The organism is Mycobacterium sp. IEC1808 (assembly GCF_002101935.1).
Taxonomy (GTDB): Bacteria; Actinomycetota; Actinomycetes; order Mycobacteriales; family Mycobacteriaceae; genus Mycobacterium.
On the sequence record NZ_LQPV01000071.1, the window covers coordinates 1 to 55,288 of the forward strand.

The following is a 55,288-nucleotide window of genomic DNA, read 5'->3' on the forward strand; positions in this document are numbered from 1 at the left end:
TCACGACTACTCGCACCCATACCCCAAATCGTAGAAACACCCACCGACAACAAACGCCCATCTGTGACCACAGAAACCAAAGTGACACAAGGGGTTACGAAGTTCCGGCGGCCCATTCCTTCGCGCGGTCGAGCTCGTCGAGCCCGAACACGGCGAGCTCGCCGGGCATCATCCACGCCACCGCGTGCATGACGTGGCCGACCCAGTCCTTATCGGACACCACGGCGATCCGCTTGAAGTCCGAGTAATGCGTGAAGAGCGCGCCGAACCCGAGCTTGAGGTCCTCGGCGAATCCGCCCGGTCCGAAGCCCTCGTAGTCGGGTGCGATGACTTCGACGATCCTGATCTCGCCGCCCTGCAGCATCTTTTCCATCTCGGGCTTGAAGTGGCGCAGCTCGTTGCCACGCAGCCGGCCCGACACCCGGATGCCGGTCACGCCCTGCGGCATGTCCTCCAACACTTCGATCATCGATTCTCCTCACGGACAACAATCACGGGAACTTTCGCCGACTGCGCCACGGCGGAGCTCACCGACCCGAGCAGCATCCCGGGAAATCCGCCGCGCCCGCGGCTACCGACCACGACCAGCTGGGCGTGCTCGGACTCCTTGAGCAACCAGTGGGATGGCTTGTCGCAGAAGAGCAATCGCTCGACGCGCACGTCCGGATACCGTTCCTGCCAGCCGGCCAGGCGTTCGGCGAGGATCTCCTGCCCCTCGCGCTCGCGGTCGCGCCAGTCCATCCCCAGCACCGGAAACACCCCCACGTCGCTCCACGCGTGCAGCGCGCGCAGCCCGACGCCGCGGCGCGCTGCCTCGTCGAAGGCCAGGGCCGTCGCCGCCTCCGACGCGGGCGATCCGTCGATGCCCAGCAGCACCGGCGCGTCGGCGGCGGCGGCCGTCCCATCCGAGTGGATGACCGCGACCGGGCAGTGCGCGTAGTGCACCAATCCCGTGGTGACCGAGCCCAACAGCAGCCGGCCCATCGCGCCCAGGCCCTGGCTGCCGGCGACGACCATCCACGCGTCCTTGGAGGCCTCGACCAGCGCAGGCACCACGCCGGAATACGCGACCTCCGTGCGTGTTTCGGGTGGCGCAGCCCCCGCCAGAGCGGCGGTCAGCGTCTTGTGGGCCTGATCGATGACGTGCCGCGCGTCGTCGTGTTGCCACTCGGGCATCTCGTCGTACAGTTGGCCCACCGGCCAGCCGACGACCACCGGTGCGACGGCGTGCATCAGCGTGAGGGGTAGCTCGCGCATGATGGCCTCGCGCGCACCCCAGGCGACGGCGGCATCGGATGCCGGCGATCCGTCGACGGAGACCAGGATCCCGAATTTATTTGTCATGCGGGGCATTTCGCCGCCTCGTCACCCAGATTGGGCAGTTCGATCTCGAGGTGGCGGACGGATCCGTACTGCGCCGGCTCGCAGCGCCAGCCGAGGTCGAACACGACCATCAGCATGAGATGGTTCTCGCCGAGGACGTCGGCGACGAAGTGCCCGATTCCCTGGGCCTGAGCGACCCGCGCCAGGTGTTTGAGCAAGGCCGTTCCCACGCCGAGCGAATGATCTTCATGCGCAACCACTATCGCGAACTCGGCCGCTTTCGGCTGCTCGCGCACGACGGTGTAGTTCGCCACCCCGATCAGCCGGTCCGCGTCGAATGCCCCGAGGGCGCATCGGCCGTCGGCGGGTTGGGTTAGCTTGTCGACGACTTCGTCGAGCTGGACCGGCTGCAGCGTGAAGAAGCGATAGTAGCGGTCGTGATCGCTCAGGTGTTGATGTAGCGCCATGACGGCCTTCGCGTCCCCGCCGGTGAGGGGGCGTAACGACACGACACGTCCGTCTAGCAGCCGGGCCGTACCCGCGGAGCCCACCGCCTGATCGCTCATGATTCACGACGTTATTCGGATTCGGCACCACCCGGCAGGGCCGTTAGACCCCAGCCCGTTAGTCGTCGGTCAGCGGCGCGATCCAGTGGACGCGCGTGCCACCCTCCGGCGGATTGGTGACCTCGCAGGTGCCGCCGAGTTGTTCGGCGCGGTACTTCATGTTGGCCAGCCCACTGTTGCGCGTGTTGTCGGTGGGGATCCCGCAGCCGTTGTCGATGACGTCGAGGATGAACATGTCGGCGACATCCACCTCGACGGTCAGCCGGGACGCCCCCGAGTGGCGAAGGGCGTTGCTGACCGCTTCCGCGGCGACCGCCTCGGCATGCTCGGCGAGTTCGCCGCTGACCGCGGTCATCGGGCCGTGTAGGCGCATCGTGGTGACGATCTCGCGATTCTCGGTGAGGTCGGCAACCACCTGCTGGATCCTCTGCCGGAACTCGGCGCCCTTTCCCAACGGGGATTTGAGCTGGAAGATCGTCGTCCGGATCTCCTCGATGATGGTCTGCAGATCGTCGAGCGTGCGGTTGAGCCGCTCGGCCACCTCCGGAGAGCGGGCCCGGGCAAGCGTGCCCTGCAGGTCCATGCCGGTGGCGAACAGCCGCTGGATGACGTGGTCGTGCAGGTCGTGGGCGATGCGCTCGCGCTCGGCGACGATGGTCAGCTGGCGCGAGTCGTCCCGGGCGGCGGCCAGGACCAGGGCTATCGCGGCGTGGGTGGCGAAATCGCTGACCAGGTCGAGGTAGCTCTCGTCGAACGGCGGCTGGTCGGCGCCGCGGGCGATCGCGATGACGCCGGCGACCTGGTCGTCGGTGCGTAGCGGCATCAGTATCGCGGGGCGCTGTCCGACATCGGTGAACGCCTGGATCGGGTACTGCAAGGACTCGGTGATGATCGGTTGGCCGGTTCGGAAGACCTCGCCGCTGGTGGAACCGTTGACCGGGACCTGGCGGCCCATCACGTCGTCGGCGTTAACCCCCACCGAAGCTGCCACCACCAGCGTGTCGACCTCGTCGTACGGCAGGTCGGCGTCGGCCGGGACCAGCACGATCGCCTGTTCGGCGCCGGTCAGGGTGCGCGCACTCTCGGCGATCAATTGCAGCGGGCGCCGGTTCGGCTCGGTGCTGGACAGCAGCGCGGTCGTGATCTCGCGGCTCGCCTCCATCCACTTCACCGACAGCCGCTCGCGCTCGAAGAGCTGGGCGTTGTCGATGCTGGCCGCGGCCGCGAACGCGAGCGCGCGGGCGGCGACCTCGTCGGACTCGGAGAACACCCGCGCCGGGTCGACGTGGGTCAGGTAAATGTTGCCGAAGACGATCCCGCGGATCGTGATGGGCACCGCGAGGAAGGCTCGCATGGGCGGGTGGTGCGCGGGGAACCCGGCGGCGGCCGGGTGTGTGCTCATGTCGTCCACCCGCAGGGCCGGGGTGTCGAGGAGCGACAGGCTCAGCAGGCCCTTGCCCACCGGCAGGGGTCCGATGCGTTCGACGGTTTCGGGGTCCATGCCCTCGTGGATGAACCTCAGCAGGGTGCCGTCGGGGTCGCGGATGGCGAGCGCGCCGTAGGGGGCGGAGGTCAGTTCCCTGGCCGCGGCGATGATCCGGTGCAGCGTCGCGTCAAGGTCGTCGACGTTCGCGCCGATCTCGACGAACACGCGCAGCAGGTGCTCCATTTGATCGCGCGCTGCCAGCAACTCGTCCAGTTGCGCGTGCATTCTGCTGACCAGCCCACGTTGGCCCAAGCCAGCAAAGGCAGAACTATCCTGGTCGCCGTCGGTCACCCGAACCGATACCTCCACGACGCGTCAGCTATGTGCAGCTTGCGTTCGCGAAACGTATAACTACGAAAACGGCAACGCGAGATGCTTCGAAAAGCTTAATCCCATCTAGTCCGGCGCCCAACCTCGCCGGGCGGCGCCAACCGCCCGTTTTCCCAAAGGACCGGCTTTCGCTACCCGGACTGCGTCGATTAGTCCGTTATCCGCTGCCGACTAGTCGGGCGATGCGGCTGGAGGCCGACCGGACCGTTGATCCAGTTTGGAGGCGAACACGGCAGCCTGCGTCCGGCGCTCCATGCCCAATTTGGCCAGCAAACGGGAAACGTAGTTCTTCACCGTCTTTTCGGCAAGAAACATCCGGGCGGCAATCTGCCGGTTGGTCAGACCTTCGCTGAGCAGCCCGAGCAGCGTCCGCTCCTGTTCGGTCAGCCCGGAGAGCGGGTCTTCGCGTTCGGTCGTCCCGCGAAGCTTCGCCATCAGCGCGGCGGCGGCGCGGTTGTCCAGGAGGGATTTGCCGGCGCCGACCTCTTTGATCGCGTGGGCGAGCTCCATGCCTTTGATGTCCTTGACGACGTAGCCGCTGGCGCCGGCCAGGATCGCCTCCAGCATCGCCTCGTCAGAAGTGAATGACGTCAACATCAGGCACCGCAGGTCCGGGTGGTCGGAGACCAGGTCGCGGCACAGTTCGATTCCGTTGCCGTCGGGAAGGCGCACGTCAAGGACCGCGACGTCGGGCCGCAAGGCCGGTATGCGCGCCTTTGCCTCCGACACGGAACCGGCTTCGCCGACGATTTCCAGTTCGGGGTCCGACGCGAGCAAATCGGCAAGACCGCGCCGCACGACCTCATGGTCATCGACGAGGAAAACCTTGACCATCAAAAGCCCTTTCTTACGCGACCGACTGTCAATATCGCATGTTTTCATTATCGCCCGCGTCATAAGTGCTGCTGATTGACGACCAACAGCGAACAATCGGCGTCCTGCAGGACCGCGCTGCCGGCCGGTCCGACGAGTTCCCTCAGCTGCCGGCGGTCGCGGGCGCCGGCGATCACAAGGCCTACCGAGCCGCGGTTGTAGGCCAAATACTCGAGCAGGCCGCCGTGCACGGCCACCGACTCCACCCGCAGATCCGGATACTGCCGCGTCCAGCGGGCCAGCCGGCGATCCAGGTCGGCGAGTGCCCGGCGATCGCCGTCTCGGTCGTCCGGCCCCTTGTCGTCCGGCGCGGTCCGGCGGCAGATGATCGCTCGGATGGCGGCATTGCGCAGCCGGGCCTCCGCCGCGGCGGCGCCCAGCAAGACCCCGTTGTCGGGCGACCCGTCCAGTTCGACGACGATCCCGTCGGGGCGGTGCAGGTGGTCGTCTCGGGCGCGGATGATGCCGACCGGGCAGCGCGCCGACATCGCCAAGGCCGCGGCGGTGGAACCCACCCGGCCCGGCCGGAAGTGACGCAATCCGACCGCTCCGACGCACACCATGCCCGCCGCCGCCGACGCGCTGATCAAGCAGCCGATCGCCGGGCCGTGGACCACCTCGGTTTCGATCTTCACCGGCTTGCCCGCGGCCTCAATTGTCTTGACCGCCTGGCGAATAGCCGCCTGGCCGGTAGCCGGCGTGTCATCTCGTTCGGTCGCGCACACGAGCCGCAAGGGGGCGTCACGACTCACCGCCTCGTCGAGTGCCCAGAGCGCCGCCCGGATCGCCGCCTTCGAACCGTCGATGCCGACCACGATCGACTGCGGCGTAGCCAATTCGTTCACTGACTGTCCTCTAATGGCGGACCACGAGGACGGAACAGTCGGGATAGCCCACGATCGGGTGGCAATTCGGCGTGGACAGCCCGGCGATCTCGAGGGCGTCGGCGCTGCCGACGACAGCCAATTGGGGAGCCAATCCGACGGCGCCGCCCTGCCTTTCACCGGTTTTCACGCCGGTGCCCGCGGCGACCGTCTGTACGTGCACGTCCGGGTAGCGCCTGACCCAGCTGTTCAGTCGCCGATCGATCTGTCGGACGGTCGCGTGGCGGCGCCGGCCCTGCTCCATGGCCTGGTGCACGACTTCGTCGTTGTCCGGCTCGTCGTTGAGCACGACGGCGATCACGCCCAGCTCGGTCGGCGAGCCGTCGGGATTGGTGCGGATGATCGCGACCGGGCACTGCGCCTCGGCGACCAACGTGGTGGCCGTCGGCCCCAGCAGGCCGTCGGACGCCCACCCGCGCCTGGACGTGCCGACGCAAACCAAGGCAGCGTCCCGCGATTCGTCGACCAGCACTTTGCCGGGATCGCCTGAGAGGATTGCCGTTTCGACCTCGACCGGCTTTTTCGCCTGTTGTACGGCGCACTCCGCTCGGGACAGCGCCATCTCAGCGCGCTCCAGCTCCCACTCGGAGAGCGGCTCCGACCCTGTGTCCCGGCGAGGGATGACGTAGACGAGGCGCATCGGCAGCTGCCGGCTCAGCGCCTCATCGACCGTCCACTTGGCGGCGTTAACCGCGGCTTGTGAGCCGTTGACGCCCACGACCACCGACTTGGCGTCCAGCTGGTTCATGTCGGCTCCTGACTCTTCAAAATTCAGGCTATTGCCGCGCCGCTCGTTACAGAGGGGTCGTTCGGCCTTATCTGGGTAGCCGTTCGTCATTTGCGATATCGCAGGGTTCCGCCGATTGGGCGAACAGCTTCTCCACGTCCGCGCGAAGGCAGGCGGCGGTGCCGGGCGTCATCAGCATCGCCGCGCCCGCCGCGATGCCCAGCCGAACGGCCTTGACCAGCGGCCAGCCGCGAGAGAGCCCGACCGTGATGGCCGCGACCATTGCATCGCCGGCCCCAACGCCGCTCCCGCCGGGCATCGGAATCGCCGAAAAGCGCTGGCTGGCATGGGCCGTCGCGAGCAGCGCGCCCTTTGACCCCAGGGACACCAGCACCGCTTCGGCGCGACCGCTGTCGACGAGTTCGTGTGCGGCCGCGAGCTGTTCGGCCTCGGTTTCCAGGGGGCGGCCCACGCATTCCCGCAGCTCTCGGACGCTGGCCTTGAGGAGGAACACGCCCGAGGAGACGTGTCGCAGGCCGCCGCCGGAGGTGTCCAGGATCAGACCGGCGCCGACGTGGCCGCACATGTCGGCGACCCGCTGGTAGAAGTCGGTGGTCACGCCCGGCGGCAGGCTGCCGCTCGCCACCACGAATTCGGCCGACTTCGCCGCCATCCGCAGCTGTTCGAGGCAGTGCGCCTGTTCGCGCAGCGTCAGTTGCGGTCCCGGTAGGACGAAGCGGTACTGGCGGCCACTGCTGGTCTCGTTGACGGTGAAGCTCTCGCGCGTGGCGGCGCCGATCGGGACTTGCCAAAACGGCACGCCCTCGTCGGCCAGCAGCCGCGCGATCAGGCCACCGGTCGTCCCGCCGGCGGGAAAGACCGCCAGCACCGACCCGCCGAGCTCGTGGGCGATGTGCGCGACGTTGATGCCGCCACCGCCCGGGTCGTAACGGGTTTCGGCGCAGCGCAATTTGTCCGTCGGGCGCACGACGTCGACGCTCGTCGTGATGTCCAGCGCCGGGTTCATGGTCAGCGTGACGATTTGGGGTCGGCTCGCAGGCGGCCGCGACGGCGTCTGCATGGTCGTTGACTCCGCTCGTTGTGGTCGGAATTACCAGAACTCAACATTTGTGGCAGTTACGAGTCCATCCGACCAATAGGGCGTTGCCCGCGGTAGGGACGGAAGTCCCGGCGTGGCGGGCCGTTCGTCGGCTCCCCCTCGTCAGCTGGAAAGCCGGGCCCGAGCGGCGATGTAGGCCATCACGCGATCGAGGATGAGGTCGTATGTGCCGCCGTCCTCGACGAGACGGTCCAACCCCTCGCGGCGAAGGAAGCCGTCGAGGCGTCGGTCGAGCGGCCAATCGGCATAGGTGTCGTCCGCGTACGGCGACCGCAGGAACTGCCACGCGAGCGTGTCGACGTCACCGTCGGTCAGCAGCGGCGGACCGATTGGCAGAGAGGACATTTCAATTCCTTCTGCCCGCCGTGCGGGCCTGACCCGCGATGGCCGCCTGCATCGCGGCGAACCGCGACCGCGCCCGCTTGTCGGCGGCTCGCTGCTCGGCCGCCGTGACGACGATCGCGTCGGGGCCTGGGAACACCGTGGCCCGTTCGTCGGTGTCGAGCCACCGAACCTGGTATGGCGGCTCGCCTTCCGCCGACCGCACCTCGGTGATCAACCCGCGCACGTCCCGGCGTCCGATGGTGCCGCCCTTGATCACCAGCCAGTCGCCGACCTTGGCCTTCATCGCCGGATCTCCAACACGTCGCCCAAGGGCCGCCGCGGCGTCGGCTCGGGGGTCAACTCCCCCTCCGGTTCGACGCCGACGCGGATCAAAATCTGAGGAACCGCGGCGGGCCCGGTTGCGAGATCGGAAATGACGTCGCGACTGGATTGCAGTTCGGTGAGGTGCGTTACGGGGCAGGTGGCCAGGCCGGCCATCGTGCACTCCAGCAGGATCGCCGAAAGCGCCTCGCCGCAATTGAGGGCATCGACCCGCGCGTCCCCGGGTGTGGACAGCACCAGGATCTTCGCCTCGTCGTAGGTGCCGGCGGAGCCGCGCTCGTCGGACGGGTCGATGGGGAACCGGCGGTTGACGTCGACCCGTCGGGCGTCCGACTCCGAGGCCAGCGCGCCCTCGGGGATCCCTTCCGCCTCGCGCAACGGCGATGTCCACCAACGCAATTCGTGCTGGTAAGAATCGTCGTAGCGGCGCAGCTCATCGGTAAGCCGGGACGCCTCGGCCAACCGCGGTCGCGCATCGTCGTTCAGCACATCGAGCGTCACCAGCTCGTCGTCGAACGAGCTGCGCAATACGGCTTCCAGCGACGGCCAGTGCCTCGGCGCGCGAAACGGCAGCCGGTTGGTCCGGCGACGCGCTATCGCGTCGGCGCGATCCCGCCTGGCCTGTGTCACATAGTCGAGGGAGGCGAAGTCGGCCGAGGCGAGGTGGTCGAGATTGTTCGGGTTGGGGAACTGATCGACGTTGATCTCCCAGCCTGCCGCGGCCATCGCGACCCGAAAATGATCGAGCGCGGCGCCGCAGCTGATGATCGCCTCGCGCCCCGACCTGTCGGTCGCCGTGACCGTCCGGTGCGGGTCGACGAACAGGTCAACGCTCGCCTTTTGCATCACCCAGCGCCAAGGCTGAATGTTGTGCAGCGACGGTGCGCGGCACGCCAACGCCACCGCGCTGGTGATCACGCCGGTATCCACCATCGTCTGGGTCATTGCGCACGCTCACTCCCTGTCCCACGTCGACCCTCGGGCATGCGCGCGTTCCGCCGCCAGGGTCCTTGGTCCCCGGGTGGGCGACGCCGGTCCATTGATGACTTTCGTCTCTATTGCGGCATTGCGGGCCGGGCAAACGATGAACATGCCCAGGCGACAGAGCCGGCCACACCGCTAGGACCCCTCATGGACGTCATCCATAAGACCCCCGACGACTGCGTCGTCCGCCCCAACCTCACCGATTACCAACAAGCGCGCGCGCAGTTTCACTGGTCCGACGTGCCGGCGTTGTGCGAAGGCATGGGACCCGGCGGCTGCAACATCGCCTACGCCGCGGTGGCCCGGCACGCGGAGGGCCCGACCGCGACCCGCACCGCGTTGCGATTCATCCTCGACGGGGGCTGGGACGGCGCGATCACCACGCGCGATCTCAGCTACGCGGACCTCGGCCGGTTCACCAGACGATTCTCCAGCGCCCTGCGTTCGCTCGGCATCAGCAAGGGCGACCGCGTGTTCACGATGATGAATCGCTCGCCTGAGCTCTACATCGCGATGTTGGGCGCGCTTCGCAACGGCAGCGTCGTCTCGCCGCTGTTCTCTGCTTTCGGGCCCGAGCCGATCGCGACCCGGGTGAACATCGGGCAGGCCGACGTCCTGGTCACCACCGCGGCGCTCTACCGGCGCAAGATCGCCAAGATCCGCGATCGGCTGCCGTCGGTGCGGTACGTCTTCGTCGTCGACGGGGACGGCACCGCCGATCCCCTACCCGGAACGCTCAACTTCTGGCAGTGGGTGGACGCGGCCGACGAGAATGCGCCGATCGAGCCGACTACGGCCGACGACCCCGCACTGCTGCACTTCACCAGCGGCACCACCGGCACCCCGAAGGGCGCCATCCACGTGCACGGCGCGGTGGCGATGCACTATCTCACCGGCCTGTACGCGCTGGACCTGCACCCCGACGACACCTATTGGTGCACAGCGGATCCCGGCTGGGTGACGGGAACCTCGTACGGCATCATCAGCCCGCTGCTGCATGGGGTCACCTCGATCGTCGACGAGGCCGAGTTCGACGCCCAGCGGTGGTATCAAATCCTGCAGGACCAGGGTGTGTCGGTGTGGTACACGGCACCGACCGCGATAAGGATGCTGATCAAGGCGGGCCCGGAATTGCCCGCGCAATACCGCTTTCCGCGGCTGCGGTTCATCGCCAGCGTGGGCGAACCGCTCAACCCCGAGGCCGTCTGGTGGGGAAAGCGGGTGCTGGGCTTGCCGATTCACGACAACTGGTGGCAGACCGAGACGGGCGGCATCATGATCGCCAACACGCCGGCGTTCGACATCAAACCCGGGTCCATGGGCCGGCCGCTGCCCGGCGTGGACGCATTCATCGTGCGCCACAACGACGATGGCACGACGAGCGGCTCCGTCGAAGTCGTCGACGAACCCGATGTCGAGGGTGAGCTCGCGCTCAAGCCGGGCTGGCCCTCGATGTTCCGCGGCTACCTGGGTGCCGAGGAGCGCTACCGCAATGCCTTCGCCGACGGGCTCTACCTGAGTGGGGACCTTGCGAAGAAGGACGCCGACGGCTACTTCTGGTTCGTCGGGCGCAAGGACGACGTGATCAAGTCCGCGGGGCATCTGATCGGCCCGTTCGAGGTCGAAAGCGCGCTCACCGATCACCCGGCGGTTGCCGAGGCGGCCGTCATCGGCATACCCGACCCGACCGTCGGCGAAATGGTGAAAGCCTTTGTCACGCTTAAGAACGGCGTGGTCGCCGACGAAGACCTGCGCCTGCAACTGATCGGCCACGCGCGCAAGCGGCTGGGCGCCACCGTGGCGCCCAAGGAGCTCGAGTTCGTCGACACGTTGCCGCACACCAGCAGCGGCAAGATCATGCGCCGGCTGCTCAAGGCCCGCGAACTCGGGCTGCCCGAGGGCGACACCTCCACCATCGAGAGACAACCCGACCACCACGCCGAGGGGGTGCCGTCATGACAGACACAAAGCTGGCCCACGAACTGTTGTCGGACATGGTCCGCGTGCGCCGCATGGAGGAGAAATGCGCGGAACTGTACAGCGCGGCCAAGATTCGCGGGTTCCTGCACCTCTACGTCGGCGAGGAGGCCGTCGCCGCCGGGTCCCTGCGCGCGCTGGCCGACGACGACGCGGTGGTCGCGACGTACCGCGAGCACGCGCACGCGCTGCTGCGCGGCATCCCGATGACCTCGATCATGGCCGAGATGTTCGGCAAGCAGGAGGGCTGCTCCCGCGGGCGCGGCGGGTCGATGCACCTGTTCGACGCGTCCAAGCGGTTCTACGGCGGCAACGCGATCGTCGCCGGCGGCCTGCCGCTCGCGGTGGGCATCGCGCTGGCCGACTCCATGCTGCAGCAGAAGCGGGTGACGGCCTGCTACTTCGGCGACGGCGCGGTGGCCGAGGGCGCGTTTCACGAGTCGCTGAACATGGCCGCGCTGTGGCACCTGCCGGTCCTGTTCTGTTGCGAGAACAACCTTTACGCGATGGGCACCGCGCTGGAGCGGGCACAGTCGCAGACCGACCTCACGGTCAAGGCCGCGTCGTACCGTGTGCCGACCATGGCCGTCGACGGGATGGACGTCGAGGCCTGCCACGTCGCCGCGCAGCAGGGCGTCGACCACGTCCGCGACACCGGCGGCCCGTTCTTCATCGAGTTCCGCACCTACCGGTTCCGGGCGCACTCGATGTTCGACCCGGAGCTGTACCGCGACAAGGGAGAGGTCGAACGCTGGCGCCAGCGCGACCCGATCCGGTCGTTCACCGACCGATGCCTGGACGACGGCACGCTGTCCGCCGACGACGTTCGGGAGATCGAGGATTCGGCCGTCGCCGAGATCGAGGCCGCGGTGGCCTTCGCCGAGGCGGGAACCTGGGAGGACGTGGCGGATCTCGAACGCGACGTCCTCACACCCAGTGCGGAGGAGGCACGATGAACACGACCAAGACGACCTACCGGGCCGCCGTTCACGACGCGATCCGCGACGCCCTGCACGACGACCCGCGGGTGGTGCTGATGGGCGAGGACGTCGGCCGCTACGGCGGAACCTACGCGGCGTCCAAGGGCCTGCTGGACGAATTCGGACCCGAGCGGGTGCGCGACACACCGCTGTCGGAACTGGGCTTCGTCGGCATCGGAATCGGGGCCGCCCTCAACGGATTACGCCCCATCGTCGAAGTCATGACCGTGAACTTCAGCCTGCTGGCGCTCGATCAGATCGTCAACACCGCTGCGGCCCTTCGCCACATGTCGGGCGGGCAGTTCTCGGTCCCAATCGTCGTGCGCATGGCCACGGGCGCCGGACGCCAGCTCGCCGCCCAGCACTCGCACAGCCTGGAGCCCTGGTATGCGCACATCCCCGGCATCAAGGTGCTGGCGCCGGCCACCGTCGAGGATGTCTACGGCATGCTGGGCCCGGCGCTCGCCGACCCGGACCCCGTGGTGATTTTCGAACACGTCCAGCTCTACAACACCTCGTCGGATGTCGAGACCCTCGGCCCCACCGACATCTGTCGGGCGGCCATTCGGCGCGGCGGCACCGACGTCACCGTGGTGGCCTACGGCGGCTCGCTGTGGAAAGCGCTCGACGCCGCAAACGAGCTGTCGCTGGCCGGAATCGATTGCGAGGTAATCGATCTGCGGGTCCTGCGCCCGCTCGACGAGGACACCATCCTGGAATCGGTGCGCAAGACGCATCGGCTGGTCGTCATCGACGAGGCCTGGCGCAGCGGCAGCCTGGCCGCCGAGATCACCGCGCGGGTGGTGGAGGGCGCGTTCTACGACCTCGACGCCCCCATCGCGCGGGTGTGCAGCGCCGAGGTCCCGATGCCGTACGCCAAGCACCTTGAGCAGGCGGCGCTGCCCCAAACCACCCAGATCGTGGCCGCCGTCCAGAGTTTGTTCGGTGAGCCACAGCAATGATCGAGTTCAAGATGCCCGCCCTGGGCGCCGACATGGACGAGGGCACGCTCAACGAGTGGCTGGTCAAGCCCGGGGACAAGGTGACGCGCGGCCAGATCGTGGCCGTCGTCGAAACCACCAAGGCCGCCGTGGAAATCGAATGCTGGCACGAGGGCACGGTCGGCGAACTGCTCGTCCCCGTCGGTGAAACGGTCCAAGTGGGAACCACTTTGGCGACGCTGCTCGCCCCGGGCGAACGGGCGGAAAAGCGGGCCCGGCCCGCCGCCAAACAGCGCCCCGCGGCCAACGGTGACAAACCGGCGGCGGAACGCGCCAAACCGCCCGTCGGGGTCGCCTCCGCCGGCGCCCCGCAGCACCGCCGATGGGTGTCGCCGGCGGCCCGCCGCCTCGCGATGAGCCTGCACGTCGACATCGACGCGCTGAGCGGCACCGGCCCGCAGGGCGCCGTCATCATCAGCGACGTCGAGCACGCCGCCGCCCACATCCGGCACGCCGCCGCCCAGCAGCCGCAGAAGCCGAAAGAGGCGAAAGCGACCAAGGCCACACCGGCCGACCGCGCGGCCGCGATGCGCACGTCGATCGCCGCCGCGATGAGCCGGTCGAAGCACGAGATCCCGCACTATTACCTTGCCGACGAGATCGTGCTGGAGAAGTCGCTGACCTGGCTGACCACCCGCAACGCGCAACGGTCCATCGACGAGCGGGTGCTGCCGGCCGTACTGCTGCTCAAGGCGGTCGGCCTCGCCGCGCAGCGCTTCAGCGAGTTCAACGGATTTTGGCGCGACGACGGGTTCGAGCCCGCGAACGGGGTGCACGTCGGCGTCGGGATCTCGCTGCGCGGCGGCGGTCTCGTCGCGCCGGCCATCCACGACGTCCCGGAGAAAAAACTCGACGAATTGATGGACGACCTCACCGATCTCGTCGCGCGGGCGCGCTCCTTCTCCCTGCGAAGCTCGGAAATGTCCGACCCGACGATCACCGTCACCAACCTCGGCGACAAGGGCGTCGACACGGTCTTCGGCGTCATCTACCCACCGCAGGTGGCGATCGTCGGCTTCGGCCAGCCGGCCCAGCGGGTCTGCGTCATCGACGGCGGAATCCGGGTGATGAGCACCGTGCAAGCGACGCTCGCCGCCGACCATCGCGCGAGTGACGGTCATCGCGGTGCGTTGTTCCTCAGCGCGATCAACGAGCTGCTCCAGCAGCCCGACCTCCTCGAAAAGTGAGGGAAGTGAGTGCCATGACGACAACGAACGAGGACACCCGGGCGGCGGTCCTTTCCGTGCTGACAAACATCGCCCCCGAAGTCGAGCCGGACGACATCAGCGACGACGTGCTGCTGCGCGACCAGGTCGACCTCGATTCGATGGACTGGCTCAGCTTCCTTCGCGGCATTCACCGGCGGCTGCACGTCGACATCCCCGAATCGGACTACGGGTCGCTTCGGACGCTGGCCGACGTGGTGGGCTACGTCGAAAAGAACTCTTCTGCGTAGGCCTTTCGGCACCTGATCGGCCCCGCCGAGCGGGTACAACGACCCTGGCCGCCGGCCGGGTTCCGGCCTACCTTCGATGGTGAAGCCAAACCTCGGCAAGGAATTGACGGCCATGAAAACGACGCTGGACACGCAGACCCTCAGACAAGCGGTGCAGCTCGCGTGCCGGGCTCCGTCGGTGCACAACAGCCAGCCGTGGCGCTGGGTCGCCGAGGACGGGACGTTGCGGTTGTTCGTCGACCGGGACCGAACGGTGCCGGGCACGGACCCTTCCGGCCGGGAGGCGATCCTCAGCTGTGGCGCCGCGCTCGATCACCTTCGGGTCGCCATGCTCGCCTCCGGATGGGGCTCGGAGGTCGAACGGTTTCCCAATCCGAACGACCCGGACCATTTGGCGACTGTGGGATTTCATCCCGTCGAGTACGTCACGCGCGCGCAGCGCGACCGCGCCAACGCGATCCTGCACCGCCGAACCGACCGGCTCCCGATGGGACAGCCCACCTACTGGGACCTCTTCGAGCCCGTGCTGCGCAGCACGTTCGACGAGAGCCTGGTGACACTCGACGTGCTCCGCGACGACCAGCGCCCCGAGCTGGTCAAGGCCTCACAGCTCACCGAGGCGCTGCGCCGAGACGACACGTCGTATCACGCCGAACTCGAATGGTGGACTTCGCCTTTCGCGATGAACGAGGGTGTGCCGCCGGAGGCGCTGTTGTCCGGCAAGGAAATTGGCCGCGTGGACGTGGCGCGGGAATTTCCGGCCAGGACGGAACAGGATCGCCGCCCCGAGGTTGCGGTCGACTGGTCGAAGATTTTGGTGTTGTCCACCCCCGAAGACACCCGGGCGGACGTGCTGCGGTGCGGCGAAGTGTTGTCGAACGTGCTGCTGGAATGCACGATGGCGTTTCTGGCGACCTGCACGCTGACCCATCTGATCGAGCTGGACGAAAGCCGCGACGTCGTGCGCGGCCTGCTGGAACACGACGGCCAGCCGCAGGTGCTGATCCGCGCCGGCATCGCGCCGCCGATGGAAGCCGCGCCCGCCCCGACCCCCAGGCGTGCATCGGAGGACGTGCTGAGGATTAGCTAGCTACGCTTGCCCGAACGGCCAAGCGGTTGAATGACTTTGACCTATCGAAGAAGGGTGGCTATGTCCATAACCGATGACGGCGTGACGATCCTGCCGGAGCACGAATGCTGGGGGCTGATGGCCGGCGTGGCCCTGGGACGACTGGTCACCAGCGTCGACGGCGTGCCCGAGATCTTTCCGGTCAACTTCGTGGTCCAGCACAAGTCGATCCTGTTTCGCACGGCGGAGGGCACCAAGCTGGTCAGCACCGCGATCAACAACCGCGTGCTGTTCGAGGTCGACGAGCACAACGTCGCGGAGGGCTGGAGCGTGATCGTCAAGGGCCGGGCCCGCTCGCTGCGCACCGACGAGCAGATCCAAGAAGCCGAACGCGCACAGCTGTTGCCGTGGCTGACCTCCGAGAAGACGCACTACGTGCGCGTGCTTCCCGACATGGTCACCGGCCGCCGGTTCCGGTTCGGGCCGCCGCTGCTGGGCAGCCGCGACCGCGCCTGAGTCATCGCACCAGTCGCTTGCGGCGCGGGCGCGGCAGGAACTCGAGCGACAGCAACACCAGCAGCGCGGCCGGGATGTGGTGGGCGCATAGGACCACGTACCGTCGCTCGGCCACGCAATGAAACTTATTGAGGTAGCGGTACAGGGACTCCAGCCGGATCAACGGGTCGAGCAGGTGGATCAACCGATACGCGGCCCGTTGCAGCGGCGTCGGGTTCACAGCGTCGAAGATCTCCGGGAAAGCGGCGAACGCCAGCGAAAGCCGGAGCGCTCCATTGAGTTTCGCTTCGTCGATCATATCCACGCTGAGGCGCTCGTCGACCCCGTTCGGGGCGTCGGGGCGGCGGAACGGTGCGTCGAGGCTGACTTCGAGTCCCGCGTCCGCCGTGGTGTAGCGGTGAAACGCCACCACCCGGCCCGACCGATCGCGCGCGATGGCCAGCTTGATGCCGGGATAGCGGCCCTGCAGGGCCCCGTCCAGGTTCATGCAGAAGCCGCGTTCGGTCCGCGCTGCACGGTGCGCGGCATACAGCACCTCGGTCAGCTCCGCGGAGAGGGCTTGGCCGAGCCCTTGCTCGTCGACGATCTGCGTGGTGACCCCGCTGTTTCGGGTCCGCTGCACCGCCTGGCGCACGTTGCGAAAACGCCGCCCCGCCAACGTGAAGCGCGGGACGTCGACGACGACGTCGCGGCCGATCGGCACCGTGATCATCTGCTGGCCGACGACCTCGTTGCGCCACAGGCTGACGTGCCGCTCCCCGGCGGCCAGCACGATGATCTGCCAACCGCGGCTTCGGCACATGCGGACGAAATCGTCCACCAGCCCGTCGAATTGGGTGGCGTCGCCGATCGGGTCCCCACTGACGACGGCGAACCCGAGCCGGGTGCGGTAAGCGATCGCCGCGGACCGGTCCGCGTTGAAGTGGTAGCTCTTGGACGAGTGCATGGCGAAGGGCGACAACGGATCCTCGCGGGTGGCGTCCACGAGCGGCCATACCTGATCCAGCAGCTCAGGTTGCGGTTTGGCCGTCGTCGGCAGGACGAGCGCGAGCCCACTGCCGGCGATGAGAAAGTTCCCGAGCACGCCGTACGAGAGGAAGTGAGCAAACACTCCGGCGCCCAGCGCGGCACCGGCGATCAGCGCGTGCCGGGCGGTGACCGGCCGGCCAAGGAAGATGCCGCGTGCAATAAAGGCCGCGGCGGCGAGCAGAGCCACCGACCACCCGAACCGCCCGGGGGCGACGCGCTCGAAACCGAGGTGTTCGCGCACGGCCAGCAGCAAGAACCAGCCTAAGGCAAAGGCCAGGATGATCACGCTGCCGGGGCGGGCCGCCGCGACGTCGGCTCGGAGCAGCACCCGTTCGCGGCCCCGCGGCTCGACGGCGCCGGCGATCATCGGCTGCTCGGACACAAGTCAATCTCGCTCTCGACCATTTCGACGCTAACCAGCGCGCCCGCACACCCGCGAGAGCCGTTCGTCCCGGGGCTGTGGCCCTAAGTCCCTTGAGCGATTTCCATTTGCGATAGCACCGGCGCTATCACAAATGAAACCCACCTATTGGTTGGCCGCGCGACAGGTGAGCTCGGCCACCGCCATGCCGACGACTTCCGGCACCGCGCGCGCAACCCGGGGGCTCAAACCGGTCCGGTGACCGGTGTCGGCGACTTCCACCGTCAGCAGCACCAGTTCGTCGGGCACTCGCCCGAGCGCCTCGCCCAGCGCGTGCGTGCGAACGATATCGATGCTGTGCGAACTCAATCCGCCACTAGCCGCCACGTCGCTCAGGCCGCATCGCCGCACGCGGCCCGGCGCCGGCGGCGTCCCAACCGCGGCGTCGATCACCACCGCGAGCGTGGCGCCCGACCACGCCTCGAGCAGGCTCGTCGGTTCGGCGATGTCGGTCACCACGCGAACCGCGGGCAGCGCCAACCGGTCCAGCTCGGCGGCCGCGGCGACGCCGACGCCGTCGTCGCCGCGGTAGCGGTTGCCCAGGCCGATCACGACGGTCCCGCCCGACGCGGCCGTCATCCCCGTTGCACCGTCAGAGTCAGGAAGTGCGCGGAACACGAGATGCACGGGTCGTAGCTGCGAATCAGCTGCTCGCACAGCGCGGTCAGCGTGGCGTCGTCGAGGGCGAGGTTCCCGGAGACCAGGTTGGCCAGGTCGGCTTCGATGGCCGCCTGGTTCTGGGAGGTGGGCGGGACGATGGTCGCCGCCGAAACCAGCCCGTCCTCGCCGATGCGGTAGCCGTGGTACAGCAGGCCCCGGGGCGCCTCGCTGACGCCGTGGCCGACGCCGGCGCGCGCCGGGACGTCGACGAACGGGCGCGCCGGGCGCTGGTATTCGTCGATGATCCGCAAGGCCTCCTCGATCGCGTAGACCACCTCGACGGCGCGGACGATGATGCTGCGGAACGGGTTTCGGCATTCGGTCGCCAGGCCGGCTTGCGCGGCGGCCTGCGCCGCGACGGGTGAGAGCGCCGAGGCGTTCAGCGAGAACCGCGCCAGCGGTCCGGTCAGGTGGCGGCCGCCGTCGAGCGTGGCGTGCAGGGCGGTGGAGTGGGGCACCTGGGATTCGACGACGTGCGCGGTGAACTCGGCGACGGGAAACGGCGGGCCGGTGCTGCGCGCGATGGCGCCGTTCTCGATCGGGTATCGGCCGGGCGCCGTGAGCGCCAGAAACTCGTGGTCCAGTTCGAGGTCGGGGAACTCGAAGCGCGACACCCATTCGACGGTCGCGAGCGCGTCCTCCAGGGCCCGGCGCAACTGCTCTTCGAGCGGCGCGAAGTCCGATCGCGTTGGCACCGAATAGAATCCCCCCAGCCGCACGTTGACCGGGTGGATCGCACGACCCCCGATGAACTCCATCAGCTGGTTGCCCGCCTTCTTCAGCGACAGCCCGCGCTCGACGTCGCGCGGGTGGTCGCGCGCCATCCCGATGATGTCGGGGTAGCCGAGGAAATCCGGCGCGTGCAGCAGGTAGATGTGCAGGATGTGGCTGTGGATCCATTCGCCGCAGTAGAGCAAGCGGCGCAGCTCGACGAGCTCCTGGTCCACGTCGACGCCGCAGGCGTCTTCGATCGCGTTGCACGCGCTGACCTGATAGGCGACCGGGCAGATGCCGCACACCCGCGCCGTCAGGTCGGGCGGCTCGGTGTGGGCGCGTCCGCGCAGGAACGCCTCGAAAAACCGGGGCGGCTCATAGATGTTCAGCTCGACGCTGTCGAGTTGTCCGTCCTTCAACGCGACACGCAGCGCGCCTTCGCCCTCGACGCGCGTCAGCGTGCCCACGCTCAGCGTGCGGGTGGACGGGTTCACTGGTTGCTCCGTTCGGCGGAGAAGGTGGTCACGTTGAACGTCGAGAACACCCGGTCGACGGCGCCGTCGGACATGGCATCACGGCGCAGCAGCGGGATCAGCGTCGCGGTTCGCGGCGCCGCGGACGGCCCGAAACAGCCGAAGCAGCCGCGATGGTGCCGGGGACACAGCGCCCCACAGCCGGCGTGGGTGACCGGGCCGAGGCACGGAATCCCCTCCGAGACAACGACGCACGTGACGCCGCGGAGCTTGCACTCGGTGCACACCGTCTTGGCCGGGATCTGGGGTTTGCGCCCGATCAGCAGGGCCGCGAGGGTGTCGAGCAGCTGGCCGCGGTCGATCGGGCAGCCGGGCAGCTGGTAGTCGACCTTGACGTGCGCCGACACCGGCGTGGAGGTCGCCAGCGTGTCGACGTATTCCGGTTTGGCGTAGACGACGGAGGCGAACTCGGCGACGTCGGCGAAATTGCGCAGCGCCTGCACTCCCCCGGCCGTCGCGCACGCACCGATGGTGACGAGAACCTTTGACTGCTCGCGGATCTCGCGGATGCGCTGTTCGTCGTGGTGGGTGGTGATCGAGCCTTCGACCAGCGACACGTCGTACGGTCCGCCGACCATCGCGCTGGACGCCTCGGCGAACGTGGCGATCTGCACCTGGTCGGCCAGGGTGAGCAGCTCGTCCTCGCAGTCCAGCAGGGTGAGCTGGCAACCGTCGCAGGACGCGAACTTCCACACGGCCAGTGTGGTCGGGCTCATCTAAAGCTCCTTCACGGAAAGCAGCGGGCCGGCGACGTCGTAGCCGACGACCGGGCCGTCGCGGCACAACAGCAGCGGACCCAGCTGGCAGTGACCGCACCACCCGATTCCGCATTGCATGTTGCGTTCCAGCGACACCCGAATGTCCTGGGCGGCAACGCCTTTGGCCAGCAGCGCCTCGGCGCCGAACCGCAGCATGGGCTCCGGCCCGCACAGGAAGGCGGTGGTGTTATCGGGGTCGAGCGTGAGCCGGTGCAGCGGCTCGGTGACCAGGCCGACCTCGCCCCGCCAGCCCTGGACCGGGACGTCGACCGTGACGTGCAGTTCGATCTGCGGGTCGTCGGCCCACTTTTCGAGTTGTTCGGCGAACACAAAGTCCGCCCGCGAGCGCGCACCGACGATCAGCGTCACCTTGCCGTAGCTCGATCGTCCGGCCAGCGCGCCCAGCACCGCCGGACGCAGCGGGCACAGGCCCACGCCGCCGGCGACCAGGACCAGGTCGCGCCCGACGGCTTCCTGTAGCCCCCAGGTGGTGCCGAAGGGACCGCGGACGCCGATGACGCTGCCGGGTTCGGCGTTGTGCAGGGCCCGGCTCACCGCACCCACCGCGCGGATGGTGTGGGTGATCGAGCCGTCGGTCACGGTGGGGTCGCCGCTGATCGAGATCGCGGCCTCGCCCACGCCGAACGCGTAGAGCATCATGAACTCTCCCGGCAGCGGGGTCCGCAGCGACTCGCAGACGGGCTCGAGGCACAGCGTCGCCGAATCGGGGCTCTCCACGATGCGGCTGCGCACCCGGTACGGCACCGGCGCCATCGCCGATGCGGGCTCACTCATTGCCCGCCATGTTGTTCATCTCCGCGGTGATGTCGATGCCGGTGGGGCACCAGGCGATGCACCGACCGCAGCCAACGCAGCCCGACGTGCCGAACTGGTCGTGCCAGGTGCTCAGCTTGTGGGTCAGCCAATGCCGGTAGCGCGACGCCCCGGACTGGCGCACGCTGCCGCCGCCGTGCACGTAGGTGAAGTCGAACTCGAAGCACGACGCCCAGTGCCGCCAACGCTCGGCGTGCTCGCCGGTGAGGTCGCTGACGTCCTCGGTGGTGGTGCAAAAGCAGGTCGGGCACACCATCGTGCAGTTGCCACACGTCAGGCAGCGGCTGGCGACCTCGTCCCACTGCGGTGATTCGCGCGAGGCGATCAGCAGCTCCCGCAGGTCCATGTCCGGCATCCGGCGGCCCATGTGATGGGCCGCTTCCTCGACATCGGCACGCGCGGAAGCGATTTCGTCATCGCTCGCCGCCCGGTGCGCCACCGCCGCGAGGACGTCGGCGCCTTCGTCGCTGCCGACGTCGACGAGGTACGACGGCGCGTCTGGATCGAGGCGCTCCGTCAGGGCCAAGTCGTAGCCCGGCCCGGCCGCAGGGCCGGTGCCCATCGATGCGCAGAAGCACAGCCCGCCCGGCTCCGTGCAGTTCACCGCGACGATGAAGGCCCGTCGCCGCCGGCCGACGAAAGAGGTGTCCGGATACTCGGAGCGGCCAAGCACCCCGTCGAGGGTCGAGATCGCCGCCAGGTCGCACCCGCGCACGCCGAGGAACGCGTAGCGCGGCGCTGGCCCGTCAGGGCCCAAGGGTTCCGGGTCGCTTGTCCCGTCCCGGGTGCCGGCCCACAATCGCTGCCGCGGCGGATGCAGGAATTGTTTGAACGACTGTGGCCCGGCCGAGTGCCCGAAGGCGGCGTCGTCGTCGCGGCGGCGCACCCGATAATGCCCGGGAGAAACATCAACACCCCAGCCGCGCGGCAGTTCGTCCGCGGACTGCAGCTCCGCCAGCACGATCGCGTTGTCCCGCAACGTCGGACCGACCACGCGGTAGCCCCGCTCGATCAGCACCTCAACCAGTCGGTGCAGCCCGGCCGCATCGAACGACGCGACCCGATGGTGTTCGCCCGCTCCGTTCACCGGCATAATTACGGGTTCACCCACTCGACGAAATCGGTCAACTCGCGCCGCGGCGTCGCGGGCAGCGGGTCGGCGTTGATGGGCGCCCAGCCCACCCGGAGCAGCATCTGCGGGTAGTTGCCGCCGCCGAAGATGTCGGAGCGAACCAGCTCGCGGGTGTCGGCGATCTCCAGTGGTTCGGTGACCGGGCAACTGGCCAATCCCATCGACGTCGCGGTCAGGAGCACGACGCTGGTGGCCTCGCCGGCCCGCAGCCGCGCCAGCCGGTCGTCGGCCCGCGTGCCCAGCGCAAGCACGACGGCATTGTCCTGGGCGGAGGACGATTCGGGCGCCTGCGGCAGGGTGGGGCCGGCGAAAAACCGCCCAGGTATTTTCGCCGCCGGGTCCGAGGCCGGCGTGCTGTGCGCGGGAACGCCCGCCACCGACGCGTAGCGCCCGCTCCACGCCGTCAGCTCGGCGAGGTAGTCGCGATTGAAGTGCTCCGCAACGGATTCCGCGACGATCTTGTTCAGCTTGTCGAGGTCTTCGACCTGGCAAAGCGTCACGCCGTTTCGGGCGGCCCGGGCGGCCATCAGCGCGATGTCGCCGATGGGCACCGGCCAGGAGCTGTAGTGGCGGCGGTCGGTGCGGCGCCGCGGTATCGCCGCGGCGAGCGCGATGTCGACGGTGTCGGCCGGGTAGGGCGACAATTCGATCGCGGCAAGGTGATTGGGGTCGTCCGGATTCGGCAGCCGCGTCACCTTGGACAGCCAACCGACGGCGGCGAAGGCGACGACGCAGTGATGCAGCGCGGTGCCGCAGCTCAAGATCAGGTCCCTGCCGTCCGGGTCGGTGTTGGGCAGCTGGCGTTCGGCGTCCGCGTACAGGTGCACGCTGGTGTCGTCGACCCGCCACCGCCACGGTTGCGTGTTGTGCACCGAGGGGGCGCGGCCCGCCAGGGTCAGGACAGTCCGGACTGTGCCGGCATCCGGAAAGCGCGCGTTCATCGCTCCAGTTCCCTTCGGTAAAGCTTCGTCACGTCCACGATCGCGTAATCACGTGGGGCGATGCGAGAGCAGGACGGCACTTGGCAAAAGGACTTTGGGCCAATTGCGGAGCTCGACATGACATGTCCTAGGCCGCGATGACGGCGACGTAGACGGACAGCTGGTCGCCGACCGTGCGAGCGGCCGCCCAATCGCCGACGCGGACCGCCTGTTCGAGATCGTCCGGCAGGGGGCTGTTTGCGCCCAGCTCGGCGAGCCAGGCCGACACGACGTGTGCGATCTCATTACCGGGCACCGCGACGGTGCGACCCTCGTGCAGACGATCGGAGACCCGATACAAACGATCCCTCATGGCAGCCCCCTAGATCGGCCTAGGTTTCATCCGACCACTGCGCTGCGTGGGCCCGTAGGGCCGAATGGACCCGGCTGGGAGTGCTTCGGTCCCTTCATCAGCCGGGGCGTTGTGCGGCCGGCCGGCCGCGCGCCGCCAGCGCGCCGGCGAGCGATGTGCCGGCGACCGTCAGCAAGGCGCCGAACATCAGCGCCGAGGCTTCGCCCGGGACGAGAAGGTGTTCCTCGGTGCCGATGGTGGCGGCGGCAACCGGCACGCCGAGCTGCGCGGCGGACAGCACCGCCAACGTCAGCGGCTGGCCGAGCAGTCGTCCCACGCAATGCGCCAGCACGGCACCGAGACCGAGGCCGAGCCCCAGCAGGATGAGCTTCGGGTGCGCGCCCAACTCGCGCACCTGGAGCGAGGCGCCCAGCCAGACGAAGAACAGGGGGCTGAAAAACCCCTCGGTGATACCGAACAGCTGGCGCGCCAGCCGCCGCGGTTCGCCGACCATCGCGATTACCAGACCCAACGCGAAGCCCGCCAGCATGATCGACACGTGGGTGCTGGTTGCCAGCGCCGCCAGAGCGAACAGCACGACCAGGTTGGTGCGCAATTCCAGTGCGAAGCGCCGCTTTTCGGAGTACTTGTGCAGGCGCTGCCGCCAGCCCTTGCGGTCGGCCGCGCGCAGGACGATGAACACCACCACCGCGCAGGCCGCGATGGCAAGCGCGCCGAGCGCCGCGACCGGCGCCCGGCGCAGGTCAATTACCAAGGGCAGCAACACAATACCGGCGGCGTCGGCGATGGCGATCTGCACCGTCACCGACAGCACATCGGGCCCCTGCAGCCCTAGCGAATCGATCACGGGCAGCGCCAGTGCCGCCGACGAGGACGCCATCAGCACCGCGTAGAGCGCGGCGTGCCCGGTGCCGAACGCCTCCCCCAGCGCGACACCGAGGACCGCCGCGGCGGCGCCGACCGCGACCGCGCGCAGCAGCGCCCGCGGCGCCGCCGAGCGCAGCTGGGGGTCGCGGATCGGGACGTGGGTGCCCACCACGAACATCACCAGCGCAAAGCCGATGTTGGCGAGCAATTGCAGGGTCGGGTTGGTGTCATCGATGATGCCGAAGCCGGTTTTGCCGACGACGAGCCCGGCGGCGAGCTCGCCGATGATCACCGGCATCCGCAGGCGCGGCACCGACGCCAACAGCGGACCGGCGAAACCGATCGCGGTCAGCAGTGCCAGGGTGTGGAAGCCGAACCCGTGCACGTCAGCGGCCCTTCCGCGCGGTCAGCACCAAGTCATTCTGCATCCCGATCCGCCGCCGGCATGCGATGGCGCCCGGAGAGTCCCGCGACGGCCATTTTCCCGCCCTAGGCCGGAAACTCGTCGCTGACCGGCCATCCACACCTCTCGAGATGTCGCTTGACGCGTTCGACCTCCTCGGGTGCGGGCATCTGGTCCGTAATTTTGCTGATCATGACCCGGATAGTCGTAGCGTCCACGGGCAGGTCGCCGTGCGCGACGAGCTCAGCCGCGATCTGCATGACCTCCCGATCGGACAACCGCCGACGCAGGACCGCCAGCAACGGGAAGGTGTCAGTGGCCGGAATCCCCGCGGGGTAGCCGGCGCGCAGGAACCCCACAATCCGTGCGATGGCACCGGAAACAGACATCGGCTCTCCTCGGGCCTGGAATATGACTCGGCGCCCGATCTCGACGGCGTGATCGGCGAAGCGTTCGTAGTATCGGCCGAGCAGGGTGACGTCGACGGTGGCGGCCACGCCATGGTTCCACGGCCTGTCAATCATCAGGGTGAACAGCTGGCTGTGCAGCTCGTCCATCATGTCGTCGTCGTGCCGCATTCGCGCAGCGGCGACCGGGTCTCGGGATCGCACGACGTGTCCGGCGACGTTGCTGAGATGGGTGGCGATGCGACCCATTTCGGCGAAGTGACCAATCATCTCTTCAGGCAATGCGCACGCGGGGTAACGACGGCGTGCGATTTCGGCCACGTGCGACGCCAAAGCACCCATGCGCTCGGCATCAGCGATGTTCTTGAGGTCGCCGATCACGACTCGAAGGTCGCCTGCCACCGGGGCTTGAAGCGCCAACAGCGCCAAAGCCTTCCGTTGGGCGGAGCTGCCGTGGTGTGTGATCTTGTCGTGGTCGTTATGGACACATCCGGCGAGCGACACATCGGCTTGCAGCACCGCGTGCGTGGCGCGCTGCATCGCATCAGCGGCCCGCGCGCACATGTCGGCGACGGAGGCTGTCAGAGCCTCCAACTGCCGATGGAATGCGGTGCGCATGTGCGCTCACACTAAGGCGGCTGCTGCTGCGCGACAACGACTTTGGCTCCTGACAGCACTCGTTGCCAAATCTCGGCCGCAGTCAGGACGCGCCGAACGTGCTCATTCGAAGTCGCAGCCGGGGTTGGGTGCGCTGTCGGAGGTGGGTGCGCCGGCCGGATCGATGTAGGTCACGTCGAGCACCAGTGGCGTCGTCCCCAGATTGCGGGCGAGGTGAACATGCTGTGGCCCCGTCGGATCGGTGATGGCGGCCCCGGGGCCGTAGACGCCGTCTTGCTGACAGTCCGACCCGTAGTGGGTCAACACGCCGGACTTGATGACGCCGTAAATCTCGCCCTGGTGCGTGTGCCAGCCGGTGCTTCCGTTTGGTGCGACCGTGATCTCGCTGACGATGTAATCCTTGCCGTCGACGGTTTGCTTCGACAGGGTCGCCGCGCTGACCCCGATGGGCGGCGTCGCGTGTGCCGTCGCGGGCATCACGATGGCCCCGCACATCCCGAAGGCGGCTGCCAACGTCGCTGACACGAATCCGGCGGTCCGCGCGCGCAAATGGTTCACTGCATCCCTTCCTATCGGCGCCTTAGGACATTAACGGAATCTGGTCCCACGAGGCCGGTCTTGCCAGCTCGCGCCCCTTCCGGAACCGACGAGGTTGGCAGAAGATGATTTATGCGCAGGAAGGAGCCCGCTATGTTTCTCCCGATCTCCATTCGGCGCCGGCTAATCGTCGGTGCGATCGGCGCCGGCGCGGTCGCCGGCACGCTATTGGCCACAGCAGGGACCGCCGCGGCCGATCCGCCACCCCGGCCGGCCAACTGCACGGCCGCCGACATCGCCGGTGTCGCAGCGGGTGTCGCCGCGTCGCTGTCGACCTACCTGTACACGCACCCGGACGTGAACGGGTTCTACACCGGCCTTCAGGACCAGCCCAAGGACCAGATCCGCGACAACGTGCAGAACTACTTCAACGCCAACCCGCAAGAGCAGGCAGACCTGGAGAACATCCGTCAGCCCCTGGCCGACGCCCGGCAGCGTTGCCAATGGACTCCGCTGCTGGGCGACAGCAGCGCCACACCCTAGCGAAGGAGATCGCGATGAAACTGTGGGCGCGGTCGTGGACGGCGGCGGGGGTCACGGTGTTGGCCCTCACGGCGATCCCGGAAATCTATGCCGTCGTGCAGCCCTCCGGCGTGGCCAACGCCGACGTCTGCGCGAGCGTCGGTCGGCGCGTTTCGGTGAGCGGGTGCACCAACGTCGCCGACACGGTCAACACCTACGCCCCGCCGCCGGGCGACTATGCGCCTCTGCCGCAAGACTTTCCGCCACCGAACGTGAGCGTGTGCGCCGGGGTGGGCCGACGAATCCACGTGAGCGGCTGCACCTAGAAGCGGGGCGGCGTCAGCCCCCGGCGAGCGCGCGGTCGGCGAGCGCCGCGATCGCCGGTGCCAACAGCCGGGAGTATTCGAGGGTCAGGTGACCGGCGTCGACGTAGACCAGGGTGTTGCCGACGACGACCGGGCAGCGCTTCGCGGTGCAGAACAGTTCGGAGAGGTCCGCGTACTGCCCGCCGCCGGCTTTGACGGCGGCGGCCTCGGCGGCCATGCCGGGTCGGTCGAACGCGTATGACATGGGCGGCGAGCATGCCGTCGCGTCCTCGAGGTGCTCGGACAGGCAGCCCGGCACCGAGGTGGTCAGGTGCGGAAGCGGGCCGAGCACAAGCACCTTGGCGCCGGTCTCGCGCAGTTGACGCACCAGGCGGGTGAGGCCGTCGTTCCAGGCCGGGTCGTACGAGGTGAATCCCGAGCGGAATCCGTTGCTGTGGGTGGCGGTGTACCCGCGGAACACGCTCACCATGACGAGCGCGGGGTGCTCGGCGCGCAGCCGGTCCATGATCTGACCGCGCCACTGCCCGCAGCGCTGGATGTACTCAACAATCGGACTGACAAGTGGGTTGGCGATGGGCAGGTCCATCATCGGGCACGCCGCCTTGGCCATGGCTTCGAGTCGCCAGGGCCGCTGCGTGCCGATCTGCTGGAACGCCGGAATCCACATCGACGAATGCGAATCGCCGACCATGGCCACCGTCGTCTTGGAGTTGGTGTCGCCCATCGCGCACTCGGGCTGCCCGGCTTGCAGGGGCGCGCGCAGGCAGCCGTTGAACAACATTGCCCCGATTTCGCCCGCCGCATCGCCGATCGACGGCTTCAGGTTCGACGGCACGGCCTTCACATCGGCCGATGCCGCGACCGCGGCCTGTACCTGCGAGAACACGTTCTGCACCGCCGCGTCGTAGGCGTCGAGGTTGGTCCCCGTCGGGACGGGCCCGGCAGTGATGGTCAGCGGCGTGGCCTGCGCGCCGCGCGCGACCGCGACCGGCATCGGCAGCGAAGACACCCACATCAGCAACGCCACGCCCACACACGCCGCCGCCGACGTGGCGAACCCGCCGACCGCCAGGCTTTTCGCCGGCGACTTGCGCAGCACAGCGGCGTATCGCAACGGGTTCTCGATGAAACGTAGGGTGAGCCAGCCCAGCCCGCCGGAAACGACGACCGCCGCCACGAACCTGCCGATCAGGCCCAGCGGATGGCCCACGATGATCGGCGCGAACACCAGCACCGGCCAGTGCCACAGGTACCACGAGTAGGACAGTCGCCCGATCGCCCGCATCGGTGACCAGGCCAGGACCCGCCCCGCGCCCCGGTTCGGTGTCGAACAGCCCGCGCCGAGCACCAGCGCGGTGCCCAGGACGGGCACCAGCGCGGCGCTGCCCGGATAGGGAATGTCCGGGGTGAAAACGACGCAGGCCCACAGGACCATGGCCGTCCCGACCCATCCCGTGATCACTGCCGCTCGCGCCGGGAGCCGGCTCCAGTACTCGGCCGTCAGGGCCACCAAAGCGCCGACGGCCAACTGCCAGGCCCTGGTGAAGAGCGAGAAGTACGCCGCGAGCGGCATCACGTAGGTGATCAGCAGCGACAGCGCGAAAGACACGGTCGCGATCACCGTCACGAGCGCCAGGTACGGCCTCTTCGACACGGGCGCGTCGGTCTTCTCGCGCCGGCGCAGGAGCCGGATCAGCCACGCCGTGCCGACGATCAAAGGCGGCCACAACAGGTAGAACTGTTCCTCCACGCCCAACGTCCAGTAGTGCTGGAACGGCGAGGGCGTGCCGCCGGCGAAATAGTCGACCTGTTGGACGATGAACCAGAAGTTCGGAACATACAGCGCGCATGCGATGGCGTCCTTCAGGGCGCCTTGGGCCTGCACGACGGGCAGCAAGACGGCCGCGGCGATCGCGGTGATGACGCCCACCGTGGCCGACACGGGCAGCAGCCGGCGGGCCCGGGCCCCATAGAACTTCCGCAGTCCGATGGTGCCGGTGGTGCTCACCTGGCGCCAGAGCTGCCCGGTGATGACGAAGCCCGAGATTTCAAAGAAGATGTCGGGGCCGACGAAGCCGCCGCTGACACCGGGCATGGAGATGTGAAACCCGAGGATGGCCAACAGCGTGAAGCCGCGCAAGCCCTCGATATCGTCGCGGAACCCGGTCTCTGCCGGCCGCGCAGCCTGCACCCGTTCGGCGGGGCGAACGGTGTCGGCCTGGCGCGTGGTCACCGGCCTATGGTCCCAGAGGCGCTCCGGCTTGGGACGGAAATGGCCGCCGAGAAACCTGTGAGACCGTTTCCCCTGCTAGAGGTCCTGACCTTCCCTCACATCATCGGGGGGAACGGCAGTAGCCAGATCACCGAAGGATCGACGGAGCCCCGGTATTGCGGGCAGTAGGCCGCCACGGAGGCGCCCACGAAGAAGCCGGCATCCCGTCTTGACGAGATGGTCAGCTGCGGGTCGTTCATCACCTTGAGCGCCAGGACGCTCGAGTCTTGGCCTTTGTCGAGTGCGGCGCACACCGCATGCCCATGCGCGATTACGGTGTCGCGGCCGCCAGTGTCGATCCCGTAGTTGTCCAGCGCCGCGATGAACGCGTCATCGTTTGGGTCCGCTGACGCTGGTGCTGGGGGAATCAGCGCGGTGGCGCACAGCAACATCACGCAGACTTTCCACCACTTCACCGAACCGACGTTCATACCGGTCGCGGCCTCCTGTCCGTACGGGCGAGGAAAAAGCTTATGAGTCCGGAATCAGCGGACCCAGTGGGATAGAGGGGGCGTCAACAATCCCCGGCGGGAGGTCAGGCCCGGGCGGCTTCGAGGGTTGTGTCGGGCGCGTCGGCGCCGGGGACGGAGACGTCGGCTCTGAAAGTGCCACGCCTGCAGCCAGTTCCACGGCGCTCCAACTTAGCCCGCCGGATGCGACCGCCACAGCGATGAGTTGTTTGACCTTCAGCGCACCTCTCCCAGTCTCGATACCCCACCCCTAGCTCAGCCCCTGCGCACCTCGAGCGCCTAGGGCCAAACGGCTCAACCTCGGACGGGCCGCCCACCACTCGCGCGGCCGGGGCGACGGCGGGGCGCGGCGGAGCGGGGTGGCCGAGCACGCATGTGGTCGCGGGCGCGGCTCATCACGTCCCCCAGGGTGCGCACGTCGCGGTCGGACAGCGAGTCGAACAGCAGCTCGCGCACCACCTCGATGTGGCCGGGCAAGACGGTGGCGACCCGGGCACGGCCCGTTGCGGTGATGGTGACGACGGTCGCGCGCTGGTCGTCGGGCGAACTGGCGCGGGTGATCAGGCCCTCCTTTTCCAGCAGTCCGGCCTGATGAGTCAGGCCGGAGCGGCTGTACACCACCCCGTCGGCCAGGTCGGTCATGGTAAGGGGGCCTTCGGCGTCGGCAAGTTTGGCCAGGATCTCGAATTGCACGTAACTGAGGCCCCCGTCGGCCTGTAACTGCTCCCGCACCGCGTACTGCAGCAGGCTGACCGCCTCCATCAGCGCGAAGTAAGTCTGCAGCTGGACCGGGTTGAGGGCCTTGACCACGCCTGGAGCGTAATGCTTCGACGTCGAAGTGCCGCGAGTCCTGTTCGTGGGGCTCAGCCTCGGTAGCGCGTGGCGAGTTCGGGGCTTTGCCCGGCGAAGGCGGCCAGGTCCGCCCGGAAGACGGCGTCGAGCAGGCCGGTGTCCTCGACGCCCGGTGCGCAGACCGTCTCGCCCGACTGCAGGCCGTGCAGGCTCGCGGTGACGACGTCGTCGGCGCTCATCCGGGGCACCGCGCTGAGGTCGATGTTCTGGCGCTCGTGGAACTCGGTCGCCACCACGCCGGGGCACACCACCTGCACGGCGACACCGGTCCCCTCCAGCTCCGCGGCGAGGGTCTGCGACATCGTGACGAGGTAGGCCAGGGTTCCCGCGTAGACGGCGCGGCGGGGCATCTGCGAATGCGGGGCGGGACCGCTGAAGGCGATCATGCCCGCCATGTTGACGATCGCCCCGGCGCCGCGCTGCAGCATCCCGCTGAGCGCGGCGCGGGTGAGCATCGTCGGAGCGAGAACCTTCACGTTCACCAGTTCCGCGGCCTTGCCCGTGGGCAGCTCGGCCAACGGCATGTAGTGGGCGACCCCGGCGTTGTTCACCAGCATCGTCAGCGGTTCCGTGGCGCAGATCTCGGCGAGCCGCCCGACGTCGTCGCCGGCGGAGAGGTCGGCGACTACGGTTCGGACGCTCACCTCGGGGTGGGCATCGGCGAACTGCGCCAACCGATCCGCGCGCCTGCCGACGATCACCAGGTCGTAGCCGTCGGCGGCGAGGCGTTCGGCGTATGCGCGCCCGATGCCCGAGCTGGCCCCGGTGACGAGTGCGAGCTTGCCCATGATGTGTTCTCCTATCTCGCGCTGGATCGCCCTGTCCCAGGGCGCATTTGCGCGGCCTGGGCAGCCTGGGGCGCGGTTTACTGGTCGGTGGGGATGAGGATGATCTTGCCGTGCAGGCGGCCCGAGTCGGAATCCTCGTGCACCGCCGCGGCCTGCTCGAGCGGGCGGCGGTCGGCGACCTCGATGCGCAGCTGCCCGTCGTCGACGCGACGGACCAGCCCGGCGAGCTGGGCGGCGTCACTGCGGACGAAGACCCGCTGGGTGCGCACCCCGCGGGCCGGGTTCTGCGGCCCGAAAACCATTGTGCCGACGTGGAATCCGCCGTCGGCGACCACGCCGATCAGGGCTTCGGTCTGCTCGTCGGTGGTGCTGACCAGGTTGAGCACCACGTCGAACGGTGCGCCCTCGACGTCGATCGGCGAGCGGGTGTAGTCGATGTAGTCGATGATGCGGTCCGCGCCCAGGCCACGCAGCCGCTCGGCGTCGCGGGCCTTGGCGGTCGCGGTGACGACGGCTCCGGCCTGCTTGGCCAACTGAACGGCGTAGCCGCCGACCGCACCGGAGGCGCCGTTGATCAGAACCGACTGACCTTCGGCCAGCCCGGCGATCTCGAACAGGGCCTGCCACGCGGTCAGCGCGGGTTCCGGCAGCGCCGCCGCATCGGCCAACGGCACCGACGTTGGGGCGGCGGCCAGCGATTCGGCCGGCACTAGGGCGTACTCGGCGGCGGCGCCGTCGGCGTCCAGCGGCAGGAACGCCACCACGGCGTCACCGATGTTCCAGCCCGTCACGCCGTCGCCGAGTTCGGCGATGGTCCCCGACACGTCGACGCCGGGAATGTGCGGGAAGTCGATCTTGTACACCTCGGCCAGGTAGCCGCCGCGGATACCGGCGTCCACCGGGTTGAACGAGGTGGCGGCAACCTTGACCAGCACCTGCCGCGGGCCCGGCACCGGGCGCGGGGCCTCCTCGACCCGCAGAACGTCGCTACCGCCGTATTCGTGGTACCGCACAGCCTTCATGGTGTCCCTCCTCCAATTGTTTGCTTCGAGTTCGAAGCAGTTACGCCGCCTACAACTCGCTTCGATGTCGAAGCAATTCCCGGGTCGTTATGTGATCGTGGACATAGTCAGGCGATGACCAGCAGCGCGGTCGTGACAAGCATGACGGCGGCGGTGACGCCGTGGACTCCCCACGCGATCGACTTGGAGCCGCCGTTGCGCAGCACGATCGCCGCGTCGGCGAGCGGAATGATGGAGGCGGCCAAGATCGTCCAACCGACCAGGTGGGTCGCGCCGGCGATCATCAGGACGATGACCACCAGGCCCGAGGCGATGTCGCGCACGCCCTTGACGCTCAGGTAGGCGCCGACGCCCGGTTGGTCCAGGTCGGGCAGCACGCCGTAGCCCGCGGCGGCGGCGCGCGGCGCGACGAGGAAGCGCGCGCCGATGAAGATGATGCCGGCGGCGAGGAGCCCGGCGAGGACGTAGCCGATGGTCGTGATGATGGTCATGTCGAGTACTCCTGTTTCGTCAGTGGATTGGTGAAAACGATGTCGGGTCAAGCAATGTCGTCTGAACGTCGACGATGTTCTCGACGTCGAAGCCGGCCATGTCGGCGGCGAATTCCGGGCTGGCCATGATGCGCCGCGTGAGCTGGTCCGGGTCGGCGTCCGGTGGGTAGCCGATCAGCGCGACGAGTCGATTGGCACCTCGCTCCGTCCAGACCCCGTGGGTGGTGACCCCGAACGCCTCGAAGGTGGGCAGATGCCGCGCCCAGTGCACCGCCGCGTACTGCCGCAGGGCTTCGGGCGATCGCAGGGTGTAGATCCTGAGCTGAAGCATCGAAATCTTGCTCCTCGCAGTGTGATTCGGCTACTAGATCATCATCACCGCGCACAGGGCCGCCACGGCCAGACCCTGCAGCGACGCGCGAACGTTGATGATCGAATCCCATTTCTCTTGCAGCGCACGCCCGTTCGGCAGCGCCCGGTCCGCGTCAGCAGCCGCTGTCATTTGCCTGTTGATGGGTGCGCTTACCCGGGTGTAGAGCGCGAGCCAGATCATCAGCAGGATCAGCGCGGCGCCCGCCGCGATCGCCTGCGGCCACTGCGCGCCGATCGCGGCCAGGACCGCGCTCGCCGCGGCGGCCACGATCCCCAGCACTCCGGGCAGCGGCATGCGCCCGTCTCCGTATCGGTGCACGCGGCCCATGACGGCGACCAGGGCCGCGTCGTCGACCGACGCCAGGGCCGGTCGCATCACCATCGCGCAGAACACGTCGGTGCCGTAGACCACCGCGGTGCCTAGCACCGCGATCAGCGCCGCGGCCCGCGTGATGTCGTGCAGAACCATGTCGTAACTCCCCTCATCCGTAGGTGTTAGCAACGCTAACCCATCGTCGGTAGCGCGTCAATAGCATTGCTAGTTTTTCTAGCTGTGATATCTTGGAGCGCATGCCCATCGAGGAGCGTCGTGAGCGCGACCGGGCCGCCCGCCGCCGGCTGATCGTCGGAACCGCGCGCAGGCTGGCCGAGGCCGAGGGCTGGGATGCGGTCACCACGCGGCGGCTGTCCACCGAGATCGAGTACAGCCAGCCGGTGTTGTACAAGCACTTCGCCGGCATGGAACAGATCGCCGACGCGGTCGCCCTCGACGGGTTCGCCGAGCTCGCCGAGGCGGTCCGGGCCGCGCACTCCGACACCGACGCGCCCGGCGACACCCTGACCCGGATGGCCCGCGCCTACCTGGACTTCGCGCGCGACAACCCTGCGGTCTACGACGCGATGTTCACCCGCGCGACCACCATGCGCTTCGCCGCCCAGGACACGCCGCCGCAGCTGATCGCGGCCTTCGAAGCGTTGCGCCAGGCGGTCGGTAGGGTCGCCGGCGACCAGGACGCCGACACGCTCACCGAGGTGTTCTGGGCCGCTCTGCACGGGCTGGTAACCCTCGCCCGGACCGGACGACTGCGCCCCGAGTACGAGGCGGAGCGTCTGCAGCTGCTCGTCGATGAGTTCACCGGCACACGAGAAACGACGGCATGAAAAGTGGCTCCCGGCAAGCCATCCGGGAGAAGGCTGCCGGCGTGACAGTCAGCCACGCTGCCTGAGTACGCGAGCCCCTCAGCGCCACTATGGCGAGGCCAAGGAATCCGTTTATTGTGGAACGATCGATTTCGCGCTCGAAGGAGCCACCGACGGTCAACAGAGGTAAGACGCCGCCGACCGACCCGCTCACACCTGGCGAACGCCGTGCGATGCGGATAGCGGTCGTCGTTTTCGTCGGGGCTATTGCCGCCGGCTCGACAGCATGGGTTTTGACCGACCACTCGTCGGACCCCTACGACCGATCGGGCGATGGCTGCGTGAATGTCACGTTCGCGAGTTCGATGGGCGGCGCACTCCAGCACGCATGTGGTACCGCCGCGCGTGACTGGTGTCGCGCCGTCTACGCCCAACATGACGCCCACGCGGAAGCGGTTCAGGCTCAATGTCGTGTCGCGGGGATTCTGCCGTAGGGCATGGTCATGGGTGGTGGCTCAACGCGCACGAATGTCGTTCTGGTGCACGGCGCTTTTGTAGACGGATCCAGCTGGCGGGCAGTTCATGATCTACTCACACAGGACGGTTACGACGTTGCCGTGGTGCAGAATCCGACCCTGTCACTGCGGGGCGACGCTGCCGCAACGCGGCTGATCGTGGACGAACAAAACGGGCCGGTCGTGCTCGTGGGACACTCCTACGGCGGCGCGGTCATCACCCAGGCGGGCACCCACGACAAGGTCATAGCCCTCGTCTACATCGCGGCTTTCGTGCCGGATAAGGGCGAGTCGGTGAGAACGTTCTACGGCGACCCGAACGCGGCGGGGTCACCACTTGTATCGGCGCCCGGCGGGTTCCTGTTCCAGGACCGGCAGGGGTTCCATGAGTCATTCGGCGCCGACCTGTCGGCCGAAGATGCCGCGTTCATGGCCAGCGCGCAGGTCCCGTTTGCCTTGGAAGCCATGGACGAGCCGGTCACCGAAACCGCCTGGCGCACCAGGCCCAGCTGGTATCTGGTCGCAACCGAAGACCGCATGATCCCAGCGTCAGCCCAGCGCGCCATGGCGCAACGGGCCGGTGCCACGACGCTCGAGGTGCCCGCCAGCCACGCTGTATACATGTCGCAGCCGGCCCAAACGGCAGCCCTCATTCGGCAGGCCTGCCCCTAGGCGAATCGCGCCACACGCCTCGCATCGCCAAGCCGTTGGCCGTGAACGCGAAGGACTTTCATAACCCGGGCTTGAACCTGTAGGTCTCGCCATGAGCGAGGTAGACGAACTCCGTCTTCGCGGTCGAAGTCTGGGCGGCCTTCTTGAAGTCATCAAGTCCGGACAGGAATACCGAGAAGTCGTTGTAGTGGATGGGAATGGCTGTGCGAGGTTTGGTGATCTCGACAGCCTTCACTCCTTGCTCGCCGGTCATCGTGACAACCGTGACGAGGAAGGTGGTGCCACCCGTGTGAATGAGACCGAGGTCTATGCCGGGGTAACGACGCGGAATCTCCTCGAGGCTGTCGAATAGCATTGTGTCCCCGGTTATGTAGAGCCGGTACAAGTGATCGGACTTGCGGCCGAAGTCGAGCAAGTGCCCGTTAACCGGCATCAACAGTGCGTTCACTGCTTCGTCGGTGGCATGCTTGCCCGGCATGGCGGTGATATTCAGTGTCGCGTCCCCTTTCTTTACCAAGAGGGACTCCCAGGTGTCGAGCGGATAGCCCTGCTCGAAACCGAGGGCGCTGAGCTTGTCCACCGCGTCAGCCGTCGAGACAATGGGCAGTTTCTTGTCGAGCTCTTGGGCGGCGACGTCATCGAAATGATCGCCGTGATAGTGCGACAAGATGACCAGATCGATCGGTGGCAGGTCAGCGACCTGGCAAGCAGGCTCGACCTCGCGCCGAGTCCAGATGCCATGTCCGAGGTTCACGTGCTCGCCTTTGTGAAGGAAGGCGGGATCCGTCAGAATCGTCAGTCCGCCGAAACGGATCAGTGTGGTGGCGTTACCGATGAAATAGACGTCCCCCTCGTCGAAATGTGCTGCTCCACCACCTGTTAGCTCAAAGGCATTCGTCATCGGCTCTCCTTCGGGTGAAGCCGGACCCCGCCCCCAAACCGGCCAGGGGTAAACCATGTATCGGGACTCCTGTCAACGATGTCCCGAGACATCACATGGTAGCCCTGGAACGGTTCTAGTCGAACGAGATCAGGCCACGTCTACATATAGGTCCGTCGGAGGATTCGATCCGCAGCGGAGCCACCGAGATCGGTGTCTCACTCAAACCGACAAATCAAAGCCGGTACGGGACGAGTAGGAAGCATTCGTACTTTTGTCCCTGCGGCCGCGCCGCTACGCCGGCGTCCTTCAGGATCTTGACGACGGGTCGTCCACTATTCCGATGCGTTGAGACATCACACGCGGTCGCGCTGATAGGACTGAACTGCGACCGCTCGACCCCAGTCGGACGTGGGCTGAATTCCGTTGTAGTGCAATGGTCTCGAAGCCATCTGACCAGGCTTACCGTCTCGCGGCGTCTCTGTTCGACTCCCTCAATCCGCACCTAGTTGATGCTCCTATTCGTGTTGAGCCGTCAAGCGGCGGTGAGCCACCGGCGGTAGTTGTTGGCGAGGATATCGTTGCCTCGCTGTCCTCGGTCGAGCAGTCAGATGGTGATTATTGGGACGGCGAAATGCGTGGCGACGGTGGCCAAAGTGAGGTTGGCTTGCCGGGCGGCCGCGGGTCGTTGTGGTCATTAGTCGGGCCGGGTCGCGCCAGAAGCCGCGGATCTGTTTCTTGGTGTGAGCGGCCATAGCGTCCAATGCTTCTCGTCACCGCCAAACGCCTGCCGCAGCGCATCGCGCTGTGCCGAGCCGAGCGGTCTTGAGGCAGGCGGCGTCGTGGTTACGCCGCCACGCCTAGGCTCGTGAGCCCGCGCAGTACCGGATTCGCCCGGTACACGGGCAGGTCCTCCACGAGCGAGAGCCTCGGGAACCGCTTTGTCAGCATGTCAAACGCGAGCTGCGCCTCGAGCCGCGCAAGCGGCGCACCGAGGCAGAAGTGCGTGCCGAACCCGAACGCGAGGTGCGGGTTCGGGTTGCGCGTGAGGTGAAGCTGGTCGGGGTCGTCGAACACGTCGGGGTCGTGGTTCGCCGAGCCAATGCTCACCAGCACGAGCGCTCCCTCCGGGATCACCTGGTCGTCGATCGCGACGTCTTCGAGCGCGACGCGCACCGTCGCCTGCACGGGCCCGTCGTAGCGGAGCAGCTCTTCGATCGCAGTCGGGAGCAGCGCGCGTTCGTTGCAGAGCCGGTTCCACTGATCGGGCTCGCGCAATAAGGCGAGCGTGCCGTTGCCGATCAGGTTCGTCGTCGTCTCGTGGCCGGCAAGCAGCAGCAGGTTACTGGTCGCGAGCAGCTCGGCGTCGGTGAGCGCGTCGCGCTCCTCCTGGGCCGCGATCATCGCGCTGATCAGGTCCTCGCGCGGGGCGCGGCGGCGGGCGGCGATGATGTCGGCGAGGTAGTCGAAGATCTGGCGCGCCGCCTCGGCGCCGGTTGCGCGCGCCTCCGCGCTTGGCGACCCGAAGCCGTTGATCATCGCGCTGGACCACTGGCGGAACTGGCGGTGGTCCTCGACCGGGACGCCGAGCAGCTCGGCGATGACGATCGCCGGGAGCGGCTCGGCGAGGTCGTGGATCAGGTCGAAGGTGCCCTTGTCGTGCGCTTCGTCGACGAGCTTTCCGACGATCGCCTCGATGTGATCGCGCAGCGCGGCGATGTGCTTGGGTGTGAAGGCCTTGTTGACGAGCGTGCGGACGCGTGTGTGGTCGGGCGCGTCCATGGTCAGCATCGAGCGCATGCCGGTCGCGTTCTGGCGCAGGAACTCCGGCATGCGGTCGAGGTTGTCGCGCATGAGCGGCGCGCGCATGCGCTCGACCGAGAAGCGCGGGTCGCGCAACGCCGAGTGGACGTCGCGGTAGCGCGTGAGCATCCACGCGCCGGGTCCGGCGTAGTTCGGGACCGGCACCTCGAGCACGGGCCGCACGGTGCGGATCACGGAGTAGATCGGGTAGGGGTTCTCGAGCGAGCCGGCGCTGCGCAGCGGCAGGAACAGGTCGAAGTCGCCGGAGCCGTCAGAAGAAGGATGCGGTGACGACCGATCGGGAGAGGGCGCGGAGCGCTGCCGGGCACGAGACCTCATGGCGGGATCCTCTGGGCGAGCGCAACGTTGAGAATGACCGACTGACCGGCAACAATAACACCGTGCCCACGATCGCCTCAAGCGAAGCGCACCCTGCATCTTTACCTCGATAGCAAAGGCGCGCTGCTGCTTCGTGATCCGACACTTGCGCTTCGTCCGAGTCCTGCGCGTGGTGCTCGCGGTCGTGCGCGTCCTACCCCGGTACCTGCTGCTCCTGGCGCGCGATCGCACCGCCCTGTGGCCTACGAACGACGCCGACTGGCAGCGCGCGCACCGCGCGGCGGCCCGCGAGATCAAGCGCGTCGCGCTCTCGCTCGCCGGCGCCTTCACGAAGGCCGCCCAGATCCAGGGCGCGCGGGCCGACTTCTTGCCAGCGCCCTTCATCGAGGAACTGAGCCAGTTCCACGACGCAGTGCCACCGCGCCCCTTCGAGACGCTGCGGCCGCTCGTCGAGCGCGACCTCGGCCGCCCGCTCGACGAGGTCTTCGCGACGATCGACCGCCGGGCCCTCGCCGCCGCTTCGTTGGCGCAGGTGCACCGCGCGACGCTGCGCGACGGCAGCCAGGTCGTCCTGAAGATCCGTTATCCCGAGATCCCGAGGATCATCCCGCTCGACCTAGGCATGCTGCGCCGCGTCGTCGGAATCGTCATGCTCCTGCAGCGGCGCATCGACCTGCGAGCGCTCGTCACCGAGACGACGCGTTTCATCGAGTTCGAGCTCGACTTCCGGCGCGAGGCACGCTCGACCGAGCGGCTCGCGAAGAACCTCGCTGACGTCCCCTTCGTGGTCGTCCCGCGCGTGCATCCGGAGCTGTGCGGCGACAACGTGATCGTGCTCGAGTACCTGGAGGGCATTCAGGTCGCGCGCACGAAAGAGCTGGTCGCGGCGGGCCACAAGCTGGCGGAGATCGCGCGCAAGATCGGCGCGCTCTACGGCACGATGATCTTTGAGCAGGGCTTCTTCCACGGCGATCCGCACCCCGGGAACCTGCTGGTCCTGCCCGACGGCCGGATCGGCCTCCTCGACTTCGGCTTGGCCAAGGAACTGCCACCCGGATTCGCGCGGCTCATCGCGACGATGATGGTCTGTTCCATGATCGGCGACTCGCGTTCCGCGCTCGCCGCGGCCGAGCAGCTCGGCTTCGACGTCGCCTCGATGAAACCCGACAACCTGCGCACGCTGATGCTGATGACGATCGGCGACAGCGACACCGAGGCCGGCTTCTTCGAGATCCTGGGCGAGACGAGCCTGCGCAAGATCCCGGAGGACTTCGCGCTCGTCGGGCGCACGCTGATCCTGCTGAACGGGCTCTCGTATCGACTCGCGCCCGGGCGCCGGCTCATCCAGGCCGAGCTACTCAAGCACCTCGCCGCAGGCGCGGCCCGCGCAGACGGCGACGAGCGCGTCTCATCGGCGCGCAGGTCGATGTAGCAAGCTCGGAGGACGAGCCGCAAGACCGGTCCGAAGTAGTCCCGCCGCGCAGCTCGGCTCCTCACCAGCGCACACGGAAAAAGGCCCGAACCAAAAGCAGGTTCAGGCCTATTCCGATGTCCTGAGACATGAAAAATGGCTCCCGGAAAGCCTTCCGGGAGCCATTTCACCTGGTAGCGGGGACAGGATTCGAACCTGCGACCTCTGGGTTATGAGCTAGGCGGCTGGCGTTCTTCAGTGTTCGAACCATCCCATAACTGCAGGTCAATACCAATTGTCCGTTCACGTTGTTGCGCGGAGTCGCACCGGTTTTGGGTGGTTTCGCAGAGTTTTGTTCCCAAATCTGTTCCCAAATCTCGCTGCGGCCACAGCCGATAAGCGGATCGGCTAAGCCAGTTAAGGAGAACAGTTCTGGGTGTTCGGCGGGTGCGCGGTTGGGCCCGTGAGTCTGGATATGGCCCCCACGCGAGTAGCACTACTGCATATCGAGTACGACGCGGAACCTCGCCTGTCCCGACATCATTCGATCGTAGGCCGCAGGGGCGTCTTCGAATGAGAACACCTCATTCATCGGTGTGATTCCGTGATTGGCGCTGAACTGCAGGCTGGCCTCGTTATCGATCGCCGAACCTGTAAGGCTACCGATGATCGAGCGGCCGCCGAAGATGAGGTCAGTGGTACTGACCTCGATCGGGTCATCGGCTCCACCCACCACAATCAGCTGCCCTCGCGGAGCCAAGCCCGCCACCAAAGGTGACATGGATGCTCCGCTGGCGGCGGTAGCCACGATCGCCACGGCTCCGCCAAGTTGTTGGAGCATCTCGGCGGGATCGCTTGCCGCGCTGTCGATGTAATGGTGTGCGCCAAGCTTTTTGGCCAACTCCGCTTTATCAGTGCCGCGCGCGATGGCCGCGACGCGGTAGCCCAGTTTGTTGGCGTACTGCAGCCCGAGATGCCCCAGGCCGCCGATGCCCTGGATCGCCACCAAAGCATCGGGCTCGGCACTGAGGTTGCGAAGAGCGTTGTAGGTGGTCAGGCCGGCACACAGCAGCGGCGATGCATCAATTGACCGCAGAGTGTCGGGCACCCGAGCCAGCCCGGTGGCACGCGCGTAGGCCACCTCGGCGTAACCGCCGTCCACGCCGGTCCCAAACAGCGGCTGGTTTTCGCAATTAACGAAGTCTCCGCGGCGACACCACGTGCATACGCCGCAATGCCCACCCAGAAATCCCACGCCGACGCGGTCGCCGACCGACCACCTGGTGACACCCTCTCCGATCGCATCGATGACGCCGACCACTTCATGTCCGGGTACCACGGGTTGGCTGGGATCGGGTCGTCGACCCTCGACAGCGAGGATGTCGCTGTGGCACACGCCGCAGCTCTGTGTGCGAAACCGAACGTGACCCGGTTCCGGCTGACGAAGTTCACGCTCTACGAGCTCGAACTGCCGCTGCCCGGTTACTTGGAACGCGCGATAGGTCGACATTCTCAAACCCTCTCGACAAGCTCGGAGGCTGTGCTGGCCCACCAGTCGGTAACCAACGCAGCGTAATCGCCGGGGCGTTCTTCCCAGCAGAAATGGCCAGCACCGGGAATGAAATCGACGCTGCTGTTCGGCAACCGCTCGCCGAGGTATGTGGCGTTCACTGCTGGCACCACCTCGTCCTCGCTGCCCTGAACAATGCGAACCGGGGTCTTCACGCCGGTCAGCAGCTCACCGAGCACCGGGAGCTGTTGCGGGTAGGACTGGACGTAGACGATGGATTCGGCGAACTTGCTCCCTGCATAAGAGGCGACGTAGTCATCGTGGGCCTCAGCCGACGGCGTGAAGCCGGTGATGGTGCTCAACGCGATCTCGACGATCTTCTCGCCGCCGATCTGACGGTACGGTTCCAGGTGCGTGGCCTCGACCCATTCCTTGAGTGGGTTGCCCACCGTGATTGGCACTGCCGCGCCACCGGTCCCGACTACCAGGCTCGTAAACCGGTCCGGATGTGCGGATGCCGCGAACAATGTTGCTGCTGTGCCGACGTCGGGTGCCACCACGTGCGGCTTCGCCAGACCAAGGGCATCGGCGATGCGAACGATGAACTCGCCCATGGCTTTCGGATTCATCAGCTCTTCACGTCGCTCCGAACGGCCGAATCCGGGCAAGTCGACAGCGATCACATGTGCGACCTGGGTCAGCTGCGGCCATGCCGATTCGAACGCATAGAGGCTTTCCGGCCACGGGCTGAGCAGCATTGCTTCAAGCGCGCCACTTCCACCCTCGGCATAGCGAATTTCAAGTCCGTCGACGCTGAGTGTTCTGGTTTGGATCAGGGAGGTCATTGCAACTCCTTCGAAATCAAAGTGCCTTTGGTTAGTTTTGACAGCCGCTACCGCTGAACTTCGGCGTCGGCGCGCGCCTCGATCGCGTTGACGCTGTGGACGAACGCCTTCCTCAACACGCCCTTACCGATCGTTCCGAGCACAACGGCCAGGAGGCGGCCCTTAAGGTTGATGCCCTCGCGGACAATGACAACGTCCACATCCGTGGTGCCGTCGAGCTTTGGCGTCAGCGTGTAGACGTAACCCGATGCGCCGCCCCAGGTGTTCGAGTCGGTGGTCGTCAGCGTGACGCGGTTGGGATCGGACCAGTCATAGTGCAGGCGTTCCCAGACGCCACCCGAGCCTTCGGTGACATCGGCTGCGCCTGCGCTCTTGTGGTGCACGACGAGGTCGCTATCAGCGCTGTTCGGAAAGAGTTCGGAACGACCTGGTCCGAAGTCGGTGAGCCCGGCAATGAACTGCTCAGGAGTGGCGGTTGTCGACCGGTGGAAGTGAAGCGTGGACATGGTGTCCTCCTTGCTTGAACGGTTGCCTTTCGTTCACGGGAAGCGCATTGCCGACGACGCGAATTCCTTCGTGAACCGCGGCGGGCACGCCCTATCGATCCTGGTACCGCGAGGGACAGGCTTAAGATCGGGCAATGTCGGCGACGGCCAGCGCGCTGGGTGACTTTCTGCGTGCGCGCCGCGAACAACTCCGGCCCGAAGACGTCGGGTTGAATTCCGGACCTCGCAGGCGCGTCCCTGGACTGCGTCGCGAGGAGTTGGCGATGCTCGCCGGGATCAGCGTCGACTACTACCTACGGCTCGAACAAGGCCGTGACGAGCATCCGTCGTCGCAAGTGCTCGAAGCGCTCGCCCGGGCTCTGCGACTCGATGTCAAGGCAACAGAGCATCTTCATGGGCTGGCCGGCTTGCGGGCCACACATCGCCCTCGGACTGTTGCTGACGTGGAGGCCGAGGGTCTGGATCAGCTGATCGACCAGATCTCACTTCCGGCGATCGTTGCGAATCGATATCAGGATGTGTTGGCCGCCAACGCAATTGCCCGCGCTCTGTCGCCTGGCTTCGTCCCCGGCGAGAACTTCCTGAGGTGGCGACTGTTGGCGCCGGCTGCGCGCGACTTCTTCGTCGACTGGGACGAGGCAACTGAAGTCGCGGTCAGTGGGCTACGCGAATCAGCGGCGGGTGATCTGAATGATCCTCGCTTACATGCCTTGATCGACGAGCTCTTGACGACCAGCGACCGATTCCGCGAACTGTGGGCGCGCGCAGATGTGGGATATCGCACCGGCATCCTCCACCTGCGGCATCCGGTCGTGGGCGATCTCTACCTTCGCCGCACCAGGCTGAGCCTCCCGGACTCCGACACGCAGGTGTTCTTTTACCATCCCGAGCCGGGCAGCGATTCGGCGAAAGCGCTCAAGGCGCTCGCGGTGTCATAACCGGCCAGAGATTGGGCTACGGGTCGAACGTCAGCAGCGGCTTGCCTCCGTGTTCGGGTGCTTCCGCCAAAGAGACGGCTTCGCTGAACTTTTCGATGGGAATCGGCTGGCCCTGTGGCACGCGCAGGGCGCCGCTCTCGGCGAGCTGAAGTGTGCGGTTGATCGTCGCGACGATCTGATCCTTGGGGGTCTCGGTGAGCCAGCGGAAGAGCCAGAACCCCCGAACCGTCTTGGTTTCGTAGATCAGTGAGCGCGCAAAGATCGGGATGGTGAGTTTGTTGGGATCGGTTTGGCGGTGTGTGGACAGCGCACCGTAGACGATCAGTTCGCCGTGGGGTGCCAGCGCCCGTGACACGTCTGCACCGACCTGACCGCTGACGCAGTCGATCGCCTTGGACACGCCGTCGGGGCCGACTATGTCGGCGACCCGCTCACGTAGGTCTTCATCCTCGGTGCAGATCACCGCGGTACCTCCCAGCGCGAGGATGTCCTCGACCGCGGATCGACGGCGCACCACATTGAGGGTCTTGAAGCCGATGTGGGCTCCCAGTTGGATGACCAATTGGCCCACTGTCGAACCGGCCGCTGTCTGCAGCAGCCATTCGCCTGGCCGAACGTCGAGCAGCTGACCGGTCAAGATCACGGCGGTGAGCGGATTGCTGAGAAGTTGGGCAGCCGTCGAATCGGTCATCCCGGCAGGGACCGGCAATACCCGCTCGGCGTCGGCGAGGATGTACTCCTGCCATGTGCCCGTGATCCCAATCGTCGCGACTCGTTGTCCAACGGCCAGACCGTCTGTGCCGCTACCGATTTCGTCGATCACGCCAACGGATTCGATCCCGGGCACGGCGGGGAACTCCGGGGTGAAGCCGTAACGGCCGCGAATGGTATGCAAATCGCTGGCTTCGACAGGCGCCGCGGCGACCCGGATCCGGACCTGGCCAGGGCCCGGCTGCGGGATCGGGCGGGTCTTCAGCTGCAGAACCTCGGACGGCTCGCCCACCCTGTTCGCGACTAGCGACCGCATGGTTTGCACCTTCGTGACGCTCCTTCGGTCGAACCCACGTTCCACACCGGTCCGCTATCTGCCGTACCCGCGGCAATGCTGCCACCACGGCGGTCCTTTGGGGTCGAGTCGCCGGGGGCAGACTCGGAGGATGCAAGCCGACTACACGCTTTCCCAGAGGCCGTATGTTATTGGGCCGAAGTGCTTAACCACCACGATCCCAGGCTCTTCGATGAGATTGACGGAGACGTGATGGTGCTTATCACTTACGTCGGAGATGTCGAGGAAGGCAATGTCGACTGGTTCCGTCGCACAGAGCCGATCGATCAAATAGATCTTGCGTTTGAGCTTCGCGCTCCTCACAAACCCCAAGCTGACGCCCCGAATAACCAACTCGATCGCGAACTGGTGGCGGAGTTCGCGCGGTCACTCCTCTCCAGCCGGTTCAACGGCGATTCACTCGAGCACGCAATCGACGAGATTGTCGATGCGGTAGCTCCCCCCGGAGACAGGCGGATGGTCCATATCGTGGACGCGAACGTCGACTTGATTGCTTGGCCCGGCAAGCTGCCCCAGGCGCGCAAAGTGCAGTCTGCCGTCATCGCTGAATTGCTGGATTATCTAGGGCTGAGCTTGCGACAAGATCATGGCCGGCAGGTGGGCGATATTTCCGACTCCGATCGGAACTCCGTGCTCAACAAGGAAGTTGTCCCGTTCTTCGGAGATGCGCTACAGACGCATCTAGCTCAATACGAGAAACTGAATCTTCTCAGAAAGCTGATCATCCAGAACGAAGCACTCATACACGAGGAGTACGTCGAGCGAACGCGCTACTCGTCGAGGCTAGCCTGCTTTGGACACGGGCCTGATGAGGTACAACGGCTTGGCCAGCATCTCATCGAGACGAACACAGCATCGGTGTGTTCCCGATTTCTGATCGAGCTGGCTTCCGCGATCCAGCCCAGCGACACCGAGAACATCACTGATGAGGGTTACGACCTTCTGATGGCATTGGCGTCGGAAGTGGTTAATAAGGGCTTTCTCTCAGACGCAATCCACGTTGGGCTTTCGCACGCATCGTTGTCGATCCTGCCTTCTGGCCGTCTAGGAATCGTTCGCGAATCTGATCGATACACTCAAGCACTTCAGGGCCTAATGAGTACAACGGCAGACGCAACGATCGACGAGGCACTGCAATCAACGCAAGCTACCTCTGAAGATGACAACGACAAGGAGGATTTCGAGCTTGCAGAACGATTGGCGATCGAGGAATTTGGCTTTAGCTTCACACAGATTGCGCTTTTTACGAGTGAACTCGTGAACTTGTCCCATGAGCTTGACCAAGACGATGTAGGCATCCTTGATGTTGCGAAGATCCGCGAGGGCATGGTTGAAAAATTTCAATGGCCACTAGAACTAATTGACGCCTTGATTGAGGAGCTTTCGCTACGCCGAGTGGATGACTTTTGGAGCCTCGGTGCCGACGTTAGGCCTTGGCGCTTCAATCGAGCTCGTTCGTATTTGAGAAGACCGCTGATTCTCTGGAACATGGACGGCGCCGACATTGCAATGTTCGGACACCGCAACGTGATTCGAACTTCATACGAGATGCATGGCCAGTATCTATCTGGCCGGCTGAAAGCAAAGACAACCGCCATGAGGGAAGCGCTTGGTCGCGCACGAGTAAAGAAGGGCGAGGACTTCGAGCGTAAGGTCGCGGCTGACCTCAAGCACTATTGCGAACCAGTCGAGCGTCGTGTCCAGAGAATCGGCGAGCACGATCTCCGCAATATTCGGGGTGCTGATATCGGTGATATTGACGTCGTCGCGTTCCATGAACCCTCACAGACGTTGTACATCATAGAGGCCAAATCGTTCATCACCGCTCGCACGCCAAGCGAACTTCAAAACGAGTTGTCAGATCTACTTGAGGGGCCGCATAGTGCGGTCGAGAGATTACGTGGCAGATACGAATGGGTTGTCGACAATAGGGACGCAGTCTTCACTGCCTTTGGAATCAACTCGACGAACACCTCGATAAAACCGCTCATCGTCATCGACGCCGATCTGCTGACGGCCCAGTTCGCGACGAAGTACGACGTCGTTACCCTCCGCGAACTAAGGGATTATGTAGAGCAAACGTCCCAAATAAGTTCAGGCAGCTAGAACCGGCCCACCTCAGTCACCGCCGACCACCAGCGCACGCGGATAGCGCTCGCCGTCTGGACTCTGACGGTGTTGGGGTTACGTTCCCAACCAAATCGTTAGCTTTGCGAATGTTCCCAAACGTGTTCCCAAAGGGTATGAAAACGGCCCCCGGAGAGATCTCCGAGGGCCGTTTTACCTGGTAGCGGGGACAGGATTCGAACCTGCGACCTCTGGGTTATGAGCCCAGCGAGCTACCGAGCTGCTCCACCCCGCGTCGGTAAATGACAGGTTACCGAACGTGCGTCGCGGCGGCCAAATCGCGGGCTGACCAGGCCATTCTCAGCGATGCACGCGGACGGGCAGGTTGCCGCAATGCACGAAGTCGCGCACCGGCTGCAGGCCGATCATCAAACGCCCGCCCACCAGCCAGGCCGGTGTGCCGTCGACGCCGCGGTGCCGCGCGACCCACTCGGCCTGCCCGACGGCGGCCACCGCGCTGCCGTCGGCCAGGGCGGCGCGCAGGCGGCCGACATCGACTCCCGCCGCCGAGGCGTGCCGGTCGATGACGGCCTGGTCGTCGATGTCCTCCCCGAAAACGAACTGCGCGTCGAATAGCAGGCGGTGCAGTTCGGCAAAAGCCTCGGGCTGGTTGAGCCGCGCCCACTCGGCAGCCGCCAAAGCCCGGCGACTGTGGGGTATCCGCGAGGGCCAGCGCAATGGCATCCGTACCGCCCGGGCCTGCCGCTCGATGGTCGCGTACCTCGGGCCGTGGCCGTGCCGCATCGGCAGCCCGCCGGGCGGCATGCCGGGGTGCGCCTGGAATGGCAGCAGGACGACGTCGAATCCGGCCTCGGCGAGGATGGCGGTCCGGTGCTGCCCGACATAGGAGAACGGGCACGCGAAGTCGTACCAGTGCAGCACCGTGCGTTCGTCGTAGTAGGACTCAGTCATGGTTTCCTCCCCGGCGCGGCGTGCATTCCCGGATAAGCGCTTCGGTGGCCTGGCTGAGCAAGCTTGCGGCGTGCGTGGCGCAGCGCCGCAGATCCGGCTCGAACTCGTTGAGGGTGCGGACGGCGGCGAAGCCCGCCGCGCGGGCCTGGGCACTGGTCAGGGTCGAAACCCCCGCGATGGCGAACGTCGGCACGCCGCGCCGGTGGGCGCATCGAGATACCCCGACGGGCGCCTTGCCACGCAGCGACTGGACGTCCAGGGACCCCTCCCCCGTCACTACCACTCTGGCGCCCACCAGGTTTCGGTCCAGCCCGATAAGTTCAAGGATCATGTCGATGCCGGGCCGCATGCGCGCGCCCAGCACCGACAGCGCCGCAAAACCGACGCCGCCCGCGGCGCCGGCCCCGGGCCGATTGCGGCAGTCGGTGCCGGTCGCGCGGTCGACGAGGTCGGCCCAGCGGGAAAGACCGCGCTCGAGCGCTGCAATCTGGTCGCCGTGGGCGCCCTTCTGGGGTCCGTAGACGATCGCCGCGCCGTGCGGTCCGCACAGCGGGCTGTCCACATCGGCGGCCAGCGTGAAGGCGCTCTCGCCGATGGCCGGATGCAACCCGCTCAGGTCGAGCCGATCGGCCTGCGCCAGGCCGCGGCCGCCGGGCGGGATCGGATTGCCATGGTGGTCAAAGATTTTCGCGCCCAACCCGACCAGCATGCCGGCGCCGCCGTCGGTGCTGGCGCTGCCCCCGACGGTGATGACGATGTCGCGGCAGCCTTCGTCCAGCGCGAGGGCGATCACGCTGCCCAACCCGTAGGTGGTGGCCGTCATCGGCGCGGGCGTCCCGGACGGGAGTCGCTGCAGGCCGCAGACGTCGGCCATCTCGATGACCGCCCGCGTGCCGGTCCGGGCGTAGGCGGTGTGCACCCCGGCGCCGGTTGGTCCCGTGACGTATGCGTGCATGCGCTGGAATCCGGCGGCCAGCACGGCGTCGAGGGTGCCCTCGCCGCCGTCGGCGACGGGGCAGGTGATGGTGGTCGCATGCGGATCGGCTCGCCACACGCCCTGCGCCATCGCCCGCGCGGCTTCCTCCGCGCGCAACGATCCCTTGAATTTGTCGGGCGCCAGGACGATGTGGCCGCCCATCAAACGACCATCCAGCCGAGCCACGGGGTGCTTTGCAGGTACACCAGCACACACATCAGCGCCAGCAACAAGAGGCTCCACTTGAACACCGTGCGGAACAGGTCCCCCTCTTTGCCCTTCATCTGCACCGCGGCGGTCGCGATGACCAGGCTCTGCGGCGAAAGCATCTTCCCGATCACGCCGCCCGATGAGTTGGCCGCCGCCAGCAGCGTCGGGCTCAGTCCGGCCGCATGCGCGGCGCTGACCTGCAGAACCCCGAAGAGCGAGTTGGAGGAGGTGTCCGATCCGGTGACGGTGACCCCAAGCCAGCCGATGATCGGGGCGACGATCCCGAGCAGGCCGCCGGCGCCGGCGATCCACAGGCCCAGCGTGGTGGTCTCGCCGGACAGGTTCAACAGGTATGCGAGCGCCAGCACCAGCCCGACGGTGAGTGCGGCGCTGCGCAATTGGATTGCGGCCTGCGCGTACGCTCGCACCGCCTGGCCCACCGAAGTCCGTAGCACGAGCATGGTGAGCAGTCCGCTGACGAAAAGCAATGTGCCGGCGGCGGAAAGGAAGTCGAGCTTGTAGGTGGTCAGCGGGGAGGCCTTGTGCGCGGCGTTGGCGACGTGCAGGCCGGGCCAGGCGATGCTGGTGCCGCCTTGCTTGAGCAGGGCGGTGAACGGCTTCCACATCGACAGCGAGAAGATCGCGGTAACCATCACGTACGGCGCGTAGGCCAGCAGGACGTCCTTGCGGGAGTCGACCACCTCGTCGCGCACCCCGCTCGCGGCGGGAGCGGTCAGCACGGCGCCATCCAAGCGGCCCAATGCCGCTGTTGCGCTTTCCGTGTCGTGTGTTACCGCCGCCTCTTCCGGCGCGCCGGTCAGTGCAGCCTTCGGACGCCACACCCGCAGCAACAACACGATGGAGCCGGCGCTGATGATCGATCCGGCGATGTCGGTGAGCTCCACGGAAAAGAAGTTGGAGCAAAGGAATTGGACGATCGCGTAGACGCCGCCGCCCATCGCGGCCGCCGGCCAAGCATGTTTGAGGCCGTTGCGACCGTCGACCATGAATATCAGGATGAACGGCACGATGCAGGCCAGGATCGGCGTTTGCCGACCGACCATGGCGCCGAGCGTGTCCAGCGGCAGACCGGTGACCCCCGACAGCGCGACAATCGGGATTCCCAACGAGGCGAACGCCACCGGCGCGGTGTTGGCCACCAGCGCCACCGAGGCGGCCTTCAACGGCGAGAAGCGCAGGGCGACCAGCATCAGCGACGTGATAGCCACCGGGGTGCCGAAGCCGGCCAGGCCCTCGATCAGCGCGCCGAAGCAGAACGCGACGATGACGGCCTGGATCCGGTGGTCCGGGGAGATCGACGCCATGGACCTGCACAGCACGTCGCGATGGCCGGTCTGGACGGTCAGGTTGTAGATCCAGATCGCGTTGAGCACCAACCACATAATGGGAAACATGCCGTAGGCGAACCCGAGCACGGCCGAGTCGGCGACCTGCGCGACGGGCATGTGATAGACGCCCCACGCGATCAGGGCCGCGGTTCCGACGCCGACGGCCGCGGCGATGGGCGCACGCACCCGAAGGCCGCCGAGCAGGACGAACATGATGACCAACGGCAGCGCGGCGACGGCGGCGCTCCAGCCGAGGGAATGCGCGACGGGGGTGAAGTCGGGTTGAAACATCTAGAGCACCGCCCCGGGGTTGAGGATGTTCTGCGGGTCGAGGGCCCGCTTGATGCGGCGGGTCAGTTCCATCACGTCGGGGCCCACCTGATCCGGCAGCCAGGCCTTTTTGAGCCGCCCCACCCCGTGCTCGCCGGTGATGGTGCCGCCGAGTTCGAGTGCGAGGTGCATGATTTCGCCGAACGCGAGGTGCGCGCGGCGCGACTGGTCGGGATCGCTCGCGTCGTGCACGATCAGCGGGTGGGTGTTGCCGTCGCCGGCGTGCGCGATCACCGCGCAGACGATGTCGCGCTCCTTGGCGATGGCCTCGATGCCTTCGACCAGCGCGGGTAGCGCCGGCAGTGGCACGCCGACGTCCTCGAGCAGCAGGTCGCCGAGGCGCTCGACGGCCGGGATGGCGAACCGCCGCGCGGCGGTGAATGCCTCGCCCTCGTCCGGGTTGTCGGTGGCGAAGACGTCCGTCGCATTGGCGTGCGTGAATACCTGTGCGATGAAGGCCATTTCGCTCTCGCGGTCGCCGGGTGAATCGGACTGGGCGATGAGCATCGCGCGGGCGCCGAGATCCAGGCCCATCCTGAAATGGCTTTCGACCGCGGCGATCGTGGTGTGGTCCATGAACTCGAGCATCGCGGGCCGCATGACGCGGGTGATGTTGCAGACCGCCTCCGTGGCGTCGCGTACCGACGAGAACGAGGCCACCACGGTGCTGGCCGGCGGCTGCGGGGGCAGCAGCCGCAGCGTCAGCTCGGTGATGACGCCGAGCGTGCCCTCGCTTCCCACGAACAGCTTGGTCAACGACAGGCCGGCCGAGTCCTTGAGGCGCGGCCCGCCGAGGCGCACGACGGTTCCGTCGGCGAGGACCACTTCGAGCCCGAGAATGTAATCGGTTGTGACGCCGTACTTCACGCAGCACAGGCCGCCCGCGTTGGTCGCGGCGTTACCGCCGATGGAACAGAATTCGAAGGACGACGGGTCCGGGGGATACCACAACCCGTGCTCAGCCACCGCCCGCTTGACCTCGGCGTTGGTGAGCCCCGGCTGCACCACCGCGGTGCGCGTCACCGGGTCGACGTCGATGGAGCGCATCAGCTCGGTGGTCAGCACGATGCCGCCGTCGAGCGCCGTGGCGCCGCCCGACAAACCGGAACCCGCACCGCGCGGCACCACCGGAACGCCGGCCGCGGTGGCCCAGCGCATCACCGCCACAACGTCCTCGGTGCTCTTGGCGCGCACCACGGCCAACGGGTGCCCGGCGTCGGGATCTTTGGCCCGGTCCTGTCGATAGCTCTCGATCACGTCCGGGTCGGTGAGCACAGCCACGTTCGGGATGCTGGTGAGCAGGCCCCCGCCGCGTTCGTCCAGTGCCGTCATTAACGCGTTCCATTTCGTATGTCGGAATTGTTATTTCGTGAATGCCACCGTGGCATGGCTCACGTTTGACTGTCAAAGGAAACGCGGGTTGTCAGTAAGTCCTGTCACCAACTGCACCGCGGCTGACCGGCCGTCGCGCAGAAAACGGCTCCCCAGCGGTTGACAACCCACCCGCGGAAGGCCTTCACTGATTCCGTAGTTCGATTTATCTATTTCGTACTGCGGAACCACTATCGGAGGGAATTGTCGTGTCGCCAGCGACCTACACGGTGAACTGTTCGATCCTGTTCACCGATGTGCCCCTGCTCAAGCGGCCGGAGGCCGCCCGGCGGGCGGGCTTCGATGCGGTGGAATTCTGGTGGCCGTTCGCCGAGGCGGCACCGCCGGACGGGGACGTCGAACCGTTCGTCCGCGCCATCCGCGAGGCCGGGGTTCAGCTGAGCGGGCTGAACTTCGCCGCCGGTGACATGCCCGCCGGCGACCGGGGCATCCTGTCCGACCCCGCGTCGGTGACCGCGTTCCGGGACAGCGTGGACGTCGCCGTCGACATCGCCAAGACGCTGGGCACGCGAGCCTTCAACGCGCTGTACGGAAACCGCGTCGAGGGCTTTTCGGCGGCGGTCCAAGACGACATCGCGGCCGAGAATCTCGCGTACGCGGCTCAGGCCGCCCAACGCATCGGCGCGACGGTGCTGATCGAGCCGGTCAGCGGCGCGCCCCGCTACCCCCTCAGGACCCTGGCGGACGCGGTCCGGGTCGTTGAGCGCGTGCGGAGCCGGTCGGGGTACGAAAACCTGCGCGTGCTCGCGGATCTCTACCACCTCTACGTCAACGGCGACGATCTGGCCGCCGCACTGCATGCGCATGCCGACCGGGTCGGCCACATCCAGATCGCGGACGCGCCCGGCCGCGGCGAACCGGGGACCGGCGAGATCGCGCTCGACAAATACGTCGGAATACTGCTCGATCGCGGGTATGACGGGTATATCGGCCTGGAATACAAGCCCAGTCGGCCCGACACCTTCGACTGGCTGCCGACGGCCGAGCGGGGCCGCGGCGGCCTCAACATCGAATCCCTTGCGGCACATGCGGGAACGAGGAACCAATGAGCACCATCGCTTTCATCGGGTTGGGCATCATGGGCAGCCCCATGGCATGCCACCTGGCCCGGGCCGGCCACACGGTCATCGGCTATAACCGTTCGCCGGGGCGCACCGGCGCGCTGGTCGAAGCCGGCGGGGCCGCGGCGGAGTCGATCGGAGAGGCGGTCAAAGACGCCGACGTAGTGGCCGTGATGGTCCCCGACTCCCCCGACGTGCACGACGTGTTGTCCTCGGAGGGCGGCGTTTTCGCGCACGCCCAGCCCGAAACCCTGGTCATCGACTTCTCCTCGATCCGCCCAGACGTCAGCAAGGAGCTGGCCGAGGAGGCGAGGCGGCGGGGCCTGCGCATGATCGACGCGCCGGTCTCCGGCGGGGAGGCCGGCGCCAGGAACGCGTCGCTGTCGATCATGGTCGGGGCCATCGACCGTGACTTCGACTCCGCCAAACCGATCCTGGAAGTCGTCGGCAAGACGATCGTGCACGTCGGCCCCAACGGGGCGGGCCAGACCGTCAAGGCCGCCAACCAACTGATCGTCGCGGGCAACATCGAACTCCTCGCCGAGGCGATCACGTTTCTGCGGGCCTACGGCGTCGACCTGGAAGCGGCGGTCAAGGTGCTGGGCGGCGGGCTGGCCGGCTCGGCGGTGCTGGACCAGAAGGCCGCGAAGATGTTGGCCCGCAACTTCGAGCCGGGCTTCCGGATCGAACTGCACCACAAGGACATGGGCATCGTGACCAGCGCGGCCCGCGAGGCCGACGTCGTCATCCCGCTCGGCGCGGTGGTCGCGCAGCTGATGGCGTCCGCGCTCGCCAACGGCGACGGCGGCCTCGATCACTCGGGCCTGCTGCTGGGCGTCGAGCGGTTGTCGGGACGCGGGGAAAGCTAGCCCGATGACGCGGATGCGCACGGTCGACGCGGCCGTCAGGATTCTCGAGATCGAGGGCGCCACACAGGCTTTCGGCCTGCCCGGCGCGGCGATAAACCCGTTCTATTCCGCGATGCGCGCCCACGGCGGGATCAGGCACGTGCTGGCCCGGCACGTCGAGGCCGCCAGCCACATGGCCGAGGGGTACACCCGCGCCGCGCCCGGCAACATCGGCGTCTGCGTCGGCACCTCCGGCCCGGCGGGAACCGACATGATCACCGGGTTGTATTCGGCCAGCGCGGATTCGATCCCGATCCTGGCGATCACCGGGCAGGCGCCGGTGAACAAGCTGCACAAGGAGGACTTCCAAGCCGTCGACATCGCGGCGATCGCGGCACCGGTGACCAAGATGGCCATGACGGTGCTGGAGCCCGGGCAGGTGCCCGGCGCGTTCGCCCAGGCGTTTCACCTGATGCGATCGGGCCGGCCCGGGCCGGTGCTGATCGACTTGCCCATCGATGTGCAGCTCGCCGAGATCGACTTCGACCCAACGACTTACGCCCCGCTGCCCGTCTACAAACCCTGCGCCGGCGCCGCGCAGATCAACAAGGCGCTCGACATGTTGCAGACGGCGCGACGCCCGCTCATCGTCGCGGGCGGGGGCATCATCAACGCCGACGCGTGCGACCTGCTGGTCGAGCTGGCCGAGCTGCTCAACGTCCCCGTGGTGCCCACGCTGATGGGCTGGGGCGCGATCCCCGACGACCATCCGCTGGCGGCCGGCATGGTCGGGCTGCAGACCGCGCATCGCTACGGCAACGCGAGCATGCTCGAGTCCGATTTCGTGCTCGGCATCGGAAACCGCTGGGCCAACCGCCACACCGGCGGGCTGGACACCTACCGGCGTGGCCGTCGATTCGTGCACATCGACATCGAGCCCACCCAGATCGGCCGCGTGTTTCCGCCCGACCTCGGCATCGTCTCCGACGCCAGGGCGGCACTCGAACTGCTGGTTGCTCTCGCGACGGCGCGGGCCGCCGCCGGCACGCTGCCGGACTGGAGCGACTGGGTCGGCGCCTGCCGGCACCGTAAGGAAACCCTGCACCGCAAGACCCACTTCGACGACGTGCCGATCAAGCCGCAGCGCGTCTACGAGGAGATGAACCGCGCCTTCGGCCG

General features: G+C 67.1%; 57 protein-coding genes, 1 tRNA gene and 1 pseudogene (1 of these 59 cut by a window edge). 17 read left to right on the forward strand and 42 right to left on the reverse strand.

Annotation, left to right across the window (positions count from 1 at the left end):
* Window positions 1–94: 94 nt before the first annotated feature.
* From AWB92_RS28555 to AWB92_RS28605, 11 genes are all read right to left on the reverse strand, one after another.
* Complete coding sequence (locus AWB92_RS28555) at window positions 95–469, reverse strand: STAS/SEC14 domain-containing protein (RefSeq protein WP_085191692.1); 375 nt, start codon at window positions 467–469, stop codon at window positions 95–97.
* Window positions 466–1,344, reverse strand: coding sequence for a universal stress protein (locus AWB92_RS28560; protein WP_085191813.1), 879 nt, complete (start codon window positions 1,342–1,344; stop codon window positions 466–468). The genes AWB92_RS28555 and AWB92_RS28560 overlap by 4 nt, the downstream gene beginning before the upstream one ends.
* Complete coding sequence (locus tag AWB92_RS28565) at window positions 1,341–1,889, reverse strand: GNAT family N-acetyltransferase (RefSeq protein ID WP_085191694.1); 549 nt, start codon at window positions 1,887–1,889, stop codon at window positions 1,341–1,343. The genes AWB92_RS28560 and AWB92_RS28565 overlap by 4 nt, the downstream gene beginning before the upstream one ends.
* Window positions 1,890–1,947: 58 nt before the next feature.
* Window positions 1,948–3,600 carry a GAF domain-containing protein gene (locus tag AWB92_RS28570; protein ID WP_085191697.1) on the reverse strand — a complete coding sequence of 551 codons (1,653 nt, stop codon included), beginning with the start codon at window positions 3,598–3,600 and terminating at the stop codon, window positions 1,948–1,950.
* Window positions 3,601–3,876: 276 nt separating this feature from the next.
* Complete coding sequence (locus AWB92_RS28575) at window positions 3,877–4,539, reverse strand: response regulator transcription factor (RefSeq protein ID WP_068100009.1); 663 nt, start codon at window positions 4,537–4,539, stop codon at window positions 3,877–3,879.
* A 59-nt stretch (window positions 4,540–4,598) separates the two neighbouring features.
* Window positions 4,599–5,423, reverse strand: a complete 825-nt coding sequence (locus AWB92_RS28580) for a universal stress protein (RefSeq protein ID WP_085191699.1) — start codon at window positions 5,421–5,423, stop codon at window positions 4,599–4,601.
* A gap of 10 nt (window positions 5,424–5,433) precedes the next feature.
* Window positions 5,434–6,210, reverse strand: coding sequence for a universal stress protein (locus AWB92_RS28585; protein ID WP_085191701.1), 777 nt, complete (start codon window positions 6,208–6,210; stop codon window positions 5,434–5,436).
* 67 nt (window positions 6,211–6,277) lie between these two features.
* The gene (locus AWB92_RS28590; RefSeq protein WP_085191703.1) at window positions 6,278–7,270 is read right to left on the reverse strand and encodes a 1-phosphofructokinase family hexose kinase; all 993 of its coding nucleotides are present in this window, start codon (window positions 7,268–7,270) and stop codon (window positions 6,278–6,280) included.
* A 141-nt stretch (window positions 7,271–7,411) separates the two neighbouring features.
* Window positions 7,412–7,654 carry a hypothetical protein gene (locus AWB92_RS28595; RefSeq protein ID WP_173817512.1) on the reverse strand — a complete coding sequence of 81 codons (243 nt, stop codon included), beginning with the start codon at window positions 7,652–7,654 and terminating at the stop codon, window positions 7,412–7,414.
* A gap of 1 nt (window position 7,655) precedes the next feature.
* Window positions 7,656–7,937, reverse strand: coding sequence for a DUF1918 domain-containing protein (locus tag AWB92_RS28600; protein WP_085191707.1), 282 nt, complete (start codon window positions 7,935–7,937; stop codon window positions 7,656–7,658).
* The gene (locus AWB92_RS28605; RefSeq protein WP_085191709.1) at window positions 7,934–8,920 is read right to left on the reverse strand and encodes a nitroreductase family protein; all 987 of its coding nucleotides are present in this window, start codon (window positions 8,918–8,920) and stop codon (window positions 7,934–7,936) included. Before AWB92_RS28605 ends, AWB92_RS28600 begins: the two co-directional genes overlap by 4 nt.
* A gap of 186 nt (window positions 8,921–9,106) precedes the next feature.
* Between AWB92_RS28605 and acsA the strand changes: the two genes are divergently transcribed.
* The 7 genes from acsA to AWB92_RS28640 all read left to right on the forward strand — a co-directional run bounded on the left by acsA (window position 9,107) and on the right by AWB92_RS28640 (window position 15,958).
* Complete coding sequence (gene acsA / locus AWB92_RS28610) at window positions 9,107–10,918, forward strand: acetate--CoA ligase (RefSeq protein WP_085191712.1); 1,812 nt, start codon at window positions 9,107–9,109, stop codon at window positions 10,916–10,918.
* Window positions 10,915–11,892: a pyruvate dehydrogenase (acetyl-transferring) E1 component subunit alpha gene (gene pdhA / locus AWB92_RS28615; protein ID WP_085191714.1), complete on the forward strand. Its 978-nt coding sequence runs from the start codon at window positions 10,915–10,917 to the stop codon at window positions 11,890–11,892. The genes acsA and pdhA overlap by 4 nt, the downstream gene beginning before the upstream one ends.
* Window positions 11,889–12,878 (forward strand): alpha-ketoacid dehydrogenase subunit beta, encoded by a 990-nt coding sequence (locus AWB92_RS28620; RefSeq protein ID WP_085191717.1) that lies wholly within the window; start codon window positions 11,889–11,891, stop codon window positions 12,876–12,878. Before pdhA ends, AWB92_RS28620 begins: the two co-directional genes overlap by 4 nt.
* Complete coding sequence (locus tag AWB92_RS28625) at window positions 12,875–14,104, forward strand: dihydrolipoamide acetyltransferase family protein (protein WP_085191719.1); 1,230 nt, start codon at window positions 12,875–12,877, stop codon at window positions 14,102–14,104. The genes AWB92_RS28620 and AWB92_RS28625 overlap by 4 nt, the downstream gene beginning before the upstream one ends.
* Window positions 14,105–14,118: 14 nt before the next feature.
* Window positions 14,119–14,373, forward strand: coding sequence for a phosphopantetheine-binding protein (locus tag AWB92_RS28630; protein ID WP_085191721.1), 255 nt, complete (start codon window positions 14,119–14,121; stop codon window positions 14,371–14,373).
* Window positions 14,374–14,485: 112 nt separating this feature from the next.
* Window positions 14,486–15,463 (forward strand): NAD(P)H nitroreductase, encoded by a 978-nt coding sequence (locus AWB92_RS28635; protein ID WP_085191815.1) that lies wholly within the window; start codon window positions 14,486–14,488, stop codon window positions 15,461–15,463.
* A 60-nt stretch (window positions 15,464–15,523) separates the two neighbouring features.
* Window positions 15,524–15,958 (forward strand): pyridoxamine 5'-phosphate oxidase family protein, encoded by a 435-nt coding sequence (locus AWB92_RS28640; protein WP_085191723.1) that lies wholly within the window; start codon window positions 15,524–15,526, stop codon window positions 15,956–15,958.
* Between the two features lies 1 nt (window position 15,959).
* Here AWB92_RS28640 and AWB92_RS28645 read toward each other — a convergent pair whose 3' ends face one another.
* The 12 genes and pseudogenes from AWB92_RS28645 to AWB92_RS28695 form a co-directional block, all read right to left on the reverse strand.
* The gene (locus AWB92_RS28645) at window positions 15,960–17,369 is read right to left on the reverse strand and encodes a phosphatidylglycerol lysyltransferase domain-containing protein (RefSeq protein ID WP_241523632.1); all 1,410 of its coding nucleotides are present in this window, start codon (window positions 17,367–17,369) and stop codon (window positions 15,960–15,962) included.
* Between the two features lie 144 nt (window positions 17,370–17,513).
* On the reverse strand, window positions 17,514–17,987 hold the full coding sequence (locus tag AWB92_RS28650; RefSeq protein ID WP_085191725.1) for a hydrogenase maturation protease: 474 nt from the start codon (window positions 17,985–17,987) through the stop codon (window positions 17,514–17,516).
* Window positions 17,984–19,276 carry a nickel-dependent hydrogenase large subunit gene (locus AWB92_RS28655; RefSeq protein WP_085191727.1) on the reverse strand — a complete coding sequence of 431 codons (1,293 nt, stop codon included), beginning with the start codon at window positions 19,274–19,276 and terminating at the stop codon, window positions 17,984–17,986. Before AWB92_RS28655 ends, AWB92_RS28650 begins: the two co-directional genes overlap by 4 nt.
* The gene (locus AWB92_RS28660) at window positions 19,273–20,031 is read right to left on the reverse strand and encodes an oxidoreductase (protein WP_085191729.1); all 759 of its coding nucleotides are present in this window, start codon (window positions 20,029–20,031) and stop codon (window positions 19,273–19,275) included. Before AWB92_RS28660 ends, AWB92_RS28655 begins: the two co-directional genes overlap by 4 nt.
* Window positions 20,032–20,868, reverse strand: a complete 837-nt coding sequence (locus tag AWB92_RS28665) for an FAD/NAD(P)-binding protein (RefSeq protein WP_085191731.1) — start codon at window positions 20,866–20,868, stop codon at window positions 20,032–20,034.
* Window positions 20,861–21,994, reverse strand: coding sequence for a 4Fe-4S dicluster domain-containing protein (locus AWB92_RS28670; protein WP_241523633.1), 1,134 nt, complete (start codon window positions 21,992–21,994; stop codon window positions 20,861–20,863). Before AWB92_RS28670 ends, AWB92_RS28665 begins: the two co-directional genes overlap by 8 nt.
* An 8-nt stretch (window positions 21,995–22,002) precedes the next feature.
* On the reverse strand, window positions 22,003–22,980 hold the full coding sequence (locus tag AWB92_RS28675; protein WP_085191736.1) for an NAD(P)H nitroreductase: 978 nt from the start codon (window positions 22,978–22,980) through the stop codon (window positions 22,003–22,005).
* A gap of 127 nt (window positions 22,981–23,107) precedes the next feature.
* Window positions 23,108–23,332, reverse strand: coding sequence for a hypothetical protein (locus AWB92_RS28680; RefSeq protein WP_085191738.1), 225 nt, complete (start codon window positions 23,330–23,332; stop codon window positions 23,108–23,110).
* A gap of 97 nt (window positions 23,333–23,429) precedes the next feature.
* Entirely contained in the window at window positions 23,430–24,584 is a 1,155-nt protein-coding gene (locus tag AWB92_RS28685; protein ID WP_085191740.1) for a cation:proton antiporter, read from the reverse strand.
* A 104-nt stretch (window positions 24,585–24,688) separates the two neighbouring features.
* Window positions 24,689–24,991, reverse strand: coding sequence for a DUF3349 domain-containing protein (locus tag AWB92_RS30970; protein ID WP_173817516.1), 303 nt, complete (start codon window positions 24,989–24,991; stop codon window positions 24,689–24,691).
* A 3-nt stretch (window positions 24,992–24,994) separates the two neighbouring features.
* Window positions 24,995–25,627 (reverse strand): annotated as a pseudogene (gene phoU, locus AWB92_RS28690) (phosphate signaling complex protein PhoU); the annotation flags it as partial.
* Between the two features lie 102 nt (window positions 25,628–25,729).
* Window positions 25,730–26,185, reverse strand: a complete 456-nt coding sequence (locus tag AWB92_RS28695) for a cupin domain-containing protein (RefSeq protein WP_085191745.1) — start codon at window positions 26,183–26,185, stop codon at window positions 25,730–25,732.
* Between the two features lie 132 nt (window positions 26,186–26,317).
* Here AWB92_RS28695 and AWB92_RS28700 point away from each other — a divergent pair, with 132 nt between their 5' ends.
* On the forward strand, window positions 26,318–26,707 hold the full coding sequence (locus tag AWB92_RS28700; protein ID WP_085191747.1) for a heme-binding protein: 390 nt from the start codon (window positions 26,318–26,320) through the stop codon (window positions 26,705–26,707).
* Between the two features lie 14 nt (window positions 26,708–26,721).
* Entirely contained in the window at window positions 26,722–27,012 is a 291-nt protein-coding gene (locus AWB92_RS28705; RefSeq protein WP_241523634.1) for a hypothetical protein, read from the forward strand.
* A gap of 13 nt (window positions 27,013–27,025) precedes the next feature.
* Here AWB92_RS28705 and AWB92_RS28710 read toward each other — a convergent pair whose 3' ends face one another.
* The 8 genes from AWB92_RS28710 to AWB92_RS28745 all read right to left on the reverse strand — a co-directional run bounded on the left by AWB92_RS28710 (window position 27,026) and on the right by AWB92_RS28745 (window position 33,748).
* Window positions 27,026–29,245 (reverse strand): acyltransferase family protein, encoded by a 2,220-nt coding sequence (locus AWB92_RS28710; RefSeq protein WP_085191748.1) that lies wholly within the window; start codon window positions 29,243–29,245, stop codon window positions 27,026–27,028.
* 95 nt (window positions 29,246–29,340) lie between these two features.
* The gene (locus AWB92_RS28715) at window positions 29,341–29,715 is read right to left on the reverse strand and encodes a DUF732 domain-containing protein (protein ID WP_085191750.1); all 375 of its coding nucleotides are present in this window, start codon (window positions 29,713–29,715) and stop codon (window positions 29,341–29,343) included.
* Between the two features lie 333 nt (window positions 29,716–30,048).
* On the reverse strand, window positions 30,049–30,564 hold the full coding sequence (locus AWB92_RS28720; RefSeq protein WP_085191752.1) for a MarR family transcriptional regulator: 516 nt from the start codon (window positions 30,562–30,564) through the stop codon (window positions 30,049–30,051).
* 53 nt (window positions 30,565–30,617) lie between these two features.
* A complete protein-coding gene (locus AWB92_RS28725) occupies window positions 30,618–31,394 on the reverse strand; it encodes an SDR family NAD(P)-dependent oxidoreductase (RefSeq protein ID WP_085191754.1) in 777 nt (258 codons plus the stop codon).
* A 77-nt stretch (window positions 31,395–31,471) separates the two neighbouring features.
* Window positions 31,472–32,416 carry an NADP-dependent oxidoreductase gene (locus AWB92_RS28730; RefSeq protein ID WP_085191756.1) on the reverse strand — a complete coding sequence of 315 codons (945 nt, stop codon included), beginning with the start codon at window positions 32,414–32,416 and terminating at the stop codon, window positions 31,472–31,474.
* Between the two features lie 107 nt (window positions 32,417–32,523).
* Complete coding sequence (locus AWB92_RS28735; protein ID WP_085191758.1) at window positions 32,524–32,907, reverse strand: DUF4267 domain-containing protein; 384 nt, start codon at window positions 32,905–32,907, stop codon at window positions 32,524–32,526.
* A gap of 19 nt (window positions 32,908–32,926) precedes the next feature.
* Window positions 32,927–33,238 (reverse strand): NIPSNAP family protein, encoded by a 312-nt coding sequence (locus tag AWB92_RS28740; protein ID WP_085191760.1) that lies wholly within the window; start codon window positions 33,236–33,238, stop codon window positions 32,927–32,929.
* A 33-nt stretch (window positions 33,239–33,271) separates the two neighbouring features.
* On the reverse strand, window positions 33,272–33,748 hold the full coding sequence (locus tag AWB92_RS28745; RefSeq protein WP_085191762.1) for a DUF1772 domain-containing protein: 477 nt from the start codon (window positions 33,746–33,748) through the stop codon (window positions 33,272–33,274).
* 101 nt (window positions 33,749–33,849) lie between these two features.
* Here AWB92_RS28745 and AWB92_RS28750 point away from each other — a divergent pair, with 101 nt between their 5' ends.
* The gene (locus AWB92_RS28750) at window positions 33,850–34,440 is read left to right on the forward strand and encodes a TetR/AcrR family transcriptional regulator (RefSeq protein WP_085191764.1); all 591 of its coding nucleotides are present in this window, start codon (window positions 33,850–33,852) and stop codon (window positions 34,438–34,440) included.
* Between the two features lie 482 nt (window positions 34,441–34,922).
* On the forward strand, window positions 34,923–35,606 hold the full coding sequence (locus AWB92_RS28755) for an alpha/beta hydrolase (RefSeq protein WP_085191819.1): 684 nt from the start codon (window positions 34,923–34,925) through the stop codon (window positions 35,604–35,606).
* Between the two features lie 58 nt (window positions 35,607–35,664).
* Here the strand turns inward: AWB92_RS28755 and AWB92_RS28760 are convergent, their stop codons facing one another.
* Together AWB92_RS28760 and AWB92_RS28765 are read right to left on the reverse strand one after the other, a co-directional pair.
* Complete coding sequence (locus tag AWB92_RS28760; RefSeq protein WP_085191766.1) at window positions 35,665–36,507, reverse strand: MBL fold metallo-hydrolase; 843 nt, start codon at window positions 36,505–36,507, stop codon at window positions 35,665–35,667.
* An 825-nt stretch (window positions 36,508–37,332) separates the two neighbouring features.
* The gene (locus tag AWB92_RS28765) at window positions 37,333–38,484 is read right to left on the reverse strand and encodes a cytochrome P450 (RefSeq protein WP_158090423.1); all 1,152 of its coding nucleotides are present in this window, start codon (window positions 38,482–38,484) and stop codon (window positions 37,333–37,335) included.
* A 313-nt stretch (window positions 38,485–38,797) separates the two neighbouring features.
* On the opposite strand from AWB92_RS28765, the gene AWB92_RS28770 reads away from it, so the two are divergent.
* Window positions 38,798–40,060: an AarF/ABC1/UbiB kinase family protein gene (locus AWB92_RS28770; RefSeq protein WP_085191770.1), complete on the forward strand. Its 1,263-nt coding sequence runs from the start codon at window positions 38,798–38,800 to the stop codon at window positions 40,058–40,060.
* 475 nt (window positions 40,061–40,535) lie between these two features.
* On the opposite strand, the gene AWB92_RS28775 is transcribed toward AWB92_RS28770, so the two are convergent.
* Genes AWB92_RS28775 through AWB92_RS28785 form a run of 3 tightly spaced genes read right to left on the reverse strand, consistent with a single transcriptional unit; the run spans window position 40,536 to window position 42,900 of the window.
* A complete protein-coding gene (locus tag AWB92_RS28775) occupies window positions 40,536–41,549 on the reverse strand; it encodes an alcohol dehydrogenase catalytic domain-containing protein (protein WP_085191773.1) in 1,014 nt (337 codons plus the stop codon).
* A 2-nt stretch (window positions 41,550–41,551) separates the two neighbouring features.
* Window positions 41,552–42,394, reverse strand: a complete 843-nt coding sequence (locus AWB92_RS28780) for an alpha/beta hydrolase (protein ID WP_085191775.1) — start codon at window positions 42,392–42,394, stop codon at window positions 41,552–41,554.
* Between the two features lie 47 nt (window positions 42,395–42,441).
* A complete protein-coding gene (locus tag AWB92_RS28785) occupies window positions 42,442–42,900 on the reverse strand; it encodes a hypothetical protein (RefSeq protein WP_085191777.1) in 459 nt (152 codons plus the stop codon).
* Between the two features lie 134 nt (window positions 42,901–43,034).
* Between AWB92_RS28785 and AWB92_RS28790 the strand changes: the two genes are divergently transcribed.
* Window positions 43,035–43,838 carry a helix-turn-helix transcriptional regulator gene (locus tag AWB92_RS28790; RefSeq protein WP_085191779.1) on the forward strand — a complete coding sequence of 268 codons (804 nt, stop codon included), beginning with the start codon at window positions 43,035–43,037 and terminating at the stop codon, window positions 43,836–43,838.
* Between the two features lie 16 nt (window positions 43,839–43,854).
* Here the strand turns inward: AWB92_RS28790 and AWB92_RS28795 are convergent, their stop codons facing one another.
* Window positions 43,855–44,865 carry a zinc-dependent alcohol dehydrogenase family protein gene (locus AWB92_RS28795; RefSeq protein ID WP_173817513.1) on the reverse strand — a complete coding sequence of 337 codons (1,011 nt, stop codon included), beginning with the start codon at window positions 44,863–44,865 and terminating at the stop codon, window positions 43,855–43,857.
* A gap of 231 nt (window positions 44,866–45,096) precedes the next feature.
* Between AWB92_RS28795 and AWB92_RS28805 the strand changes: the two genes are divergently transcribed.
* Window positions 45,097–47,010 carry a hypothetical protein gene (locus AWB92_RS28805; RefSeq protein ID WP_142282365.1) on the forward strand — a complete coding sequence of 638 codons (1,914 nt, stop codon included), beginning with the start codon at window positions 45,097–45,099 and terminating at the stop codon, window positions 47,008–47,010.
* A gap of 179 nt (window positions 47,011–47,189) precedes the next feature.
* On the opposite strand, the gene AWB92_RS28810 is transcribed toward AWB92_RS28805, so the two are convergent.
* The 5 genes from AWB92_RS28810 to AWB92_RS28830 form a co-directional block, all read right to left on the reverse strand.
* Window positions 47,190–47,266: transfer RNA gene (locus AWB92_RS28810), tRNA-Met, on the reverse strand.
* 65 nt (window positions 47,267–47,331) lie between these two features.
* Window positions 47,332–47,943 carry a DsbA family protein gene (locus AWB92_RS28815; protein ID WP_085191787.1) on the reverse strand — a complete coding sequence of 204 codons (612 nt, stop codon included), beginning with the start codon at window positions 47,941–47,943 and terminating at the stop codon, window positions 47,332–47,334.
* A complete protein-coding gene (locus tag AWB92_RS28820) occupies window positions 47,936–49,081 on the reverse strand; it encodes a glycerate kinase (protein WP_085191789.1) in 1,146 nt (381 codons plus the stop codon). The genes AWB92_RS28815 and AWB92_RS28820 overlap by 8 nt, the downstream gene beginning before the upstream one ends.
* The gene (locus tag AWB92_RS28825; RefSeq protein ID WP_085191791.1) at window positions 49,081–50,769 is read right to left on the reverse strand and encodes an L-lactate permease; all 1,689 of its coding nucleotides are present in this window, start codon (window positions 50,767–50,769) and stop codon (window positions 49,081–49,083) included. Before AWB92_RS28825 ends, AWB92_RS28820 begins: the two co-directional genes overlap by 1 nt.
* Window positions 50,770–52,140 (reverse strand): FAD-linked oxidase C-terminal domain-containing protein, encoded by a 1,371-nt coding sequence (locus tag AWB92_RS28830; protein WP_085191793.1) that lies wholly within the window; start codon window positions 52,138–52,140, stop codon window positions 50,770–50,772.
* 248 nt (window positions 52,141–52,388) lie between these two features.
* On the opposite strand from AWB92_RS28830, the gene AWB92_RS28835 reads away from it, so the two are divergent.
* The 3 genes in view from AWB92_RS28835 to gcl are tightly spaced (at most 4 nt apart) and all read left to right on the forward strand, a layout consistent with a single transcriptional unit that may run on beyond the window.
* Window positions 52,389–53,249 (forward strand): TIM barrel protein, encoded by an 861-nt coding sequence (locus AWB92_RS28835; protein ID WP_142282366.1) that lies wholly within the window; start codon window positions 52,389–52,391, stop codon window positions 53,247–53,249.
* Entirely contained in the window at window positions 53,246–54,130 is an 885-nt protein-coding gene (locus tag AWB92_RS28840) for a 2-hydroxy-3-oxopropionate reductase (protein ID WP_085191795.1), read from the forward strand. Before AWB92_RS28835 ends, AWB92_RS28840 begins: the two co-directional genes overlap by 4 nt.
* Before the next feature lie 4 nt (window positions 54,131–54,134).
* Window positions 54,135–55,288, forward strand: partial view of a glyoxylate carboligase gene (gcl, locus tag AWB92_RS28845; RefSeq protein WP_085191797.1) — the 5' portion only. 613 nt of this gene lie beyond the right edge of the window; the window shows 1,154 of its 1,767 coding nt (coding positions 1–1,154); the start codon lies at window positions 54,135–54,137; the stop codon falls past the right edge of the window.

What these genes read in the sequence shown, in the direction of transcription:
- AWB92_RS28555 (WP_085191692.1), bottom strand. Translation starts at nt 469, where the DNA reads ATGATCGAAGTGTTGGAGGACATGCCGCAGGGCGTGACCGGCATCCGG.
- AWB92_RS28560 (WP_085191813.1), bottom strand. Translation starts at nt 1,344, where the DNA reads ATGACAAATAAATTCGGGATCCTGGTCTCCGTCGACGGATCGCCGGCA.
- AWB92_RS28565 (WP_085191694.1), bottom strand. Translation starts at nt 1,889, where the DNA reads ATGAGCGATCAGGCGGTGGGCTCCGCGGGTACGGCCCGGCTGCTAGAC.
- AWB92_RS28570 (WP_085191697.1), bottom strand. Translation starts at nt 3,600, where the DNA reads ATGCACGCGCAACTGGACGAGTTGCTGGCAGCGCGCGATCAAATGGAG.
- AWB92_RS28575 (WP_068100009.1), bottom strand. Translation starts at nt 4,539, where the DNA reads ATGGTCAAGGTTTTCCTCGTCGATGACCATGAGGTCGTGCGGCGCGGT.
- AWB92_RS28585 (WP_085191701.1), bottom strand. Translation starts at nt 6,210, where the DNA reads ATGAACCAGCTGGACGCCAAGTCGGTGGTCGTGGGCGTCAACGGCTCA.
- AWB92_RS28590 (WP_085191703.1), bottom strand. Translation starts at nt 7,270, where the DNA reads ATGCAGACGCCGTCGCGGCCGCCTGCGAGCCGACCCCAAATCGTCACG.
- AWB92_RS28595 (WP_173817512.1), bottom strand. Translation starts at nt 7,654, where the DNA reads ATGTCCTCTCTGCCAATCGGTCCGCCGCTGCTGACCGACGGTGACGTC.
- AWB92_RS28600 (WP_085191707.1), bottom strand. Translation starts at nt 7,937, where the DNA reads ATGAAGGCCAAGGTCGGCGACTGGCTGGTGATCAAGGGCGGCACCATC.
- AWB92_RS28605 (WP_085191709.1), bottom strand. Translation starts at nt 8,920, where the DNA reads ATGACCCAGACGATGGTGGATACCGGCGTGATCACCAGCGCGGTGGCG.
- acsA (WP_085191712.1), top strand. Translation starts at nt 9,107, where the DNA reads ATGGACGTCATCCATAAGACCCCCGACGACTGCGTCGTCCGCCCCAAC.
- pdhA (WP_085191714.1), top strand. Translation starts at nt 10,915, where the DNA reads ATGACAGACACAAAGCTGGCCCACGAACTGTTGTCGGACATGGTCCGC.
- AWB92_RS28620 (WP_085191717.1), top strand. Translation starts at nt 11,889, where the DNA reads ATGAACACGACCAAGACGACCTACCGGGCCGCCGTTCACGACGCGATC.
- AWB92_RS28625 (WP_085191719.1), top strand. Translation starts at nt 12,875, where the DNA reads ATGATCGAGTTCAAGATGCCCGCCCTGGGCGCCGACATGGACGAGGGC.
- AWB92_RS28630 (WP_085191721.1), top strand. Translation starts at nt 14,119, where the DNA reads ATGACGACAACGAACGAGGACACCCGGGCGGCGGTCCTTTCCGTGCTG.
- AWB92_RS28635 (WP_085191815.1), top strand. Translation starts at nt 14,486, where the DNA reads ATGAAAACGACGCTGGACACGCAGACCCTCAGACAAGCGGTGCAGCTC.
- AWB92_RS28640 (WP_085191723.1), top strand. Translation starts at nt 15,524, where the DNA reads ATGTCCATAACCGATGACGGCGTGACGATCCTGCCGGAGCACGAATGC.
- AWB92_RS28650 (WP_085191725.1), bottom strand. Translation starts at nt 17,987, where the DNA reads ATGACGGCCGCGTCGGGCGGGACCGTCGTGATCGGCCTGGGCAACCGC.
- AWB92_RS28660 (WP_085191729.1), bottom strand. Translation starts at nt 20,031, where the DNA reads ATGAGCCCGACCACACTGGCCGTGTGGAAGTTCGCGTCCTGCGACGGT.
- AWB92_RS28665 (WP_085191731.1), bottom strand. Translation starts at nt 20,868, where the DNA reads ATGAGTGAGCCCGCATCGGCGATGGCGCCGGTGCCGTACCGGGTGCGC.
- AWB92_RS28675 (WP_085191736.1), bottom strand. Translation starts at nt 22,980, where the DNA reads ATGAACGCGCGCTTTCCGGATGCCGGCACAGTCCGGACTGTCCTGACC.
- AWB92_RS28680 (WP_085191738.1), bottom strand. Translation starts at nt 23,332, where the DNA reads ATGAGGGATCGTTTGTATCGGGTCTCCGATCGTCTGCACGAGGGTCGC.
- AWB92_RS30970 (WP_173817516.1), bottom strand. Translation starts at nt 24,991, where the DNA reads ATGTCTGTTTCCGGTGCCATCGCACGGATTGTGGGGTTCCTGCGCGCC.
- AWB92_RS28700 (WP_085191747.1), top strand. Translation starts at nt 26,318, where the DNA reads ATGTTTCTCCCGATCTCCATTCGGCGCCGGCTAATCGTCGGTGCGATC.
- AWB92_RS28705 (WP_241523634.1), top strand. Translation starts at nt 26,722, where the DNA reads ATGAAACTGTGGGCGCGGTCGTGGACGGCGGCGGGGGTCACGGTGTTG.
- AWB92_RS28715 (WP_085191750.1), bottom strand. Translation starts at nt 29,715, where the DNA reads ATGAACGTCGGTTCGGTGAAGTGGTGGAAAGTCTGCGTGATGTTGCTG.
- AWB92_RS28725 (WP_085191754.1), bottom strand. Translation starts at nt 31,394, where the DNA reads ATGGGCAAGCTCGCACTCGTCACCGGGGCCAGCTCGGGCATCGGGCGC.
- AWB92_RS28730 (WP_085191756.1), bottom strand. Translation starts at nt 32,416, where the DNA reads ATGAAGGCTGTGCGGTACCACGAATACGGCGGTAGCGACGTTCTGCGG.
- AWB92_RS28735 (WP_085191758.1), bottom strand. Translation starts at nt 32,907, where the DNA reads ATGACCATCATCACGACCATCGGCTACGTCCTCGCCGGGCTCCTCGCC.
- AWB92_RS28740 (WP_085191760.1), bottom strand. Translation starts at nt 33,238, where the DNA reads ATGCTTCAGCTCAGGATCTACACCCTGCGATCGCCCGAAGCCCTGCGG.
- AWB92_RS28745 (WP_085191762.1), bottom strand. Translation starts at nt 33,748, where the DNA reads ATGGTTCTGCACGACATCACGCGGGCCGCGGCGCTGATCGCGGTGCTA.
- AWB92_RS28750 (WP_085191764.1), top strand. Translation starts at nt 33,850, where the DNA reads ATGCCCATCGAGGAGCGTCGTGAGCGCGACCGGGCCGCCCGCCGCCGG.
- AWB92_RS28755 (WP_085191819.1), top strand. Translation starts at nt 34,923, where the DNA reads ATGGGTGGTGGCTCAACGCGCACGAATGTCGTTCTGGTGCACGGCGCT.
- AWB92_RS28760 (WP_085191766.1), bottom strand. Translation starts at nt 36,507, where the DNA reads ATGACGAATGCCTTTGAGCTAACAGGTGGTGGAGCAGCACATTTCGAC.
- AWB92_RS28775 (WP_085191773.1), bottom strand. Translation starts at nt 41,549, where the DNA reads ATGTCGACCTATCGCGCGTTCCAAGTAACCGGGCAGCGGCAGTTCGAG.
- AWB92_RS28780 (WP_085191775.1), bottom strand. Translation starts at nt 42,394, where the DNA reads ATGACCTCCCTGATCCAAACCAGAACACTCAGCGTCGACGGACTTGAA.
- AWB92_RS28785 (WP_085191777.1), bottom strand. Translation starts at nt 42,900, where the DNA reads ATGTCCACGCTTCACTTCCACCGGTCGACAACCGCCACTCCTGAGCAG.
- AWB92_RS28790 (WP_085191779.1), top strand. Translation starts at nt 43,035, where the DNA reads ATGTCGGCGACGGCCAGCGCGCTGGGTGACTTTCTGCGTGCGCGCCGC.
- AWB92_RS28795 (WP_173817513.1), bottom strand. Translation starts at nt 44,865, where the DNA reads ATGCGGTCGCTAGTCGCGAACAGGGTGGGCGAGCCGTCCGAGGTTCTG.
- AWB92_RS28805 (WP_142282365.1), top strand. Translation starts at nt 45,097, where the DNA reads ATGGTGCTTATCACTTACGTCGGAGATGTCGAGGAAGGCAATGTCGAC.
- AWB92_RS28815 (WP_085191787.1), bottom strand. Translation starts at nt 47,943, where the DNA reads ATGACTGAGTCCTACTACGACGAACGCACGGTGCTGCACTGGTACGAC.
- AWB92_RS28820 (WP_085191789.1), bottom strand. Translation starts at nt 49,081, where the DNA reads ATGGGCGGCCACATCGTCCTGGCGCCCGACAAATTCAAGGGATCGTTG.
- AWB92_RS28825 (WP_085191791.1), bottom strand. Translation starts at nt 50,769, where the DNA reads ATGTTTCAACCCGACTTCACCCCCGTCGCGCATTCCCTCGGCTGGAGC.
- AWB92_RS28830 (WP_085191793.1), bottom strand. Translation starts at nt 52,140, where the DNA reads ATGACGGCACTGGACGAACGCGGCGGGGGCCTGCTCACCAGCATCCCG.
- AWB92_RS28840 (WP_085191795.1), top strand. Translation starts at nt 53,246, where the DNA reads ATGAGCACCATCGCTTTCATCGGGTTGGGCATCATGGGCAGCCCCATG.